53 protein-coding genes, 1 tRNA gene and 1 pseudogene (2 of these 55 cut by a window edge) are annotated in these 57671 nt (G+C 61.8%); 20 read left to right on the forward strand and 35 right to left on the reverse strand.

Annotation, left to right across the window (positions count from 1 at the left end):
* The 6 genes from BA190_RS23955 to BA190_RS23975 form a co-directional block, all read right to left on the reverse strand.
* A protein-coding gene (locus BA190_RS23955; protein WP_068293409.1) for a 2Fe-2S iron-sulfur cluster-binding protein crosses the window boundary here: on the reverse strand, window positions 1-1821 show its 5' portion. 1632 nt of this gene lie to the left of the window's left edge; the window shows 1821 of its 3453 coding nt (coding positions 1-1821); it begins with the start codon at window positions 1819-1821; its stop codon lies off the left edge, out of view.
* The gene (locus BA190_RS23960; protein WP_371260382.1) at window positions 1818-2099 is read right to left on the reverse strand and encodes a sarcosine oxidase subunit delta; all 282 of its coding nucleotides are present in this window, start codon (window positions 2097-2099) and stop codon (window positions 1818-1820) included. Before BA190_RS23960 ends, BA190_RS23955 begins: the two co-directional genes overlap by 4 nt.
* Window positions 2100-2258: 159 nt before the next feature.
* Complete coding sequence (locus tag BA190_RS23965; protein WP_068293412.1) at window positions 2259-3524, reverse strand: sarcosine oxidase subunit beta family protein; 1266 nt, start codon at window positions 3522-3524, stop codon at window positions 2259-2261.
* A 159-nt stretch (window positions 3525-3683) separates the two neighbouring features.
* Window positions 3684-3821: an SEC-C metal-binding domain-containing protein gene (locus BA190_RS37080; RefSeq protein WP_371260383.1), complete on the reverse strand. Its 138-nt coding sequence runs from the start codon at window positions 3819-3821 to the stop codon at window positions 3684-3686.
* Between the two features lie 121 nt (window positions 3822-3942).
* Window positions 3943-4536, reverse strand: coding sequence for a peptide chain release factor H (gene prfH / locus BA190_RS23970; RefSeq protein ID WP_068293415.1), 594 nt, complete (start codon window positions 4534-4536; stop codon window positions 3943-3945).
* Window positions 4533-5681: an RNA ligase RtcB family protein gene (locus BA190_RS23975; RefSeq protein WP_068293418.1), complete on the reverse strand. Its 1149-nt coding sequence runs from the start codon at window positions 5679-5681 to the stop codon at window positions 4533-4535. The genes prfH and BA190_RS23975 overlap by 4 nt, the downstream gene beginning before the upstream one ends.
* 389 nt (window positions 5682-6070) lie before the next feature.
* Between BA190_RS23975 and BA190_RS23980 the strand changes: the two genes are divergently transcribed.
* The 4 genes from BA190_RS23980 (at window position 6071) to BA190_RS23995 (ending at window position 9498) form a co-directional block, all read left to right on the forward strand.
* Window positions 6071-6160: transfer RNA gene (locus BA190_RS23980), tRNA-Ser, on the forward strand.
* A gap of 84 nt (window positions 6161-6244) precedes the next feature.
* Entirely contained in the window at window positions 6245-7870 is a 1626-nt protein-coding gene (locus BA190_RS23985) for a DUF6538 domain-containing protein (protein WP_068293420.1), read from the forward strand.
* A 730-nt stretch (window positions 7871-8600) separates the two neighbouring features.
* Window positions 8601-8975, forward strand: a complete 375-nt coding sequence (locus BA190_RS23990; RefSeq protein ID WP_068293422.1) for a helix-turn-helix transcriptional regulator — start codon at window positions 8601-8603, stop codon at window positions 8973-8975.
* Window positions 8956-9498, forward strand: a complete 543-nt coding sequence (locus BA190_RS23995; protein ID WP_068293427.1) for an ImmA/IrrE family metallo-endopeptidase — start codon at window positions 8956-8958, stop codon at window positions 9496-9498. The genes BA190_RS23990 and BA190_RS23995 overlap by 20 nt, the downstream gene beginning before the upstream one ends.
* Before the next feature lie 448 nt (window positions 9499-9946).
* Here the strand turns inward: BA190_RS23995 and BA190_RS24000 are convergent, their stop codons facing one another.
* From BA190_RS24000 to BA190_RS24020, 6 genes are all read right to left on the reverse strand, one after another.
* A complete protein-coding gene (locus tag BA190_RS24000; protein ID WP_068293430.1) occupies window positions 9947-12784 on the reverse strand; it encodes a hypothetical protein in 2838 nt (945 codons plus the stop codon).
* A 35-nt stretch (window positions 12785-12819) separates the two neighbouring features.
* Window positions 12820-13248 (reverse strand): hypothetical protein, encoded by a 429-nt coding sequence (locus BA190_RS24005; protein ID WP_068293433.1) that lies wholly within the window; start codon window positions 13246-13248, stop codon window positions 12820-12822.
* Window positions 13249-13707: 459 nt separating this feature from the next.
* Complete coding sequence (locus BA190_RS24010) at window positions 13708-14250, reverse strand: hypothetical protein (protein ID WP_068293435.1); 543 nt, start codon at window positions 14248-14250, stop codon at window positions 13708-13710.
* Window positions 14247-14915: a hypothetical protein gene (locus BA190_RS24015; RefSeq protein ID WP_068293437.1), complete on the reverse strand. Its 669-nt coding sequence runs from the start codon at window positions 14913-14915 to the stop codon at window positions 14247-14249. Before BA190_RS24015 ends, BA190_RS24010 begins: the two co-directional genes overlap by 4 nt.
* A 1463-nt stretch (window positions 14916-16378) precedes the next feature.
* Entirely contained in the window at window positions 16379-16504 is a 126-nt protein-coding gene (locus BA190_RS37085) for a hypothetical protein (protein ID WP_256390547.1), read from the reverse strand.
* Complete coding sequence (locus BA190_RS24020) at window positions 16501-16890, reverse strand: hypothetical protein (protein ID WP_068293439.1); 390 nt, start codon at window positions 16888-16890, stop codon at window positions 16501-16503. Before BA190_RS24020 ends, BA190_RS37085 begins: the two co-directional genes overlap by 4 nt.
* A 479-nt stretch (window positions 16891-17369) precedes the next feature.
* On the opposite strand from BA190_RS24020, the gene BA190_RS36100 reads away from it, so the two are divergent.
* Window positions 17370-17789, forward strand: coding sequence for a hypothetical protein (locus BA190_RS36100; RefSeq protein WP_156771679.1), 420 nt, complete (start codon window positions 17370-17372; stop codon window positions 17787-17789).
* Between the two features lie 313 nt (window positions 17790-18102).
* The gene (locus BA190_RS24030) at window positions 18103-18321 is read left to right on the forward strand and encodes a hypothetical protein (RefSeq protein ID WP_068293442.1); all 219 of its coding nucleotides are present in this window, start codon (window positions 18103-18105) and stop codon (window positions 18319-18321) included.
* Here BA190_RS24030 and BA190_RS24035 read toward each other — a convergent pair.
* On the reverse strand, window positions 18318-18965 hold the full coding sequence (locus BA190_RS24035) for a recombinase family protein (protein WP_068293715.1): 648 nt from the start codon (window positions 18963-18965) through the stop codon (window positions 18318-18320). The genes BA190_RS24030 and BA190_RS24035 overlap by 4 nt on opposite strands.
* Before the next feature lie 443 nt (window positions 18966-19408).
* Between BA190_RS24035 and BA190_RS24040 the strand changes: the two genes are divergently transcribed.
* Window positions 19409-19891: a hypothetical protein gene (locus BA190_RS24040; protein WP_156771680.1), complete on the forward strand. Its 483-nt coding sequence runs from the start codon at window positions 19409-19411 to the stop codon at window positions 19889-19891.
* Window positions 19892-20098: 207 nt separating this feature from the next.
* Complete coding sequence (locus tag BA190_RS24050) at window positions 20099-20374, forward strand: hypothetical protein (RefSeq protein WP_068293449.1); 276 nt, start codon at window positions 20099-20101, stop codon at window positions 20372-20374.
* Window positions 20375-21232: 858 nt separating this feature from the next.
* Here the strand turns inward: BA190_RS24050 and BA190_RS36105 are convergent.
* From BA190_RS36105 to BA190_RS24065, 3 genes are read right to left on the reverse strand one after another with little or no spacing between them, the layout of a single operon-like run.
* Window positions 21233-21685: a hypothetical protein gene (locus BA190_RS36105; RefSeq protein WP_156771681.1), complete on the reverse strand. Its 453-nt coding sequence runs from the start codon at window positions 21683-21685 to the stop codon at window positions 21233-21235.
* Between the two features lie 30 nt (window positions 21686-21715).
* Window positions 21716-22153 (reverse strand): FosX/FosE/FosI family fosfomycin resistance hydrolase, encoded by a 438-nt coding sequence (gene fosX, locus BA190_RS24060; protein ID WP_068293454.1) that lies wholly within the window; start codon window positions 22151-22153, stop codon window positions 21716-21718.
* 31 nt (window positions 22154-22184) lie between these two features.
* Entirely contained in the window at window positions 22185-23216 is a 1032-nt protein-coding gene (locus tag BA190_RS24065) for a hypothetical protein (protein WP_068293456.1), read from the reverse strand.
* Window positions 23217-23438: 222 nt separating this feature from the next.
* Between BA190_RS24065 and BA190_RS37255 the strand changes: the two genes are divergently transcribed.
* Window positions 23439-24326, forward strand: a complete 888-nt coding sequence (locus tag BA190_RS37255) for an HNH endonuclease (protein ID WP_162275198.1) — start codon at window positions 23439-23441, stop codon at window positions 24324-24326.
* A 345-nt stretch (window positions 24327-24671) separates the two neighbouring features.
* On the opposite strand, the pseudogene BA190_RS24070 reads toward BA190_RS37255, so the two are convergent.
* Window positions 24672-24928: pseudogene (locus BA190_RS24070) on the reverse strand (IS630 family transposase); the annotation flags it as partial.
* Window positions 24929-25026: 98 nt separating this feature from the next.
* On the reverse strand, window positions 25027-26661 hold the full coding sequence (locus BA190_RS35460) for an outer membrane beta-barrel protein (RefSeq protein WP_162275200.1): 1635 nt from the start codon (window positions 26659-26661) through the stop codon (window positions 25027-25029).
* 1010 nt (window positions 26662-27671) lie between these two features.
* On the opposite strand from BA190_RS35460, the gene BA190_RS24080 reads away from it, so the two are divergent.
* The gene (locus BA190_RS24080) at window positions 27672-28499 is read left to right on the forward strand and encodes a response regulator transcription factor (RefSeq protein ID WP_245314936.1); all 828 of its coding nucleotides are present in this window, start codon (window positions 27672-27674) and stop codon (window positions 28497-28499) included.
* Between the two features lie 179 nt (window positions 28500-28678).
* Here the strand turns inward: BA190_RS24080 and BA190_RS24085 are convergent, their stop codons facing one another.
* The 6 genes from BA190_RS24085 to BA190_RS24110 form a co-directional block, all read right to left on the reverse strand.
* A complete protein-coding gene (locus BA190_RS24085; protein ID WP_082980005.1) occupies window positions 28679-29557 on the reverse strand; it encodes an outer membrane protein in 879 nt (292 codons plus the stop codon).
* Between the two features lie 454 nt (window positions 29558-30011).
* Window positions 30012-30341: a hypothetical protein gene (locus BA190_RS24090; RefSeq protein ID WP_156771682.1), complete on the reverse strand. Its 330-nt coding sequence runs from the start codon at window positions 30339-30341 to the stop codon at window positions 30012-30014.
* 63 nt (window positions 30342-30404) lie between these two features.
* The gene (locus BA190_RS24095) at window positions 30405-30764 is read right to left on the reverse strand and encodes a DUF4180 domain-containing protein (RefSeq protein WP_068293474.1); all 360 of its coding nucleotides are present in this window, start codon (window positions 30762-30764) and stop codon (window positions 30405-30407) included.
* A gap of 52 nt (window positions 30765-30816) precedes the next feature.
* Window positions 30817-31320, reverse strand: a complete 504-nt coding sequence (locus BA190_RS24100) for a class I SAM-dependent methyltransferase (RefSeq protein WP_068293477.1) — start codon at window positions 31318-31320, stop codon at window positions 30817-30819.
* Window positions 31321-31741: 421 nt separating this feature from the next.
* Entirely contained in the window at window positions 31742-32008 is a 267-nt protein-coding gene (locus tag BA190_RS24105) for a hypothetical protein (protein ID WP_068293481.1), read from the reverse strand.
* A 464-nt stretch (window positions 32009-32472) separates the two neighbouring features.
* A complete protein-coding gene (locus tag BA190_RS24110; protein ID WP_082980011.1) occupies window positions 32473-33261 on the reverse strand; it encodes a lytic transglycosylase domain-containing protein in 789 nt (262 codons plus the stop codon).
* 246 nt (window positions 33262-33507) lie between these two features.
* Here BA190_RS24110 and BA190_RS24115 point away from each other — a divergent pair, with 246 nt between their 5' ends.
* Together BA190_RS24115 and BA190_RS24120 are read left to right on the forward strand one after the other, a co-directional pair.
* Window positions 33508-34137, forward strand: coding sequence for a DUF4893 domain-containing protein (locus BA190_RS24115; protein WP_068293484.1), 630 nt, complete (start codon window positions 33508-33510; stop codon window positions 34135-34137).
* 189 nt (window positions 34138-34326) lie between these two features.
* On the forward strand, window positions 34327-35238 hold the full coding sequence (locus BA190_RS24120) for a DUF2167 domain-containing protein (protein ID WP_068293487.1): 912 nt from the start codon (window positions 34327-34329) through the stop codon (window positions 35236-35238).
* Between the two features lie 33 nt (window positions 35239-35271).
* Here BA190_RS24120 and BA190_RS24125 read toward each other — a convergent pair whose 3' ends face one another.
* The 5 genes from BA190_RS24125 to BA190_RS24145 form a co-directional block, all read right to left on the reverse strand.
* Window positions 35272-35943, reverse strand: a complete 672-nt coding sequence (locus BA190_RS24125; RefSeq protein WP_068293489.1) for an HAD family hydrolase — start codon at window positions 35941-35943, stop codon at window positions 35272-35274.
* 54 nt (window positions 35944-35997) lie between these two features.
* Entirely contained in the window at window positions 35998-37386 is a 1389-nt protein-coding gene (sthA, locus tag BA190_RS24130; protein ID WP_068293492.1) for a Si-specific NAD(P)(+) transhydrogenase, read from the reverse strand.
* 138 nt (window positions 37387-37524) lie between these two features.
* Complete coding sequence (locus BA190_RS24135) at window positions 37525-37710, reverse strand: hypothetical protein (RefSeq protein ID WP_068293497.1); 186 nt, start codon at window positions 37708-37710, stop codon at window positions 37525-37527.
* A gap of 124 nt (window positions 37711-37834) precedes the next feature.
* Window positions 37835-38182, reverse strand: coding sequence for a hypothetical protein (locus tag BA190_RS24140; RefSeq protein WP_068293500.1), 348 nt, complete (start codon window positions 38180-38182; stop codon window positions 37835-37837).
* Window positions 38169-39089: an aminotransferase class IV gene (locus BA190_RS24145; RefSeq protein WP_068293504.1), complete on the reverse strand. Its 921-nt coding sequence runs from the start codon at window positions 39087-39089 to the stop codon at window positions 38169-38171. Before BA190_RS24145 ends, BA190_RS24140 begins: the two co-directional genes overlap by 14 nt.
* 159 nt (window positions 39090-39248) lie before the next feature.
* On the opposite strand from BA190_RS24145, the gene BA190_RS24150 reads away from it, so the two are divergent.
* Complete coding sequence (locus BA190_RS24150; protein WP_068293507.1) at window positions 39249-39896, forward strand: glutathione S-transferase family protein; 648 nt, start codon at window positions 39249-39251, stop codon at window positions 39894-39896.
* 40 nt (window positions 39897-39936) lie between these two features.
* On the opposite strand, the gene BA190_RS24155 is transcribed toward BA190_RS24150, so the two are convergent.
* The 5 genes from BA190_RS24155 to BA190_RS24175 form a co-directional block, all read right to left on the reverse strand.
* The gene (locus BA190_RS24155; RefSeq protein WP_068293509.1) at window positions 39937-40971 is read right to left on the reverse strand and encodes a hypothetical protein; all 1035 of its coding nucleotides are present in this window, start codon (window positions 40969-40971) and stop codon (window positions 39937-39939) included.
* 159 nt (window positions 40972-41130) lie between these two features.
* Entirely contained in the window at window positions 41131-42126 is a 996-nt protein-coding gene (locus BA190_RS24160) for a rhamnose ABC transporter substrate-binding protein (RefSeq protein ID WP_068293511.1), read from the reverse strand.
* Window positions 42127-42205: 79 nt separating this feature from the next.
* Window positions 42206-43216 (reverse strand): ABC transporter permease, encoded by a 1011-nt coding sequence (locus BA190_RS24165; protein ID WP_068293513.1) that lies wholly within the window; start codon window positions 43214-43216, stop codon window positions 42206-42208.
* Window positions 43213-45801 (reverse strand): ATP-binding cassette domain-containing protein, encoded by a 2589-nt coding sequence (locus BA190_RS24170; RefSeq protein ID WP_068293516.1) that lies wholly within the window; start codon window positions 45799-45801, stop codon window positions 43213-43215. Before BA190_RS24170 ends, BA190_RS24165 begins: the two co-directional genes overlap by 4 nt.
* A gap of 122 nt (window positions 45802-45923) precedes the next feature.
* Window positions 45924-47195, reverse strand: a complete 1272-nt coding sequence (locus BA190_RS24175; protein WP_068293518.1) for an ROK family transcriptional regulator — start codon at window positions 47193-47195, stop codon at window positions 45924-45926.
* Between the two features lie 366 nt (window positions 47196-47561).
* Between BA190_RS24175 and BA190_RS24180 the strand changes: the two genes are divergently transcribed.
* Complete coding sequence (locus BA190_RS24180) at window positions 47562-48275, forward strand: outer membrane protein (RefSeq protein ID WP_068293524.1); 714 nt, start codon at window positions 47562-47564, stop codon at window positions 48273-48275.
* Between the two features lie 68 nt (window positions 48276-48343).
* On the opposite strand, the gene BA190_RS24185 is transcribed toward BA190_RS24180, so the two are convergent.
* Window positions 48344-49432: a saccharopine dehydrogenase family protein gene (locus BA190_RS24185; RefSeq protein WP_068293527.1), complete on the reverse strand. Its 1089-nt coding sequence runs from the start codon at window positions 49430-49432 to the stop codon at window positions 48344-48346.
* 225 nt (window positions 49433-49657) lie between these two features.
* Here BA190_RS24185 and BA190_RS24190 point away from each other — a divergent pair, with 225 nt between their 5' ends.
* The 6 genes from BA190_RS24190 to prmC all read left to right on the forward strand — a co-directional run.
* Window positions 49658-50086, forward strand: a complete 429-nt coding sequence (locus BA190_RS24190) for an Lrp/AsnC family transcriptional regulator (protein WP_068293722.1) — start codon at window positions 49658-49660, stop codon at window positions 50084-50086.
* Between the two features lie 194 nt (window positions 50087-50280).
* On the forward strand, window positions 50281-52353 hold the full coding sequence (locus tag BA190_RS24195) for an OmpA family protein (RefSeq protein ID WP_068293529.1): 2073 nt from the start codon (window positions 50281-50283) through the stop codon (window positions 52351-52353).
* Window positions 52354-52585: 232 nt separating this feature from the next.
* Window positions 52586-53836: an aspartate kinase gene (locus BA190_RS24200; RefSeq protein WP_245314937.1), complete on the forward strand. Its 1251-nt coding sequence runs from the start codon at window positions 52586-52588 to the stop codon at window positions 53834-53836.
* A gap of 264 nt (window positions 53837-54100) precedes the next feature.
* On the forward strand, window positions 54101-56365 hold the full coding sequence (ptsP, locus tag BA190_RS24205) for a phosphoenolpyruvate--protein phosphotransferase (protein ID WP_068293532.1): 2265 nt from the start codon (window positions 54101-54103) through the stop codon (window positions 56363-56365).
* A gap of 109 nt (window positions 56366-56474) precedes the next feature.
* Complete coding sequence (prfA, locus tag BA190_RS24210) at window positions 56475-57554, forward strand: peptide chain release factor 1 (protein WP_068293535.1); 1080 nt, start codon at window positions 56475-56477, stop codon at window positions 57552-57554.
* A protein-coding gene (prmC, locus tag BA190_RS24215; RefSeq protein ID WP_068293538.1) for a peptide chain release factor N(5)-glutamine methyltransferase crosses the window boundary here: on the forward strand, window positions 57551-57671 show its start. The gene runs 749 nt beyond the window's last position; 121 of the gene's 870 nt are visible here — the first part of the coding sequence; its start codon is at window positions 57551-57553; its stop codon lies off the right edge, out of view. The genes prfA and prmC overlap by 4 nt, the downstream gene beginning before the upstream one ends.

Here is a 57671-nt window from a genome sequence, read left to right on the forward strand (position 1 = left end):
CACCGCCCGGGCCTCGGCCAGCACCGGCGCCCAGCTGGTGTCCCGCTTGGGGGAATAGACCAGGGGCCGCAGCCACAGGCCGAGCTTGACGAACACGGCGCCCTGCCGCGAGTGCCAGTCATGCAAGGCCAGCCGGCGCTTGGGGCGGAAATGCTCGCCCGTCTCGGCCCCTGCGAGGGCGCCGAACGAGACCGGCGCGGCATAGGGACGGAAGGTCGGCAGGCCCGTCTCGGCAATGCTCTCGCCCTTCTCGCCGGCGAGGATGGCGCTGCCGACGAGGCCGCCTGTCTTGCCCTGGTCGGTTGCCATGCCGAGCGTGGTATAGCGCTTGGCATGCTCGACATGGGCATAGCCTTCGCGCACCGCCAGGCGGAGATCATCGGCGGTGACGTCGTGCTGCAAGTCGACAAAGGCCTTGCTGGAAGCGCGTGAAACTTTGGCCTCCCAGAAGGGCTGCGATGGCGTTCCCTCGCCTTGCGTGCCTGCCGCATCGCCGACGATCTCGATCCGGTCATTGCCCCTGGCCCGGAAGGCCACGGCCTTTTCGTCCCATTCGAAGGGCATGCGGGCCTGGCCGGCCAGCTGCAGCCGGGGATCATGGCCACCGGAGACGCAGAGCAGATCGGCCAGCAGCATTTGCGGCTGCAGCCGGGCGGCGATCGAGGTGATGGTCAGGACATGCAGCGGCGCGCCCTCGGTGGCAGAGACCTGCGAGCCGAACCAGACGGGGATGCCCGATCGCTCGGCCTCGCGGCCGGCGGCCGTTTCAGGCCTGACATCGATGATGCCGGCGATCTCGACGCCGGCCTCGGCAAGCTGCCTGGCCGAAGCATAGGCGCGGTCATTGTTGACGAAGAAGGCGGCCCGCCGGCCCGGTGCCACGCCGAAGCGCGCGGCATAGGTGGCGGCGGCCGAAGCCAGCATCACGCCGGGCCGGTCATTGCCGGGAAAGGCGATCAGGCGTTCCTGCGCACCGGTGGCGAGCGCGATCTTGCCGGGCCGGATGATCCACTGGCGCTGACGCACCTCGTGCGGCCTTGGCGTGGCGCGATGATCGGCCACCCGTTCGACGGCGCCGACCACCAGCCCATCATAGAGGCCATAAGCGCCGGTGCGGTTGAGCAGCATCACTTCCGGAAGCGCCGCGAGTTCGGCAAGCTTGTCGGTCAGCCCCTCACGGGCCGCGGGATCGAGCAGCGCCGAGCCGCCGAAGGCGAAATCCTGTTCCAGCACGATCACGCGTTTACCCGAGCGTCCCGCCGCCAGCGCGCTGTCGAGCCCCGATGGCCCGGAGCCGACGACCAGGAGATCGCAATGGGCATGCATGGTGTCGTAGCTGTCGGGATCGGGCTCGCGTGCCGCCCGCCCCAGCCCGGCCGCCCGGCGGATCAGCGGCTCGTAGACCTTCTCCCACCAGGCCGCCGGCCACATGAAGGTCTTGTAGTAGAAACCTGCCGGCAGAAAGGGCGACAGCCAGCCATTCACCGCGCCGAGATCAAAGCCGAGCGAGGGCCAGCGGTTCTGGCTCACCGCCTCCAGCCCCTCGAAGAGCTCGATGGTGGTGGCGGGGACATTGGGCTCGCGCCGGGCGCCCCGACGCAGTTCCACCAGGGCCGAGGGCTCCTCGGGCCCGGCCGTGAAGATGCCGCGCGGCCGGTGATATTTGAACGAGCGCCCGACGATGCGCACGCCATTGGCCAGGAGCGCCGAGGCGAGCGTATCGCCGCGATAGCCATGCAGGATCTTGCCGTCGAAGCGGAAGGACAGCGGCTTACTGCGATCGACCTGCCCGCCCTCGGCGAGGCGATGGGGACCGCTCATGCCGAACGCTCCGGCAGGGGGATCTCGTCATGTCTGCTGACCACAGCCTGGATCTCGTGGCTGACCGTATCGCGCAGCACCTTCAGCACCTGCCGGCAGCCATGCACATGCTGCCACCATTCCAGATGCCAGCCCGCCGGATTGGCGCGCTCATAGACATAATCGTAATAGGCTTGCGCCTCGGCCTCTTCGCCCGGCCGGCGCACCGAGGCATCGCCGCGATAGCGGAATTCGACCTCGTCACGCAGGCCGCAATGGGGACAGGCAATTCTCAGCATGACGGGCAAGCCTTGGCATTAAAGCTCGACGTCATTGCGAGCCTGGCCAATCCATATGGATTGGCTTGAGCGAAGCAACCCAGGGGCCAAAGGGCGCAAAGGCTGGATTGCTTCGCTGCGCTCGCAATGACGGTAAATGCAGCCACGAGCTCCCCCATCTCAATGCATCCAGGCATAGGGGCCGATGCCCCGTTCGTCGATCACCCGCCCCTCCCGGAAGCGCTCCAGGCCGAAATGGGCGATCAGCGGGTGCGGTGCGCCGGTCGCCACCAGATGGGCGGTGGTGAAGCCGCCGGCGGGGATCGCCTTGAAGCCGCCATAGCACCAGCCGCCATTGAGGTAGAGGTTGCGCACCGGCGTGGTGGAGATGATGGGATTGCCGTCGGCTGTCATGTCCATCGCCCCGCCCCATTGGCGCAGCACGCGCAGGCGCCCGAGGGCCGGCATCAGCGTGAGGCCGGCCGCCAGCACGTCCTCCACCATCGGCAGGGCACCGCGCCTTGCATAGGAATTATAGCCGTCGAGCGCGCCGCCGAAGACGAGGCCGCCCTTGTCCGACTGGCTGACATAGAAATGCCCCGCGCCATAGGTGACGACGCAATCGATCAGCGGCTTGACCGCCTCGGAGACGAAGGCCTGCAGCACATGGGTTTCCAGCGGCAGGCGGAAGCCGGCCATACCGGCCAGCAGCGAGGAATGCCCGGCCACGGCGAACAGCACCTTGCCGGCGCGGATGCTGCCGAGGCTGGTCTCCACGCCGGTCACGGCATCGCCCTCGCGCGTGACACCGGTGGCTTCGCAATTCTCGACGATGTCGACGCCGCGCCGGTCGGCGGCACGCGCATAGCCCCAGGCCACCGCATCATGGCGCACCGTGCCGCCGCGCCTTTGCAGGAAGCCGCCGAGCACGGGAAAGCGGCCATTGTCGACATCGACCAGCGGCACCAGGCGCTTGACGCCCTCCTTGTCGAGCAGCTCGGCCTCGACGCCTTCCAGCAGCATCTGGTTGGCCCGCCGGGCCAACAGGTCGCGCTGGCCGTCCGCATGCACGAGGTTGAGCGCGCCGCGCTGCGAGACCATGGCGTTGTAGTTGAGCTCGGCCTCCAGCCCTTCCCACAACCGAAGCGAAAAATCGTAGAAGCGGATGTTCTCGGGCGAGAAATAATTGGAGCGGATGATGGTGGTGTTGCGCCCGACATTGCCGAGCCCGATACCGCCGCGCTCCAGCACCGCGACATTGGTGATGCCGTGATTCTTGGCGAGGTAATAGGCAGTGGCCAGGCCATGCCCGCCGCCGCCGACGATCACCACGTCATAGGCCTGCTTGGGCACCGGCTTGCGCCAGGCCGGCCCCCAGCCGCGATGCCCGCGCAACGCCTCATAGGCCAGGCGAAATCCCGAATAGGCGGAAGTGATGGCGGACATGGGTCCCGAAAAGGCTGCGAGGAGAGCGCTTGCCCGACGCAGGCGCTCTCCCGACTTAAGCACCTCGCCCGCTCTTGGCAACATCGGGCTTGCAGGAGAGGGGTGCAGGCAGACACCTGCAAATACCGGGACCTTCAGTCCCGGAAATAGTCATGCCGGTCAGCTCCGTCGAAATGGCCGCTTCTCATGCAACATTTCTTGAAACCGGCGGGTGGAACCGCAGGGGCAAAGATCGTTGCGCCCGAGCTTTTCCTGCAGCTCGACATCGCCATGCACGAGGCGCCTGCCCCGTTTCACGCGCGTTTCCGAGGGATAGGATTTCCGGCGTTTGCTGGAGACCTCAAAAGCTCGGCATGTCGTTGAAGTTTCGATATTTCCTCATCATCTCTCTCCTTCTTCGTCGTTGTCGGCACATTCGTCACATCACCCGCACCGGATTGCCGCGTTCCACCTGGATGCGGGCGAGCCAGTCGCGGAAGCGGCCGGCATCGCGTTCGCGCTCATGCATGGCCGCCAGTACCGCCCTGAGGCGCGCCACTGCCAGGGTGCGGTTGCGGTGCTGCGAGCGCTCGTCGCGCGCAATGGCGCTCGCCCCGGTCGGCCGATGCACCACGCGCACGGCGCTTTCGGTGCGGTTCTGGTGCTGGCCGCCCGGGCCGCCGGCACGCATGGTCTCGAAGACGAGGTCGCTCTCGGCCAGCACCGGCAGAGGCGGCGGCTCGGGCCGGCGATGCACCGCCACGAACCAGTTCTTGCGCCGGTGATGCGGCCGCAGCCGGCTCGCGGCCGTGACCTGGATGGTGCCTTCCCATTCGCGCGCCAGAGCAAGCGCCGCCTCTCCCGCGATGGAGACGAGCAGAGACGGCTTGTCGCCCGCCGGATTGGCCTCGAGCGCACAATCGAGCCCGCGCCGCATGGCCTCGTCTTCGAGGGCCTTCGCCACCTCGGCCACGGCCAGGCGGCATTCTTTCGGCCCGCGCCCGGCCGTGATGCAGAGAAGGACGGTGCTCATCGGCCCCTCCTGTCCTGCTCACGCCGGATGCGAGCGGTCTTGAAGGTCAGCACCGGCCTGAGCACAGCGACGACGCGCGCCAGGCCCTTCGCCTCCAGATCGGCCACCACCTTGTCGATGTCCTTATAGGCATCGGGCGCCTCCTCCATCAGCAATTGGCGGTCGGTGCAGATGACATGGCCGCCGAGCGGCGTGCGGATGAGGCGGTCGAGGCTGCCGGCCGCTGCCCGCATCCGCCCGCTCATCGAGGCACGGTCATGCTTGCGTCCCGCGCCATGGGCGAGGGAGGAAAGCGCCCCGTCCGGCGGCGCCAGGGGCTCCACCAGATAGGTCAGCGTGCCGCGCGAGCCCGGCACGGGCACCAGCCCGCGATCGGACGGCGCTGCACCCTTGCGATGAAGCACCAGATCGCCCTGGCGCTCCGCCAGATTGTGCGGGCTGTCGATGCGCTCCTCGCCATCGGCCCTGACGGCCTGCAAGGCGCGCCAGGCGATGACGCGGCGGTTCAGCCGCGCATAGCGCAGTGCCGCATCGTGATCGGCGAGATAGTCGGCCCCCGCCCCTTCCAGGGCGAGGCCGGCCGTGCCATCGACATGGTGGCGCGCCCTTACCTCCGCGCCGAAGCCGCGCGAGCCGGAATGCACCAGCAGCGCCAGGCCGCCCGGCGCCAGGCCGGCAGCCATCCCCGCCGCGGCGTCGACGAGGGTCTCCACCGCCTGCACCTCGCAGAAATGGTTGCCGCCGCCCACCGTGCCGATCTGGTCGGCATGGGCGCCGGCATCGACACCGTGTTCGGCCAGCAGCGCCCTGGCATCACCTTCCCACACTCCTTCCAGCGCAGCCAGGCGCTCGACCGCCTTGTCGCGCTTCAGCCGCCGCTCCGGCAGGTCGAGCGGCCAGAACTGCATGCCGCAGCCGATATCGGTGCCGATGATTTCGGGAAACACCACGCCCCTCGCGAGAGCGGCGCAGCCCACCGGACCGTGATGGCCGGGATGAAGGTCGGGCATGCCGGCCACCGCCAGCATACCGGGTCGCCCGGCCAGTTGTTGCAATTGCAAGCGCGCCGCGCCCTCGATCCAGGACGAGGCGGATGCAAACAGGCGGACACGCGCCTGCGCGTCCGCATCGGGAAAATTGCCCATGATCAATCTTTGACGAAAGACGTGCAACGTCAGCACGGAACCCGCGCCTCAGGCGACGGCGGACCGGCAAGACCTCGAAATGAGAAGGCACGTCACCCTGTGGAGCCGCCCCAGGCGTTTTGCGCCGGGCGGTATCGGGTGGTCAGTTTGCAGCCCTGACCGGGCGGAGAGGCATCGTCATGGCCTGGCCCTTTCGTCGCATGGGAGGGAAGATCCCTCGAAGGATGGCCCAGCTAGCAGGAAGCCGGGCGGCGCGCCAGTGCAATCGGGCAACAGGTTCGATCAAAGCGAAGGCAGGGCCCGCGGCGACGCGACATTCTCCCAATTTTTCCGCCATTCCGGTCTTGCCCCGCGCGGCGCATATCTATATGAAGCGCCCGACCAGCTGCGGAGAGGTGGCAGAGTGGTTGAATGCACCGCACTCGAAATGCGGCATGGGGGCAACTCCATCGGGGGTTCAAATCCCTCCCTCTCCGCCATTCAATCCCTAAGCGATTGAAACCAATTAATTCTTTATAGATCAGGACCTTACGGCTTCCCAGGTGGTACAGACGGGAGGTCCAATGGCCCTTACGATGAGCCGACCATTCAAGCACCCCAAAACCGGGGTCTACTATTTCCGTAAAGCCGTTCCGGATGACCTCCGCGCCCTTGTTGGCCGTCGCGAGGAAAAGCGCACGCTTCGCACCAAGGACCCCAGAGAAGCCCGTGAGCGGTTCACGAAGGTGGCCGCCGAGGTGGCCTCAGAATGGATGCGCCTTCGCAGCAATCCCCAGCCTACAGGCCTCTCCCGCCGTGATGCTCTCGCATTGGCTGGCCGTTGGTACCTCTGGTTCACGAGCGCCTTTGAGGAGGAGCCGGGAAGTTGCCCCGAAGGGTGGCGCTTGCTAGCTGATGGTCTGGAAGATGCTCGCCAGTGGGGCACAGGTCATCCAGACGAGTATCCCGACGATGAGGCCGAAGAACGGCCCTCAGCGGTGACCAAGGCTGTGCACCGCTATCTCATGGAACATGGCCGGGTATCACGATTTTTATCGACATCCCACGGCGATGGCGGAGCGGATGGCTTGAGGCTCTCCGATGATGGCATCGCGGCATTTCTCGCTGCCGTGGAATTGCAATTCTTCGCGGCAATGCGCCTGCTCTCCAGGTGGACGGAAGGGGATTATCGCAAGGACGAAAGGCCAACTACTTTCCCCGAATATAGGCCCGCACCGGCGCCTCTCCATCCCTCCTCTCTGCCCCCGTCCGCATCCCCCGAGGTGACGCTAAAGAGCCTCTTCTCGGGCTGGGCAGCAGAGCGAAAGCCCCCCGAGAAGACCCGCTACAACTGGGAACGGGTCATTGAGCATTTCGCCGCCCACGTGAAAGTTACAGCCGGGCACGACGATGCGGCCCGTGTGGTCAAGGCCGATGTGGTCGGGTGGAAAGACGCCCTCGTAGCCGATGGCAAAGCCGCGAAAACCATTCGAGACAGTCGCCTAGCCCCCCTGCGCGCAATCCTGCAATGGGCGGTCGATAACGACAAGCTAAAGGCAAACCCTGCGGATGGCATCAAGCTGGCCGTGAAGGAGCGTGGAGGTGGCCGCAGAGGCTTCACCGATGCCGAGGCCATGGCGATATTGAAGGCAGCCCGTGCCAGCGATAACCCTCGCAAGGCTCATTACCGGTGGGTTCCGTGGATATGCGCCCTGTCCGGTGCCCGCCTATCGGAGGTTTGCCAGCTGCGTGGCAGCGACATTCAGCAGACCACGGACGGACAGTGGACGATGCATCTCACCTGGGAAGCGGGGTCATTGAAAAACACGGGGTCGGAGCGTGTAGTCCCGCTTCACTCCGCACTCGTTGCCGAGGGTTTCGCGACTTTTGCCCGCTCTGTGGGACAAGGGCCGCTTTTCACCGGCCTCACTCCCGACCGCTTCGGCAGCCGTGGGGGCAATGGAACGAAGGTGTTAGGTCGTTGGGTGCGTGAAGTGCTGGAGATCGATGACCCGCGCATTGGTCCCAATCATAGCTGGCGCCATCGCTTCAAAACGCTCTGCCGTATCCATGGCATTGGGAAGGACTATCATGACGCCATTACGGGACACGCCCATGCCGACGAAGGGGACGGCTATGGCGACTTCCCGGTGGAAGCGCTGGCGAGAGAGATTGAGAAACTTCCTCCCCCGGTCCCGGAGAGCAGCTAGCCTCCGACAAGGAGCGACCTATGCTGACGAAACAACATATTGATCGAGACGCATTGTCATCAGGAGTCAGCGGAATTAACGTCCCTTGCCTGGGAAACTTGGAGAGGCGCGATGCGGCGCGTTGGAATTCTCGTCGTTGGGTCGCTAGCGATGACTGCCTGTGCAGGCCCCGCAAAAACCACGGCGGCAAGCAGCCCCCTGCCGCCAGCCCAGGAACGCGCATGGGACACCAAGTGCAAGGCTGAGACAGTCGGGTATCTCAACGCCATATCAAACGCTGCCCGCCACGGTCGCCCACAGCCGCCCCTGCGGCTCAGCAAGGAATGCGAGTGGCTGCGCCCTCAAATAAGCAGTGGGACTCCTCGCTAAGCCGCCCCCCCCTTCCCCTGTAGATCACTCTATAATGCGCGGAGAGTCGGCCTAGATGGGCAATTCTCCGGTATCCCCCTCTCGGGTAGACCTGAAACCACAGAGCTCGCCCTGCAAGTGGGGTGACTCTTCGCGGGCTACGGCAAAAAACAGGAACCTCCCTCGGTTTCCAAGACGGGTCACACGGTTCTCGATACGGGCGTTGGCCAGTTCGGAGCTTGTAGCCTCGTATGAGAGCCTGCTTGACATGTTGATAACCAATTATGGTTCTCATTGTTAACCAAAATAGGTTGCGCTTTTCCATTCAGGGAAGTATACAACTGATGATAGCCCCATGCCGGAAGGGGCAGGAGGAGAAGCGATGTCCATCACCAATCTTGCAAAGGAATTGAGAAAGCTACGCATAGACCGCGACGAACGCCTTCTGGATATGGCGGCGAAGCTCAACATTTCGCCCGCCTTTCTGTCTGCCGTCGAGAGCGGCCGCAAAGCCGCGCCTACAGATTTCGCCGAGCGGGTGATTGCCCGTTACGACTTGAGCGGTGCAAACGCGAAGAGGTTGCTCCTCGCTGCCGCCGCTGCTCGCACGACTTTCAAGATTACGCCGCGTGACCCACTAGCCCGCGACACTGTCGCGTTGCTCGCGAGGAAGTTGAACACCCTGTCCGAAGACAAGCTCACGGAGATCAAACGATTGCTGGAGAAGGAAGAGGACAATGACGGAAGCCCGATATAGAGCCCGTCCGCTGCGCTGGGACAGTATCGCCGAAATTGCGATGGCCCAGCGCGAAATGCTTGGGGTTCGGGACAAGGAAATGCTCCCAGTGACGTATCTCGTAGAGTGCGTTCTCGCCCAACGCTTGGAAATGTTCGAGTTCCTGGTGGGCTCGCGAGAAGACATGAAGTCCGCCTACGGGTTCACTCATCCTGACGGGGACTTCATCATGATACGAGAAGACGTGTACGCCGCGTCGTACCAAGGTAACGGGCGTGCCCGGTTTACGGTCGCCCACGAATGGGGGCATTGGGCGCTGCATGTGGGGCAGCCCCTGGCCCGTGCCCCGGAGGGGCTGGAAGTCCCGGCTTATGAGTGCCCTGAGAGGCAGGCGCACCAGTTTGCCGCCGAGGTCTTGATGCCCCGCCATCTCATCAAGGGTGACAGCAACCCACAATCCCTAGTGAACAGGTTCGGCGTTTCCTTCGAGGCAGCGTCGCGGAGGGTGAAATATCTCACCAGCCGTGGCCTGCTCGATACATAAAAAAGGGAGCCGACAAATGCCGACTCCCCTCGGTTCAGTGATTGTCACGGGCAGCGGAGCCTTACGTGGCATGAGCAACGACAAGTCTGTGATGCGCGTAGCAATCGAGTCGCACCGTAGCGAATGCGCAAAAAATCAGACTTGTCAAGGGCTGCAACCCATGCTCCGGGAAAGGACCCCGACATGACGATGCGAAAGCCCCCCATGTCAAAGGATGACTATACGGTCATCTTTCGGCGCTGGCGGCGTGATCCACGGACCGGGCGCATGCTTGATGCGCGTCGGTACGGGTTGGCCGCTTGGCCTATCCGTATTCGTGTCTCGCCTGACCAGCTTAAATTGTTCTGATGGATAGCCAGCAGGCTTGAAGAAAGGTGCTGGCGCCTTGGTGCCGGTACCGCCAAAAAAACAGGAACCCTCTCGGTTTCCCGAAAAGGTCCCTGTTCACTCAGTCTTCGTATTCCACCGGGGCAAGCCCGTATTGCTGCCTCAACGTCCTCGGCTTCATTCGCCTCGGGATGAGCCCCGTGGTCAGCTTCGGGTCCCTCCTCGCGCCTTCCATGAGGGGAGCCTGTTCGGGCTTCTTGGGAACCATGTTCATGTAGGGCATGTTCTCCAGACCTTCGGGCTTGCCCTGCGGCCAGCTTTGGGTTTTCACGGTGGTGTCGCGTGCCCGCTGGGCGGACTGCGTTAGGGCGTCCTTCTTGAGGCCCGCTGCGGTTTCCTGGAGGTCCCGTGCGGTGAAGACACTGCCCTTCCACTGGTCCACCGGAACGCCCGTGCCCTTATGAACAATTGCCCACGCGCCGTAGCCGTTCGCTGCCGGGCGGATGGTGAGGTCGCTCATGTCCACGCCCTCGGCTTTCCCGAAGCGGGCCACGTAGTCCTCAATGCGTGCGTTGGCCAAATCGGAGAAGTTCGCAGGCAGCCGCTTGTCGCTCGCGTCGATCCACCAGCCGTTGACGTTGACGTGGGAGTTCTTGAAGCGCTCGGCGGCTTGGTCGATGGCCTTCTCCGGGGAGATGCCACGGGCCGCATACCGTTCCGCCATGATGCCGATGGTGGATGAGACGTAGCCGGAATTATCCGTCTCAGCATTGCCACCGAGCCAGGACGGCAAGTGTCCAACGATATAGCCGCTGGCGGCCATCTCCTGGACTTTCTTCACGCCCACCTTTTGGAATTCCTTCCCCTTTCCTGTCGGGTCGTTGTTGGTGTCCACGGCAGCCATCATGGCCTTGGCCGGGTCGAGACCAAGACGGATCTCATCGATCATGGCATCCTCGAACACCTCAGCCTTGTCGGACGGGATGAGGTCGCGGAGCATGACGGCCTTGTTGGCGCGCAAGAGCTTGTACATCTCGTAGGCCCGCATGGTCGGCTCGGGAAGGCCTTGCCCGCTAATCGCTCCCACGGACAAAGCGTCCACGCCATTCGACATGATGTCCTTCCAACCCTGCGGGACAATGCCGTTCTGGGCATAAATGGGAAGCTCGCGAGTCACGGTCTGCTGCCACGCTTCGCCGTCCCGTTGGGCAATACGGGTGCTTTCCTTCTCGAAAGCCTGAATGGCCCTCTTACGGTTCTCTTCTTTCGTGAGCGTCTTCGGGTTCCCCTCCTTGTCGATGACGGACATTTGAGGGAGGTCGTAGAGGTTTCCGCTCTTCACGGCCTCGATACCGCTGTTGTCGAGAGCGGCCTCTTGGGACGCGTAGGATGCCGCCAATTGAGCCTTAGTCTCCGTCTTAGCTGCCTGAGTTCGGGCCGACTCCTGAAGGTTCCTGTTATGGGAAATCCAAGAATTCGCCTGGGCCTCCGATACGAGGCCGGGCTGTTCCTTCACTACCTTCCGAAGGGCAACCTCATCATCGGGCGTGGCTTCGCCTTGGGTGAACTTGTCGAAGAGCCCTTGACGGGTATCAATACCGGCCTTGTGGTTGTTCTCGTCGCGGGCAGCCTCCGCCTGCTTCACCAGTTTGGCCACGTCACTCCCGACATATCCATCCATGAGAAGGGTATGCTCGGAACCGTCCACGCCCTTCACCTTCATGTTGGCGAGGGAGTTCACGAGGTCGTAGTTCCCGGCTGCGGCTGCTGTGCCCATGAAGGTCACAAGGGCCTGACGCTGGTCCTTGATGGCCATGCCGAGAAACCGCTGGTTCCCCTCCATTTCCTTGCCGATGGCCGTTGCCTGGGCATTGGCATCGTCACCGCCGAGAAGGGCAGCGACACGGCCACGGTGCTCCGCTTGCATCTTTGCGACATGGCTACGTACCGTGCCGTTCCCATCCGAAGCGTCGTAGTGGCCGGGGCTACCGGCATTGATGGTGGAATAGAGGTCGAGAATGCCCATGCCCGGCGCGAAACCACGGGCCTTCAGGAATTTGACGACAGACCCCATTTGCTCCTCGAAGGACTGCCCAGCGTGAACCCCGAACTGCTTGCGCTCTGCGGGGCCGAACTGGATCAAGCCCATATAGTTGCTGCCCTTGCCGCCCCATCGGGTCGTGGAGAAGCCGCTCTCATAGGAAATCACCGTGGCGAGGTCTTCCGGGGTGGTGCCAAGCTCCTGGGCAGCAGAGCGAATGACATTGGCCATTCTTCCGCTATCTGCCTTGGCCTTGCCGGCTACCGCGCCGAAGGAGTCCATGAGCCCCTGCTGGGTCTGGTCGTATTGCTGCTGCGACTTCATGGCCACGTCACCGGCCTTCACCCTCGCAAGGCCCGGCTGAAGGTACTGGGTGAACGTGCTGATGTACTCTTTGTTGTCGCCGTATTTGTCGAGGTAGGGTTTGTAGCGCTCCAGCGCGAAGGCGTCGAAGTCGCCATTCTGCTTGTCAAAGCCGTTCTGATAGTCCGTCGAGATGGCCGCAAGTGCACGCGAAGCATTCTGCTGCGCAGCGAAACGCATGGCAGCGGCGTTACCGAAAGCGGTCTTAACATCGGGGTCTGTATCAATGAGCTTGTCAACGGCATCTGAAGACCCTGCGCCCTGGAGCTTGCGGAGAACGCGGGCCTCGGTGTCGTCCTTCTGGCCTTCCATCCAAGCCGAGCCGAAGCGGGCCAAGGCAGGATTGAGACCGCTGAGGGAGTCAGCAAGGTCAGCGAGTTCGTTCCTCTGCGGGGCTGGCGCGGGACGGACATAGGTGTTCGTTGGGGAAGCGGCGGGCCGAAGAGACGGCAGTCGAATGCGGGCGTCCTCCTGGGGAGGCGTTTGCCGGTCGCGGTGGAGGCCTTGGGGGGCATCGTCGGCAAAAGGCGACAAGCCGGGGATTTTCGTGGTCATGGGTATTTCCGTGGAATGTATGGTGGTGGTCGTGATCAGTGGAGGCGATAAGCGGGGGTGCTCTCGGCACGGACTTCGGCGGATTGCCAGCCGGCCTTGACGAGGAATTGCCGGACCTCCTCCATGCCCTGGCCCAGCTTCTCCTCGGGCAGGCCCGTGCGATACACGGACTCTGCATAGTTCACGGGCGGCAGGCCCAAGAGGATGAGAGCGAAATCGTAGGCGATAGCGGCAACGTCAGGGCGTGGATAGGTCCCGAGATAGGCCCGCCCGCGTGACCCTAAACGGGGGTCTTTGATGGTGGCAGACCAGAATTCCCCGCAGGCTCGGGCTTGGCGGACAACACCACGATAGGGAGTCGGGCGTTTACCTTCGGAGCGGGTGATAGCGCGGAGGCGAGCTTCATGGGCGGCGATGGCATCGGGCGGGACATCGATATAGCCGGGATTGGGTTTGCTGTTCATGGAGGGCTGTTTCCTTGAGTTGGACATAGCGATGCCGTTCGCGGGAACCGTGAGGTGCTCGCGTTGGGCATGTTCGGGGGTGGTTGAAGGGATTAGTCGGCTGCCCGTCAGGGCGGTCCGGAATGGTGGTCAGGCTACGCGGAGGGTTTTGCCGAGGTCAGCGCCCCGTCATTTCTCGGGCGGTTGTGGGCTTGTGTAATATACCCATAGCCGGCAGAGCTTCTTGTTAACGTGCCCATCACGGCCTCTTCGAGGGGAAGACCACCACGGCCAAAGCCGTGCCAGGGAGCGAGTGAGGCGCCACGAGAATGGTTTTGGCCCTATCCTTTTGATATTGAAGGGCAATGAGGCCGTCAGGCCCTATGATTTACCTTTAAGGTTTACTTATACGGTTCACCTCTAGGTTCATTCTCAGAGGGTTATTATTGAAGGTGATATATCTAAGGAGACATATAAAGGTTATCCTGAAGATGCCTGTTTAGCTGCTCCTGAAGGGGAGTCCTGCCGTGGCCTGATGCGGCGCACCTTGGGCTTTTCCATGATGACGAAATCCCTTGAGGTGATGCCCGCCTTAGTGACTCGTGCCCGAAACTCCGATGTCGGAGCGATGGTGGAGGCCGTCCCCCGCCGATAGGATTGCTGCCAGACTACCAGCCCCAACGCTTCAAGGCGCGAGAGGATAGCCCGAAGCGGTTTCCCGACAGCGGGATTGCGAAAGGATGCGGGAAGGCTAGCCAATGCGGCATTGCCGGTGACGATCAACAAGCCGTCTCTCCCCGAAAGAATGACATGAGCGAGGTTTGCGACGATGACCTCCACGGTGGTTCGATGCCCCCAACTCTCGCGGGCGTCTCTTCGCCGCTGGCGCGTTCCCATCTCGACCTCTTGGCGCTCAAGGGCGTTGATGGTCTCCGCCACGACGCGAAGCAGAGATGAGCCACCCGCCGCACCACGCCATTGATCGAACCACGTTATCTCCGTCAACAACGCTTTCGGCTTCATTGCAGCCCCACCAATGCTGTCTTGAAATCCTCGCGTTTCCGCTGCTGGGCTTCGTTCTGGTCCTTTTCCAACTTGGCCATCCAGACACCGGCAGAGCCGAAGAACTCCGCCAGCCATTTCGCAAGGCATAGGACAATGCGCGGGGCGAGGTCCCGATAGACCCGCTTCGTCTTGCCCGTGGCGTGGTTGTGGTATCGGCCCACGTTCACTTCAGACAGGAGCCGAACACGGCGAACAAGCTGGAACTGAAAGGCCCGGTCATCAACGAAACGACGCCGTTCACTGCCCTCCATGATATACATGGCAAGGATGACGCGGACGATATCGCGGGCCTCGGCGCCCTCCGCTAACTTGATCACGGCTCGTGCCGCCTCGCGTTGCCATCGGGGTTGCGCTTGGCTTCGTTCCGCGATTTCGCGAGCGGCAACTGTCAGGTCATGCCAGCGTCCATCCAGGGCTGCCCATAGGGGGCTCTCGTGGTTCTTGGCAACGCGCTGGTCAACCAGCTTCAGGTAAGGCCGAAGGTCAACTGTGCTGATGCCCTTCTGGTTTGGCGCGCCATGGCGGCGATAGGTGGCCTGATGGCCGTTGCAGAATTTCCCGTGGCCGTGCGCGTTGGCAGTGCAGCCAGGAACCCGGCAAGGCCGGATGGTGAGTTTGGTCATGGTGATGGGTTTCCTCCCTACAGCGGTGATGAATTAATGGCCAAGTCGGGGTTGGGGTGATGTGGGGTAGCCGGGAGCGAAGAGGGCCGCTTTTCTGCACTAACCGAGGGGCCTTCCCAGTACGCCACGAGGTGCGGCCTGCACGCCCCGTCATCGGGTTCCCGGACAGCGAGCCTTGCAGCGGCTCCCACGGTGGACCGGAGGGCAAGGATGCTGGCCCATTCGTGGCGCATGACAATCGGCGTTGAGCCCTCCACTCCTTCGCTGAGGAGGATGCGAGCGGCGGACAGGAGCGGCGTGCGGAAGATGCCGATAAGCCGGGGCGTTACCTCGCCGCGACGGGCCGCTTCCTTGTCACTGCTTGGCCCAAGCCAAGCGTGATAGCGGTAGGACGTGTTGCGCACGTTCGTCGGGCAAGCGCGAGCCCCCGCTGGTGAAGCGGTGATGATGATAGAGGCGGACATAGATAGGGGTTTCTCTGTTCGGGGAGTGATGAATTATCGGCCAAGTCGAGAGGGGCCGGTACACTGGTAGCCAGGGGCCGAGGACGCGGAGAACGCGGTGACGCCCTGTTGCCAGACTCGGCTAAGCGCAAAAGAAAACGCCCTCTCAGCGGGAAGCCGAAAGGGCGCGTTTGGGTTTGTGGTTCCTAGAGTGGGGGGTAATTGCCCGCGTGGGATTTTGGAGCCGGATGCAGGGAGGCACAGACAGGAATGCTCGCCAATATTACCCGGGCATATTGATCCAGTCTGCGTGACTGGGATGCGCGCTATTTTTCAGGGATTGCGTGCTGGTTCCTAGTGTGAGGGGTAATCGACTTCCACCGAATAGCTTCCCGTATCGAGAATGGCGGAGATGGCCTCCTCGGCAGCCATTCACGGAAAGCCTGCGTCTTCTGACTGGTCTGCCATTTATGCATCCCCCAATGGACACAGAGTTACGGTCATACAGTCTGGCCAGATATACCACCGATTATCTGCCCGCTTCCGCTGGCCGGCACCATGGCCACCCTGCCATCCCTCGAATTCCACCAAGGGGCAGCCTGTCGCGCCGGAAAAACCGACCACAACACCTTCGGTCCCCACCTCAAGGCCGTTCTCGCGGTGGCCGGGAAGGAATGCCGCGATGCGCACGCGGTCGCCGATTTGGAGAGTGGTAGTGTGGTTTTGGACAGGTGGTTGCGGTGAAGTCATCGTCATCTCGGTTCTCCATAGTTGACATGAAAGATAAAGGCCATGCCGCCCTTAGGAGATGCAAACATTCATTGGAATACGCCCAAATGACACATTGCAAAATGTGCATATATGAGAGAAGATGCTTTAAAATAAACTCCCAAAATTCAAGACAATATCTCAACGCCTATTAACAGGATGCGAGTTTTAAACCGAATTCGGGTTGCACAATGGTCTGGGCAGCCGTCATCCGCTCTTGCATTCCAAGCTGCGGGAGGGGAAGAAGCGCTGTCATGGGCGGTAATAGTCCGCCTCGTAGCCGCCTGCCCAAACGCTGACAGCCACCACAACAACCACAATGACGAAGAAGAGGATGACGCCTACCGGGTTGGCTTTGAAGTCCTCGCGGAAGCTCACTTCCCGGTCCCTTCGCTTTGACCAAATGTAGCCTGCACCGCCCTTGCGGGGAGCGGATAACCAAGCCTTGAGAAAAGCGCCATCATCCCCCGACGCATGATGTAGAGGCTCCCGTAGAATGCAGCCTCAACGATAGCCTTTACGGTGCTGAGAAAGATAAGGAGCGGGAGCCACCGGGCGGACTGTCCCTCATCAAAGGTAAATTCCCATTTGCCGATATAAGCAACAGGCCCGACGCCATGGTTGAGAACCTCGAAGGGCCACGAGGCAGGGTTGCGGGTATCGCGGCGCGCGTAGACGGCGCCAATAAAGGGAATGCTGAGATAGGCGTTCATGGTGATGGTGGAAACCTGCAATACCAATTGAAGACGTTCGCCTTCTGGCATCCACAGGACTCCTCCGTCCAATATCGAAATAGAGTCGATCAGGTCGATTGAGTCGCGAAAGGACTCGTTGAGGGATACATCGGATGTGTCCCTCTTCCGGGGCGGGAGCCTTGAGGGCAGCCTCCATGCGGTTGAACTCGGTGATGTACGCGACCTTGAAGCGGAGAGCCTTCTCATGTTGAAGGCGGGCATCTGGCGGGTCCCGAAGCCCACCTTCTGCGTGAAGTTCGTGGCGTGGAACCATGCCGGCCCTTGTCCCTCAAGATTGAGGAGCAAGGCTTCGATGTCACGGAGCACATTATCGTGGCGTTTCGCGAACACCTGGGCGATGTCCTTTCAGTTGGCGAACGCGGTTCCGTTCTCGACGCGGAGAGCGACGTTGGAGACTGACCAGCCGCTCTTAGCGCAATCCAATGTCGCTAGACTTCCAGCGCGACCAAGATACAAACTGTGTGGAAGACCTTGCAAGGGAGGGGCAAATGAAGGCCGCTACACTTTTGTGCTTGGCGGGGCTCGTGGTTGGCGGCCACTCAGGTTCTGTTATGGCAGCAACTAACCGCCCCCATGTTACCGCTCCGAAGCACGCGAAGGCAGGTGTGCCGCTTTTACTGGGGAAGGATTACGACCTCGATCATAACTGTAAGGTCATTCCAGGATTGAAAGTTGTCATTGTATCTCCTCCCAGCAATGGAATAATCAAGGTTTTAGATCATACAGCATTCACTCACTACCCACGTTCAAACGTCCGCTACAAGTGCAACAAGAAGCGTTCACAAATGCTCGCCACGTTCTACACATCAAGACCGGGATTTGCAGGGCATGACCATGCAGTCGTTCGTGTAATATCGCCGCTTGGCGGCACAGAGCCAGTCTACTCATACGATATCAGTGTGAACTGAGCCTGCGCGTACGGCTCTCCGCGAAGCCGTCGCGGGTCATTTCATAGGCGGGCATCTGCCGGGTGCCGAAGCCTGTCTTGGCAGTTTATGTCGTGGCGCGAAACCACCCGTCCATATAGAGCGCAGATTTGCGCGCTAAGTCGAATACGGCGCGGATGTCACGAAGCACCTCCTTGTGTCCCTTGTCGAATACCTCGGCGATGTCCTTTGACTTCGCGAAGGCGGTGCCGTTCTCGATGCGGAGAGCGGGGAGCTTGACCCGGCGTGCTTTCCTCCCCACCTTGCTATTATCCACCATCAGGGAGAGGATGCGATGTCGGAAGAGCGCTTCGACACCCCCACGCTCAATGCCGGAATGGATATCTCGGTGAAGCCCGACGGGGACAAATACGCCGTTAGGATCATCCTACGTGGCGTGCTACAGGGCGCACCTCGCTTTGCCACCAAAGGAGAGGCCGACCGGGTTGCGGATGAGATGCGACAAAAGGTACTTCAAGTGCGTGCCCAATTTCAGCCGGTACGTGCTCGCTAAATCCCCCAAGCGGCCAATGCTGCCTCCGCCTTCACCGGCTCCTCACGCACCCTGATAACCGTCTGCCGCGTGAGGCCGGTGGCCTTGGCAATCTCCGAAGTCCCCGCGCCGCGCTCCACCATGCCCCGGACAATCCCCAGTTGCTCCCGGCTGTAGCTGGGCTTGCGCCCGAGATAAGCCTTGCCGTCTCCCTCCTGCTTGGCCTTAGCAGCCGCTATGCCAGCCTTCTGGGCTTCCTTCGTGGCTTCCGCCTGGGCTTGTGAAAGGGCCGCCATGAAGCCGATAAGGGCATCCCGAACGGCTTGCTGCATGGGGTCCTTGGTGGCACCGTCGAAGGTGAGCCCATTGATAACCGTGCGGATGACCACACCCCGCTTCATGAATTCCCGGATGGCCTCGCATACGTCCTGGTAGTTGCGGCCTAGGCGGTCCACCCAACGCACTACCAGCGTGTCTCCCTTGCGGAGGATGTCGAAGAGCCTGCGGCCCTCGGGGCGTTCCTTGAGGGCGGTGGCAAGACCAGACACGCCGTCATCGGCGACCACCTCATCAATCTTGAACCCGGCTTGCTCGGCTTGGGTCCGCTGATGGGCGATGTTCTGTTCGGTGGTCGAGACACGGGCATAGAGGACGGTGCGAGTCATGACGGCGGATGCTCCAGAGATGTACGAAAGGGTCACGTCCACAGAAATACATGTCCGTAGATCAAAGTAAACCCTAACGTACACCTTGACGGGCATCCCTCCACCTGTCCTCTGAGGTATACCCCTGCGGACTGTATCCGTTTAGAAGTCCAACTTTTCAGCGCGCACTGTCACCACAACTGAGTGGTTCAAGGGAATGGAGCGAGGCCCGATAGGAATTCTACGCGCATTGTCAAAAGCCATAATAGGCAAGAATCTGTTACTACGGTGAAATCTGGATTGATGTTTGCCGAGCCATTGAAACATGCTTAACATTCAAGCGAATCATAAGATGTTATTGTCAGGGCACCATATCGAAATATGAATTGAGCGGATGCATACAGTATTGCTCTGATTTTGAGAGAGGGACGCGCTTACTCTGTGGTGTCTGTCGACAGCGATTGATGTCGAGATCAAGTAAGATTCTGCTTTTGCTTAGTAGTGGAGAAATCTTTGAAGCAGAGGGCTTTGATAGCGTGAGTAAATGGTTCACGGCTAAAGTTTTAAGATGGCTAATATTCAGCATCATCTTTTCATTGCTGCCGCTAGGCCTTGACTACCTCATGGCCCTATCGCGCTCCAAAAGCCCCTCGGGGTCGATATGGGCGGACGTCATCGGTCGCGGCGAGCTGTGCCTCATTGCCGTAACCTTGTCTGCCGTGGGCGCAGGCGAGATGTACGGAACGCAGCTCAAGGGTGAAAGGCTTAGTGTCATCCTTGGCGGCGCATCTTTGATAAACACCATGCTTGGTGTTGCCCTTTACGTCATGATGAAGTCGGCCGCAGATACGCCGTCAGCGTATATTTTATTTTCAATTATTATATTTTTCAGCACCCTTGTTGTTGCAACAAGTTGCATCGCCGCATCGGAGACTAAGGGTGTTTGAGAATTGGGCACTACTAGGTTCATTGGCATCAATCGCGGCCGCTATCGTGTCGGTCGTCGCGGTGTTCAGGATGCAGCGCAGAATTACGAGAATGGAGCAATCACTCAGGTCAAAATATCGCGACCTCCCCCCGACTCCAGATGTCGAAGACCCAAGAGAAAACGACGACCACGCGGACGCTTTCGACGATAACGAGGATGACCGCTAATGGCCGAACCGCGCTTTATGCTTGTACAACTCCCCCGCCGGGCAAGCCTGCCTTCGGAGAAAATTCGGCCAGTCTTGGACAAGGCGCTCGACTGGATTGAAGTCAGTCCCAATACTTGGCTCCTTTGGACGAGTTCGTCCGCAGAACGTTGGTACAAGCGATTGGAACGGAAGTTTGGGCCAAATACCCGCTTCTTTATCGCGGCAATTGACCCTGAGAACCGGCATGGCCGCATGCCGGAATCTTTCTGGGAGTTCCTGGATAAGCCGCGATGAAGTTGTAGTTTCAATTCGGTATGTACGCGGTTGAATTGAACTGGCCGATCTACCTATCTCACTGCTAGACGTGAGTGACTGAGTATATTCAAGGCTTGAAAAATCAGTTCACATATTTCTATGCCCATAAGCAGAAATGTCTTCGTGCTCCGCCATTGCTCAGGCACTAAATTTAAGCGGCTAAAACACATCATGGGAACCTCGCGTGCCCTTTTCTCAAACGCTAGCGATGACCGTTCAGCGCGCCCGAGCGCAGATGGCGAGGGCCGGCGCGGGGGGAATAGCCGGAGCGGGCGCAGGTCTGGCTTTCTTTGGCACGCAAGGAGCTGGCATCGCTGCCCTCGGCACGGCTGCAGGGGTGCCGCTATGGGTTGTTCCGGGGGCGGGCTCGATGTTCGCCAAGACGCTGCACGAAGAGCTTACGAAGCGCAAAGGTGATTAGGCGCAGGCATCGGAGCCTTGCCTGCCCCTGAAGGCTGGCTTATCTCTATCGATGCGGTGGCCGGCCGGGCTGCCGTCCCGGCTCCCCTGCGCTAGAGGACTGGATTGCTACGAGCGGGGACCACGGGGAGCAAGCCTGCGGTTCCCAACCTCATCCGATGATGCCCTTTTTCGGGGGGCGCGGAAGGTGACAAGAGGGTGATGGTGAGCCGCACTGTCACCCTTACTTGTGCCTCCAGGACCTCCAGAAAGCGCAGCGGGCGCGTGCTCTAGTCGGCGCGATACCGTCCGCGTGCTTTGATCTCCGGGCGCGTGCGTGGCATCGCGAGGGGGGCATGGGGGGATTGCGCGACTATTCCAGTCGAGGCCCTGTCTCAGATTTTTCCGGCAAAACAATTCGGTACCCCTAAGGCCACCTTACAGCAACCAGTTGGCGTACTTCCATGTGACGCAGCGGGCGTAGTTAGGGAGTTCTTCGGAGACCGATGCGGGATTAAGGTTGCCGTCGTTAGTGCAGTAGGGCGCGTATTTGCTATCGTCACCCAACTTCACGCTCAAGCAATTCTGAAAGTCACCCGCTGTAGCACATTCTTGACGCGCCGATGAGAACGCTGCGCATGCAAGTTCAGCGGGGCAAAGACGATCAAGCTTGGCTTTCTCAAGTTGATGTAGTGCGTTTCGAGCACTTTGCCGGTCCTTTGCAGCTTGGGCATCAACTGCGGCCTGCCGCGCCTGTGCCGCCACTTGCTCGGGAGTTTCGCCGTAGTGTGTGATGTATGAATGGGCACTGCCTATGGCGACTATACCCGCGAGGATGGCAGCAACTATCCCAAAGTCTTTGAGGGTCGGTGTTGCTCGGCGCTTTTCCATGGCCTGAGGGTATGCTGGAGGGTAGCGATGTCAACAAGCAGTCAAAACATTTCGGCCCCTGGCGTACCTATTCAGGCGCTCCTGAAGGGTGCCCGTGTGGAGCTCGAACATGTGATTATCGTCGTCGTAAAAGTATATGGACTGCCCCTCACCGGGAACCCGAGAGCGCCCCTCTCTCACCTCCAGGTTGAGAGACCTAATCCGCCTGAGATAGTCCTCGTATTCATCATCAGTGATTTTGAAGGCGACGTGATTATAGCTTCTCGTTGGAAGTTCCTCTCCCTCCATAGTGGCAACCCAAACGGCTTCACCTTCGCTTCCGATTAGGAAAAAGCGCTCCTTAGAAAGTGAGAAGGTCTCAAGGCCACTGTCGTAGACTTTCTTGGCGTCGAAAACGCTCGTCAGAATTTGTTCCATGCGGTCGAGGTCGCGAACTATGAAAGTGATATGACTCAATCCCTGAACCAAGTGGTTTCACCCTTTCCAGCGCCTATCCCAATCAGCGCATATATATCTTTTCAATGAAGCGCGGAGCACACATAGATCTACCACCGCCCCTAAAAGCTCGTAGCTCGTCTTTGTAAGTTATGCCACTTTGATCGGGCGTGTTGGTAAGTACGACTACCTCCACTCCACCATTTTTCCTATCGATCATCAATGAAGGAATAAGGCCCCACGCCTTCTTTCTGAGATTACCTTTCAACGCTCTTCGTACGCCATTCGTCACGATATCAACTAGTTCCAGACCGGGATGCGAAGCAGAGAGAAATCGCATGTCCTCAGTCATGATCATCTTGATGTCAACTGGGGGAATTCTCTCGTCAATTGGGTGAGCCAAGAACTGTCTCTTGTAGGCTGAAATACCTCCAACCAGCTTAAATCGGTCGAAATAACTATAGTCACCCCATTCAATTCTTCCCGCTGGCTCTTTCATCGATTGGGACTCTAGTTGCGGCAAAACCCCAAACGAAAACCACCGCTCCCACGGCGTCAGGCCGGGGAGTAGATCCTTAGCATCAAAAACCCAGTGAAACGCCCCCAACTCCTTCGGGTGCCGTTGGCAATGATACAGGGTTCCCGTCTCAAGCGCTAAACGCAATAATCTTACCGTAAGAACGCTCTGGCAATAGAGTGGGGGCGGCATCGCTTCCAATTCCTGTCGATGGCCCCACAGGAGCGAATGGATTTCGGCCGTGTGAGCCTCCGTGAGATGTTGGGTAATCGCATCCTCTTGACTCCGCTTGTGTGCCAAAATGTCCGCCTCAACGTGCATCCCGCCGTCCATCATGACGACCTCAAATATCACTTCATTCCTTTGGAGAATAGAAATAATATTTTCATAGTGATGCTCGCCCAGAAGCCGCCCTTTTACCTCACCATTGTGCATGGGTAGGCTTGGACGCAACTTGCTATATTTTAAGATCACTTTCGCCATTCGGTGATCAGGGATTACGAGCGCACCAACAAGTGAGATGCTGTTGCGCTTTCCAATGCCGCTAAAGGTGCCGCTTTCATCGATGAATATGTGCATTCCACCCTGGAGCCCTGTCTAGCTGAGGAGGGGTGTTACAAGCGCCGGTCGCGATTGCGCGATTATTTCAGTCGAGGCCCCTACTCACTTTCCTAACCTAAATTATTTCGAGGTCCCTCACCTATGGCATCTCACAATTCTATTCAAAAAACTGTATAAACTGCCAAATGCATGCCCACTTGAATAGGACATACCAAGAGTCTGTGTGGAATGGCACATCATATGTCCTCTCAAAACATTCAAGGCCTCAAGGTACCAGTACAGGGAGGGGGAGTTTGCATATATTGCGGGAGCAGTGGAGGAGCAGACGGGCTCAAAAGTGAGCACATCGTCCCTTACTCGCTCGGTGGAAACACCGAACTCACAAACGCTAGCTGCCGTGACTGCGAGGGAATTACCAGCTATCTTGACGGCTATCTTGCAAACGCAACCTATAAGCATCTAAGGGTCCATGCAAAAGTCCAATCCCGGCGCGGACACCCAAGTACATTACCGGCATTTGTGGAACTTCCGAACGGCTCTGCCCAGCTTGACCTAGCACCGCCTGATCATCCCTATTTCCTGCACATGCCGGTCTGGCCACCACCGGGATTGATGCGGGGTGCTCCTCTTTCATCGGAATTTCCTCCCGCAAAAGCACACGTCTTCTGGTGGTTCCCTCCCTCCATTGGCGAAAAAATTGGTCTTCAGAAGGGGCAGATTGGCGGCATCGAAGATCGAACGCCAATGCCAAATCTCACCACCTTTGCAAGGGCAATAGCAAAGATTGCATATTGCCATGGTGTATTCCTCTACGGTCTTAATGGCTTTCGATCATTAGCTCTACCGGACATAATTCTAGGTCGGTATCCGTGCATATCTTATTTCGTAGGAAGCGATATGCGGGACCCACCCCAACCGGACCCCCCAGGCCGGCTGCACACCATCGTCGCGACAACCGTTACCGTGGGTGCTCTGCGGTACCTGACACTGCGAATTCGGCTATTTGCGCATAGCGGCACTCCAGAAAATGGAATGCCTACTTATGAAGTGGTTATCGGAGCGGAGGGGCCTTGCAGAGTCCGAAGTCTGCGACCATCGCCGAAACTCGCTCGGACAATCCTGCTATGATCATTGGAATTGCCGGGCGGCTCGTGAAGCATTCGCATCGGTAACGTTCCGTGGCCTGAGCGTCTTCCACCCTGTTAGCGCTTACTGCGTTGCAAGCCCGTCCAGATAGTAGACACTGGCACGTGATGGTGGTACAAGCCACTCACGCTAATCACAGCCTAAGATACTGAAATATAAAGATTTATGTGCGCTGAAGGGCCAGTCCCTCCCTCTCCGCCATTTATCCCTGAAATCGTTGGTATTCTTGGTTTGGAAGCAGGCGATCTTTCGAGAGACCTGCTCGAGACGGGATTGGTGACGTGAACAAATGCACTGTCATCGCAATCAGCACTGTCACCGCAATCCAATGTCCAGCCGCTGCACCATCTCGTTGAGTGTGGTGTCCTTGCGTTCCTTGATCAGGCCGACGATGAAGGCTTCATGCCCATCGAGGCTGGAGGAGCGGTTACGACTCGGCCGCCGAGGCGTCAGTTCGCCGACTTTCGCTCGTGCGATCCAGCGGATCGCACTCGAAACACCTATGTCGAACCGCGCAGCAGCCTGGCGTGCCGACAGCATTCTGCAGAAGCCTTCAAAACACGTGGCCGCGAATCTCCGCTCATTGCTTTTCCATTATCAACATCTCCCGCGCGGGAGATGTTGAATCGGCTCACAAACCCTCTGTCACGTCACAATCGATTCATCGATCGCAGGACGCGCTCTACTTCCTCGCAAGATCGCCAAACCGATAAGACAGCTGCAGGAATCCACCCAGTTGTTGCGAGCGGAATTTCTCGGCCGATCTAGCATCAGCGCCTGGAAACTTCGTATAGCCATCGCCGCTTTTTAGCCATGTATATCGGCCGCCAACACCCACGCTCACATGGGTAGTAATGGCATAGGAAACCACGCCCTCAAGCTCCAGGCCCTGACCGGGATCGGCATGTTCCCTCATAGAGTTAATATCGCTTCGCGACCAGTGATTGTCGCGCCCTTCAAACATGACATAGGGAAGATAACTGGCCGAAGCGGATAATCCGATTGCATCAGATATCTGATAGTCGCCTTTAATTCCGACGCGCGCACCATGCCAAACTTCACTTTGAGTATGCACCAACTTGTCTGATGGCCACGGCTCTAAACAACTCCTGCCATTTCCGATCTGGGTACAACCCATGCCATTAAGACGGCGCTGATATAGTTCGTAACCCAGATATCCGCCAAGATCCCAATTGTCACCTTTGAAGGCTACATAGCCGACATCGACCGCCCCCTGCACGCCACGGCTAGATCTCACATCGGCATCGGTATTGGAGTAGAAGCCAGAACTAAAGCTAAATGGCGTATCGATAAAATCCTCATTGCGGCGCTGTCCAGAAAAAATGTCGATTCCGTTAAAGTATGCCCTCGCAAATACACCGTTCTTGAAGTTGATATTACCAAATACCTCGCTAAATGCGCCAAGAGTATTCGAATATTTTATCCGGGAGGTGAGCAAATGAGGGGAGCCCGGGTAATATAAGTTCTTTTGGAATGTATTGGTAGCCAAACCAGCGCGTACGCCAAACTCTCCAGAAAAATCAGGAGCTATAGAGCAACATGGCTCCAACCTGCCACCGAAGTTATAGTTTAGGCCAAATTTAACCATCTGGTCATCGCGCCTAAGCTTCGCTGTCGCTTCAGAGCCCGGGGTACCAGGGCTACCAGACAACCTGATGTTTCGGTCCCCAAGAAAATAGTAGTCATACTCCAACTTGGCCGACCAATTCTGGCCTAGAGCATACTCAACACCCAGGCCACCTACCCATCCAAATCGATTTTCTGAAGCCGTATTTATTGTCTGATCGTAGTAGATATTAAGAGGCCCGGTCGAATAACGATCATGTGCATAGGCCGCACCTAACTTGGTATAAAGCAAAGCTGGACCAAAGGTATAACCGAATCGGGCTGACAAGCTCGCCAGCGCGTCTGTTCTTGTACGACCGTAATCTGTCGACCGCGCAGTCGCATTGCGACCACCAATATTTGCCTTACTGTCGAACAGACTGGCGGATGCATCGCCCTCCACACCGAGCAAGAACCGGCCGATCTGATAATTATAGCCTCCCTGAAGCCCGAAAAGGAGCCCTTCGTGCAAACCGCTGGCCTTTCCATCTCCTTCATTGAATTGGCCGTTTATATGCGACCAATCGGCCGTGCCAAAGGCAAAGCCGCTGTGAACTCCTAGATAAAATCCGGTCCAGTTAGTGACGCAGTCGGGAGGTAGCGGCTCACTCGATTTGAGCATTGGGAGATCTGCCGCTGACGCAGCGGATGGAAGCAGAACGGCCAAGGCAACTGCCGAAACGAGTCTCAAGATCGAATCCCCCCACTATTCACTGCGACAGTCATCATTAGTCACTATATGTTGACCTAGAATTTTAGTGATAGTCGAGATCTTTTTCTAATTTTTGACAATTTCTCGCCACAAATCCCGGAAATTCGTCGAACTCCAAGCTCTGTAAAAGATTTAACATCCGAATACTGTCACTAACTTACAATTTCTGTCGCATAATGTCTCATTTTTGGGGGCACATTATTCTTTGCGCGGTGCAGCCGACCTTGCGATATAGGTCTCACGCAACTCGAACATTGGCGTTCCGCTTTCCGGGCGATCGTTCAAGGGCCGGTAGAGATCGCGGAATCGGGTGCCTTAAGCCAGCGCCATGCGCAAACCAGCAAGCTATTCATCTAATCGATGATGAAGCAATAAGAACGCATCCCAGAGGCGATGTCCTCGCGCCGACATAGCTCGGCGATACGCTCCTCGCCGCACGCACCTTCCAGCACGATGCGGATCTCCTCCTCAGCAGGAAACTGCCGGCGGGTTGCTTGCCGAGTGTCCTTCACAATCTGCTCTGCCGCAACATTTTACGGCACGGATTTCTATCTCATCCGCGCTCCCGAATGGCTGCGATGATTCGGAAATCCTCCCCTCGCCCCCCAAAAAACTGCCTCAACAGTGCTGACGGCGAATAAGCTTAACGAGAGTATCTATTTATGTAAAAATCATATAATATTCGATATATTTCAAATATTAAATTAATATATCAAGCACGTGTCATGCAAAAATATAAATTTTTAATTCATTATACAATATATAAAGAGATTTTCAAGGTAATTTTCCAGCATGTGGCCTTGCGCGACGTGAAAACGCCGTGCTTTCTTTTATGGACACGGACAAGACCTCAGAGGCCTTGCAGCTCCAGCTCTTGAAGTGAATGAATTGAGCGGCCTAGAGCCTACCCCAGAATAGAGCTGAATGGCCTCCTTCACGCAGGCAGGCTCAAAAACGATCAGCATTGTCGATGCGGACCAATGTGCGACATGCCAGCGCAATTGGCAGATAGCTGGAACTTTCAGCACTTTCCTATCTTCAGACAATATGCCAAATGGGGTAGCTTTGATGCGCTGGATCTAATGCTTTGGGGCTATGAGATGTTCGGGAATGAGGCTGAACGGGGCAATGTTGTAAGCGCCCCGCTCGTCTATCTTGTCGACGACGACGCGGGTTTTCGCGAAGAAATGGTTGCAGGATTATCGAGGCTAGGCGTGAACGCACACGGGTTTCCCAGTGCCGCAGCCTTGTACCGGGCTTATGCCGCCAAGCCATCGGAAATCGTGGTCCTCGACATTGGCCTCGAGGATGAAGACGGTCTGTCCATAGCGGCGCATTTGCGGGTCTCCCAGTCGATCGGCATCATCCTGGCGACGGAACGAGATGCCGTAGAAGACAGAATCGTGGCCCTTCAGAAAGGTGCAGATGTCTGCCTGGCCAAACCCATCGATGTTCGGGAACTTGCTGCCACGGTGGCGGCGCTCAACAGCCGCCTCGACAGACATTACCAGACGCCGACTTTCCCTCAATTGCCGCAATGGGCTTTGGAGGAAGGAGGCTGGACGCTCACCGACGGCAGGGGTCACCGCCTGCGCCTGACGACCGCCGAGCAGCGTCTCCTGGGACGCTTGTTCCGTGAACGCGGGCACACCGTCGAGCGGAAAGCGCTCGTCGAAGCCATGGGCGCGGACGTCTATGACTTTGACTATGCAAACCTCGACACCATCGTAGGCCGCCTCCGGCAAAGAGCCAAAAAGGCCAATATGCATTTGCCCCTGCATGCAATCCGTGGTCGTGGCTTCAACTTCACCGACTAGGTTCCGGTCTGTCCGATGCGAATCGCGCGCTCGTCGCGAGCAAAGCGGCAGGCGGCGGTGAAGCCACTCAAATCGTCCTGCGGTCATGAGGCCAATCTAAACCCGCAGCCACCGCGAACTGGACTCGGCCACTCCTCTGCAGGCAACCGAGTCTCGTTGTACTCGGATTTATCGAAAGATCAGAATTTATAGCTGAGACCAAGCGTACTGCTGACTTGATTCCATCCAATCTTCACAGGCTTGTCGATCACAGTATCACTAGCCGCAATATAACTGGTTCCATAGGATCTTGCCTGGAAGGCGGTATAGCGGACCTCGGCTCGCAGCAACCAGTTTGCGGTGATGGCATATTCTGCACCCAGGCCGGCCGTCCAACCAATATGGACCTTGCTCGAAGAGGTTCTGGCAGAAAGACCTGCGACAGGAAATCCGCCCAGGGAAAACAGCCCGGTGTTATTGATCAATTTGGCTTCAGCGATGGCAATGCCGCCAGTCGCGTAGAGCAAGATATTATCAAGTGCATAGCCGGCACGCAGACGGGCTGAACCTTGCCATTCACTCTTCAAATCAAGACGACGCTGCGCGAAACCCGTCAGACCTATGGAGGATGTCGCATGCACGCCAGCTAACCCGCTGGCGTGGCCTTTAATGCCCGCATAATCCACGTCACCCTCGACACCGACCACAAGCGCGCTATCGGCGAACTGGTAATTGTAGCCAGCATGCGCGCCGCCAACAAAACCCTTCACATCAAACTTATTCGGCATGAACTTTTCGTCTGTAGCCACGCATGCCCCAATAAGGACAAGAAAAGTCTGACCAGTCGGGCACTCGAGCGCCGTTCCGTCTATGATTGCTCCATTTCGAGCAATCAGATCATTCTGGTCGACATCTTGCCTGCCCCAGCCATATCCCGCATGGAGGCCCGCATAAAAGCCGGTCCAGCTATAGCCGGGCACCACCGGGGCAATTGTCTCCGCCGGTGAGGGCACGAGATCGGCAGCCAACGCGGCTGATGGAAACAAAACGGCTAAGGCAACTGCCAAAACGAGTCTCAAGTTCGCCCCCCACTATTCACTGCGACAGTGATTATTAATCACTATATTTTGCCCTAGAATTTTGGCGATAGTCGAGACATTTTTACTTTGATTTGACAGATTTCCGTCAGAAAAATCGGGAATTCTCTAGAATCCAGATCCAATAGAAAATATAATATCCAGATACTGTCACTATCTTACACATGCTGTCGTATGATGTCTTTGTTTTGGGTGAACGCACTAATATTTGCGCGGTGCGACTGACCTTTCGATGTGGGTCTCACGCAATTCGAGCATTGGGTGTTCCGCTTTCCAGGCAATCGTCATCCCGAAGTCGGCGCCGGCGGTCTCGGCAGGCTGGCCATTCTCCTTCAAGGCGATTGCGCCGGCTTCCCGGAAAAGGTTGCGGCGGTATCGAGCACCTTCACCGCAAAGCCGGTGAAATCAGGCGGCGGGCGGGTGCCCGACGCGATTGTCACGTCGGAACGGCCAACATATCGTTGGCTATCGCCAGGAGCCGCCGAGGCCGATCGTGGATCCACGCGACAGAACAATTCACTGCCGCATCCACGGCCGGCAGCCGGCGGCCTTCCTCTGCCAGCACATCGTCCACGGTGCCCGAGACGGCTATCGTGTCGGCTTCTGGTTCGGCGACGATCCGGTGAATCCCAGATCCGATGCCTGGTGCGATGCCTGCGAGGCTCGCCTGGCGAAGGCCAACTATGTCTGGGGCGATGAAGCCGAAGCGCAGGCTGGCGTAACCGTTGTCTGCGGCGCCTGCTGCGACTCCGCCCGTAACTTTCACTTGGGGGTCCCGCGCCAACCAGCATAGCGGCGGGAAACGCCCGCCCCGCCCCTTCCCGGGGGACTATAGCCGGCTGCGCAGTTCCGCCAGGTCGGCAGCGAACCAGATGTCCCGGCCGCGATTGGCTTCACGGACGAAATCGCGCAGAGCGTCGCTCTCGGCGATCCAGGCCGAGATGTCGCCGATCACGGCGAGACGCAGGCGGTGATTGACGAATTTCTGCACCACGGCGCCGGCGAGCCGCGTGCGCAGGCGGAAGAAATCGTCGGCGAGCCGGGCGACGGGGATCGCCGCCATCGTCGCTTCCAGCTCCCAGGCCTTGCCGAGAAAATCGTTGATATCGCCTTCGCCGGCGAGCTTCTCGCCCTCCTCGGCGCAGACCAGCACCCGGACGCCCCGGATCTCCTCGACTCTGTCGCTCACGGTCGCTTTCCCAAGGGGCCCGCCACGGCGGCATGCGCCGGCCGCCCCGCTCTCAGACGATCTCGTAGATGTGATATTGGTCGCCCGTCACCTGCGGAAAGTCCCGGCGCCGGAAGGCGGGCGGCACCTCGCCGTCCACCAGGGCGATGTCGACATTGGAGACATAAAAGCCGCCCTTCGCCATCAAACCGGGCAGATAGGCGATGATGTCGGCCACGATCGGCACGGCGCCCTGCCTGTCCTTGAGGCCAAGGTCGGAATGGGCCAGCGCGGCCTTGCGCGGCAGGCGCTCGGCGGCGGTGCGGATGGTGTCGGCGATATCGCCGAGGAAGAGCAGTTCGTCCGCCGGGCGCACGAAGACATTGGGGCTCACCCTGATGTCGAAGGCATAGATGTCCCGATCGGGGAAGTTCTGGCGCAAATGGTCATAGGTCCGGCCATGGCCGAGACCGAATTCGAGCACCGGCCCCTCGACGCCCCGGACGAGTTCGACGGCGAGGTCGAGGCAGTTGCGCTGGGCCGTCATGCGATTGATGAAATTATCGAGGTAGCTCATTATCCATTTCACATCATTGCAGAAATCCCGGCCAGCCGTTTGGGCTGCCGACCCGGCGGAGTGCCGGGAGCCGGCTCCCGGATGCAGCGTCCGGACCGGATATGCCGGTCGTCATAAGCCAGTGGACTGGAGCGAGGCAAGCGATCCTGCAGGGTTGGGCAACGCCGGGCAGCCCGGCGGCCGCGACATGCGGGTCTCTTTCAATGTCCGTCAAATTTGCCGGTGTGCGCGAACATAGCGCAGCGGCTAAGTTGATTCTGCGAACGGCGCGGCAATCTCCGAACAGATCCCCTCCCTGCCGTGTTGTTCGCGTCTTTCCAGCTCGTCTCTCTCTCGTCTAACCTCCCAGCCCGCGCAAGCGGGCTTTTTCTTTTCCTGCCAGGATTGAGCGGGGGACCGGGTTGCACCAGCTTCCGTTCGGTTATCCGCGGGAATAGGGAATGCCGATCTCGGCTCGTTCCAGCAGCCACTCCCAGTGGCCCCGGGCATAGCCGCGCGAGACGTCGGCCAGGAGCTTGGCCATCTCGGCCTCGATCGCAGCGATCTCGGCCATGGCGTGGCTGTTGGCGACCAGCAGGACGCGCACGGCCATGCGCGCATCGCCGTCGCAATCGGCGATGACGCGCTCCACGTCCGCCTCCAGATCCTCCGGCAAAGCCTGTTCGGATTTGCTGGCTTGCGACGTCATTGGCGGATCTCCCTGTTCGGAAAACTGAAATCGGCTGGTATCTCGCTCCACCGTGACGATGCACGAGCCCGCCCGGCCCGGTTCCCGCCACTGCCGGCAAACCACTGGACGGCTCCGGAATCGAGACCGGAAAATTAGGCGAGGGCACCGTGGCTGTCGAGCATTTTGTTCATAATATGTTCTTGATATCGACAGCCCCGGAGACGCCCACCCGAGGTTCTGCGCAGCACACTCGCGGCAGCCTCAAAAATTTTTCACTCGAAGCACGGAACCAAATCCCGGCCGGCCGGTTCAGTTCGCAGTCGGATGCCTTGAGACCGTTCCTGGCATTCGAGCGGGCCCGCCCGCGTGACTTCGAGCTGTTGACGCACTCGTAGTTTCTTCGGGCTTTGTGGCCCGACCCAACGACCCAACTGCCGGGTGCCCCCGCATCCGGCTTTTTCTTTGGCCGGTCGGCACCGGACTCAATTGCGCAGCACTGCGCAGCTGCCACCGGCCCGGTGCAGCTTGTCGCAGATGAGGCCCGCCTCGCGCATGGTACGGGCCGGCAGCCGGACACGGTAGAAGGCCCGCCGGCCGCGCCCGGCCATGCGCGTGCCGATGATCAGCGTCTCCCGGCCCGACAGGATGGCCGGGAAGCGCTTGACCGCCCGCTCATAGGAGGCGATGGCGATGGCCTTGGAGAAATTGCCGGAGAGCTGCACGCCGAAGGGCGCATAGGGGCCCTCGATCAGGCGTGGCGCCTCCTTGCGCACGGCAGTGACCACAGCGAGGCAATTGACCGGCCTGGCTGGTTCCTCCCTCCGCTTGAGACCGTCGTCCGAAGCCCAGTCATAGACGCTGCGATGGGTGATGAAGCGGACATAGGCCTCGGTTTCCGCCGGCAGATAGCGCTGCCGCGAGAACCAGTCCGACAGGCGCTTGGGTCCGGCATTGTAGGCCGCGAGCGCCAGCCCCCAATTGCCGAACTGGTTCTTCAAGGCGGTGAGATAGGCGGCGGAGGCCGGTATCGCCTTTTCGGGATCGAAGGGATCGTCGAGCTTCCATTCGGCTGCCGTGCCCGGCATGAACTGGGCGATGCCCTGGGCACCGGCGCTCGAGGTGACGCCGGGCCGGAAACTGCTTTCGCGCCAGATCAGGCGCGTGAAGAGCTCGGGCGGAATGTCGTTGGCACGCGCCGAGGTCTCGATCAGGCGGCAGATCGCCTCGTCCAGGCTCTCCTGGCGTGCCTCCGCCCGGCCTGCCGCGGCCATGCAAGCGAAGGCCGAGAGAAGCAGGATCGTCGCAAGAAAAAGCCGAAAGATCACAAACAAGGCCCCGCCACTGCCAGCGCGGCTTTCTCTATCGCCGCAGCCGAGCTCCTCGGCAAGTGCTTCAGACCCTGGATTCTCATCTCCCGACAGCTGGTTCGCGGACAATGACCCATGACGCCGTGCCTGCCTTGCCAGGATCGCGTGGACTAGTGCAAACAGGACATCCCGCCAATTGGAAGTTCCATCATGACGAGATGTCATTGGGCCGTCGCCGCTCTCGCCTGGTTCGCAGCCGCCACCGGCACGGCCCTGGCCGCCTCCGACTTCGATCCCACGCCATTGCTGCCCGTGTCGATCGAGGACGCCGACCGCACTCGCCTGATGAATTTCGAAGCGACGCGCCGGAGCGCCATCGATGCGGTGCTCGGCTCCAATGCCCGCCATACCGCGGACGGCATGGCCCTGGAAGAGATCCTCGCCGGCGAGCCCAGGCCGATCGCCAATACGCGCGAACTCGTCGGCACCTGGCGCTGCCGCAGCGCCCAGCTCGACGATGGCTCGAAGGCCAATGACGGCAAGGGCAGCGTCTATGCCTATCCCTATTTCAAATGCGCGATCAGCGAACGCGGCGGCAAGCTGTTCTTCGCCAAGATCAACGGCTCCCAGCGCGTCAGCGGCTTTCTCTACCGCGTCAGCAACACCCGCTTCGTCTTCCTGGGCGGCAACGCCAATGGTGACGACCCACCGGTCGCCTACGGCGCCTCGCCCAAATCCGATGCGGTAGCCTATCTGTTCAAGGCCGGCCCGCGCAAGCTGAGGCTGGAAATGCCGCAGACCTGCTGCAGCACGCTCGAGATTCTCGAACTGGTGCGCTGAGGCGACAAATCAAGCATCTCGGGTAGAGCGGCAAGGCCGCCGCCACGACACATGCGCCGCACCGCAACAAGTCTTGCCGATTCATCACCAAAGATCGGCATGACTATCCATTGGTGAAAACGCAAACAACGACTTCCGAGCCGCCAATCTTCATGCTAAGCACCTCAAAAATGGCGCTGGGGAAGTGACATGAAAATTGCAACAGCCTTCGTTTTTAGTCTTATCATTACCACCCTAAGTATAAGTAGTTCCTTTTCCGAAGATTTACCATCTGGGCAAGAGGCTCGGGTTCAGCAACTCATCGCTATTCAAAAATCCCTCAAACCTAAATATGACACAGTCCAAATTCCACTTGCTGAGGCAACTCTTCAGCTCGGAAAAGACTACTACTTCCTCAATTCGGAAGATTCCAGGAAAGTGATCGTCGACGCCTGGAAGAACCCGCCCAGTTCTGCAAATAATGTCCTGGGAATGATCTTCAAGGACGGAACCAATTTCGCCGACGCACAATGGGGCGCGGTCATCACCTACAAGCCGGAGGGCTACGTCTCTGACGAAGACTCCAAGACGGCCGACTATGATGCCGTCCTCAAGCAATTACGCGAGGGCGAAGACCAGGAAAACACCGATCGCGCGAAGCAGGGCTATGAGCCGATACATATCGTCGGCTGGGCACAGCCACCCTCCTATGATCCAGTGCGCCATACGCTGATCTGGGCCCAGAACCTGCACTTCGGCAACCAGACCGACAACACGCTCAACTATGATGTGCGCATCTTGGGTCGCCGTGGCCTCCTCAGCCTCAATATGATCTCGACCATGTCGAGCCTTCCCGAAGTCAGTGCGGCAGCGACCAGCCTCGCCAGCCTCGCAACCTACAAGTCCGGTGCACGCTACGAAGATTTCTCGCCGTCCGCCGACGCCAAGGCCGAATATGGTCTTGCTGGCGTGGTCGCCGCCGGGCTCGGCGTTGCCGCGGCCAAGAAGCTCGGTCTCCTCGCCCTGCTGCTGGCCTTCGGCAAGAAGTTCTTTGTTTTCATCTTCTTGGCGGCGGCGGGATTGCTCGGCTCGGTGAAACGGCTTTTCGCACGCAGGAGCTGATCTCGGGGACGCGGCAAGCGCCACCCGCCCCCCTTACGCCTCGAAAGCCGCCCGATCCAGCGTCAGGAGATCGCCGATGCGTTCGATGGTGACGTCGGGCTTGGGCTCGATGGTGCTCATATCCGCCTCCAGGGCGTAGTGGCCCTGGCGCACGAAGATGGTGGTGAGCTTGTCGCCCATCACCGCCTTCATCTTGGCGAGCAGGCGGGGCTTGTCGTCCACCATGGCGTAATGCTCGGCCGGATAGTGGCGCTGCACGGAATCCAGCATCTGCTCCTTGTGCAGATAGATCATCACCCGACCTTCCACCGCATCCCACAGGCCGGCGCGCTGCACCTTGCGCGGCTGGAACACGATGTCGCCATCGGAGAGAACGGCGGGAGCACTGAAGCTCTTGAGATGGGCGATGGCTTCCAGGGCCTTCGGAAAAACGCGCTCGGCGAAGGGATATTCCAGGAGGAATTTCGACATCTGCAGCAGGTCGGGGTCGTCGTCCAGCCCGGCGCGGAAGAGCTGGAGCGCGGCCAGATAGTCGGCATAGCCGTATTCGTCGCGGATCTTGCCGTAGATCGCCCAATAGCGCGTGCGCTGGTCGGCCCCGAAGGCCTCCTCGATATGGTCGCCGAGGTCGTCGCCGAAGCGGTCATTGTCGAGCAGCGTGTTGTCGACGTCGAGAAGGACGACGAGCTTGCGGTCAGCGGACACGGCGAACTCCTATGATTTTACGCGAAATGGGGACAGGGTGCGGACGGGGCTGCGCTATCGCCCCATCCGGTTCCAGGCGTCGAGGCCGGCGATCTTGTAGGCCTCGGCGAGGGTCGGATAGTTGAAGGTGTTCTCGATGAAATAGTCGATCGTGCCTTTGAGGTTGAGCACGGCCTGGCCGATATGGATGAGTTCGGTCGCCCCCTCCCCCAATATGTGCACGCCGAGCAGGCGGCGCGTCTTGGTCGAGAAGATCATCTTCATGATGCCGCTGTCGAGCCCCATGATGTGGCCGCGCGAAGTCTCGCGCAGCCGGGCAATGCCGACTTCGTAGGGAATACCCTTCTGGCGCACTTCCTCCTCCGTCAGCCCCGTGATGGAGATCTCCGGTACCGAATAGATGCCATAGGGGAAATATTCCGGCGGCGGCGGCGGATCGAGGCCGAAGGCGTGGCAGGCGGCCACCCGCCCCTGCTCCATCGAGGTGGAGGCGAGGCTGGGAAAGCCGATGACGTCGCCGGCCGCATAGATATGCGGCACCTCGGTCTGCAGGGTGGCGGGCGTGACGCCGATGCGTCCCCGGTGATCGGTCTTCAGGCCGGCCGCATCGAGGTTCAGCCTGTCCGTATTGCCGACGCGCCCGGCGGCGAACATCAGCATCTCCGAGGACACCCTGCGCCCGTCCCCCAGCTTGGTGACGACGCGGCTGTCCTCGCGCTCGATCGAGACCACCGGAGAGCCCAGGCGCAGCGAGACGTTGCGGTCCCGCAATTCGTGCATGAACTCCTCGATCAGTTCCTTGTCGATGAAATCGAGGAAGCTCGAGCGCGGTTCGATCAGCGTGACGGCGACGTCGAGCGCGCTGAAGATGGTGGCATATTCGACGCCGATCACCCCGGCGCCGATCACGGTGAGGCTGCGCGGCAACCGGGGCAGCTCGATGATCTCGTCGCTGTCGAAGACATTGTCCGCATTGAACGGCACGTAGTCGGGGCGGAAGGGGCGCGTGCCGCAGGCGATCAGGATGTAGTTGGCCGTTACCGTGCTCTTGGTTCCGGTCTCGGTGGTGATCTCGATTTCGTGCGGGCCGAGAAAGCGCGCCTCGCCGCGGGCCGTGCGTACGGTGTTGCGGCTGAACTGATGCTCCAGCACCTCGACCTCGTGGTCGAGCGTCTTCTGCAGACGCACCATCAGGTCGGTGGCACCGATATCCTGCTTGACGCGATAGGCCCGGCCATAGAAGCCACGCTCGCGCCAGCCCGACAGGTTGAGCACCGTCTCGCGCAGCGTCTTGGAGGGAATCGTCCCGGTATGCACCGACACGCCGCCGACGCGCCGCCCCTTCTCCACCACCAGGACCGACTTGCCGAGCTTGGCCGATTGTACGGCGGCACGCCGGCCGGACGGGCCCGAGCCGATGACGAGCATGTCATAATCATACATGGAGGGAAGTCTCTAGGCCGTTGGAACAAAGTGTCGAAAAGGCGGGAAATGCCCCGCAGCATCGTCATGCTGCATGACAGCATGAATGCACATAGGGGCCTTGCCTGCCAAGAGACAAGAAAAAATGCCACGGCGACATCAGGCGTCAGGCGGCAGGCCGATGGCGGCAAGGCGATCGAGAAAGCGCCGATGCAGCCGCTCCGATAGGCCGGCCACCGAGAAAACCAGGGCATGAAACCAGGGATTGGCATGGCCGATGTCGAATTCGAAGCCGACCACATGGCACTCGTCGCCCCCGGCGACATCGCGCAGAGCGGCAACCATGACGTCGCCGGCGTCGTCGAAGTTCCCCGCCCGTGGCGTTCCTCGACGAGGCGGAGCGAAAAGCGATACGTCCGGAGCGGGTGCTCCCCCTCCGGTCGCCTCGCCGCGGGGTCGGGACAGGCCATCATCGCGCACCCGGATCCGGTGTCTGGGACTGGAGAAGCTCACCCGTTTCGGCGTCGCGCAGGCACACGACGTCGGACAGGTGGAAGACATGAACCTCCCGCTGCTGATGCACCGACTCGCGTGATGTGTTGCAGGTGACATGTTCCCACCAATCGCCCGCATCCCGGCACCAGGCGATATCGTAGACGAGCACTTCGCGGCCATCGGCCATGCAGACGAGGGTGGCTTGCCCGTCCCGGTGCTGCAAGGTCTTGCGCAGGGAAGCCCCATATCCAGCCGTGATCGGGCCCCACCCCTGCTGCTCGATCGTCACGGCAGTATCCCAGGCTTCGTCATCGGCCGGCACCAGGGTCTGCCGACGCCACGTCCGCGACCGCCGTCGACCAGGCAGGATCCTCGTGCCTGGCCCAATAGGCCTCGAGCAGCGCCCTCGTGACCGGTCCCATGCGCCCTTCCCCGACGACGGCGGCATTGATCCGCGTCACCGGCATGATGCCGCCGGCGGTCGAGGTGACGAAGACTTCGTCGGCAGCCAGCGCCTCGGCTGCCGCCACGACCCTCTCCTCCAGCGGAAAGCCGAGCTCGGCGGCAAGGTCGATGGCGGTCTGGCGCGTGACGCCGCGCAGCACGCCACGGTCCGGCGTGGCGATCCGGCCCTGACGGACGGTGAAGATGTTGAAGCCGGGGCCTTCGGCAAGATTGCCCCCGGCATCCGTCAGCACGGCACTCTGGGCGCCGCGGTCATAGGCATCGTAGAGGCCCATGACGAAATCCAGCCAGTGATAATTCTTGACGGTGGGATCGACCGACTCCGGCGGGATGCGGCGGATGTCGGACAGCACGATCGAAAGCCCGGCCTCGCGCTGTTCGGGCTTGAGGATCCAGCCGAAGGGAATGGCAAAGCAGATCAACTGGTTACGGGCCTCGCGGAGATCGCGCGAGAAGGTCGGCGAGGTGCCGCGCGTCAGCACCATCTCGACATAGGCATCCTCCAAGCCGGAGCGGGCGACGCATTCGGCGAGGATCCGGGCCAACCCGCCGGGCGAGACCGGTAAAGTGAGGCGCAGCCTGTCAGCCGAGCGCGCGAAGCGCTCGATATGGCTGTCGAGACGGAAGAAGCGGCCCTTCCAGACATGCACGACGTCATAGGTCGCATCCGAATGCAGGAAGCCCCAGTCGAGCACCGAAATCTTGGCTTCCGACATCGGCACGAAGGCGCCATCGATATAGGCTGTTCCGGCAGGATAGTTCATGCGACCTCGCTCTTGCCCCAACGGCCTTCAATCGGAATCGGGCCTGTGCGATCTGCGCCCGGCAATGAAAATAATTCAAGGCCGATGTCGCCCTCCGGCAGGCTCGTTCGTCGTCACGATAGGCGGCCGAGAAGGTCGGCCAGGCAGGAAACCGATGCGATGACAATCACCATCACGGCCTTTGAACGTTCGCCCGACGGTGGCAAGGGGCTGGCGCGCGATACGCGCGTTCGCTGGGCGCTCGAGGAAGTGGGCCAGCCCTATGAGGTTCGCCTGGTTTCGTTCGCAGACATGAAGGCGCCCGGCCATCTGGCCCTGCATCCCTTCGGCCAGATTCCCACCTATGAGGAGGGTTCTCTGTCGCTGTTCGAGACCGGCTCGATCGTCTTTCACCTTGCCGAGAAGCATGCGGGCCTGCTCCCGAAGGGGCGCGATGCACGGGCGCGGGCGATCACCTGGATGTTTGCCGCGCTCAACACCGTGGAGCCGCCGATCCTCGAACTGGTGACAGCCAGGATATTCGAAGCCGACAAGCCTTGGAGCGAGGAGCGCCTGCCGCTGGTCAAGGACCGCGTTCGCGCCCGGCTCGACCAACTCTCGTCTCGCCTGGGCGCTGCCGACTGGCTCGACGGCGCGTTCAGCGCGGGCGATCTCCTGATGGTATCCGTGCTGCTGCGCCTGAGACCATCGGGCCTCCTGGACGAATATCAAAACCTGGCGGCCTATGTCGCTCGCGGCGAAGCCCGGCCCGCCTATATCAGGGCTTTCGCCGCGCAATTTGCGATCAACGCGCCCTCACCCCGCTGACCATGAGCCGGAAAGCTGAGCCGGCAGCGGGGACAACGACTTAACTTGGAGCCAGGGCATGGCCGCGAATGCGCCAACCGAGCGTGAGCGGGGTTTCGGGCTCGATCGTGAGCGCCGTGCGCACGCCGGCAAGCGCGATGGGATTGTCCGAGGCGGCGATCACCGATCCGAAATCAAAGGCCGAGGCCACCGGCTCGACGCCCACGCAAAGATGCCGCCCGTTCCAGGGCGGGAACTTGCGCCCGCGATTGCTCATCCACAAGAGGCAGGACGGGAGCTTCGCCGTGTCCCAATCGAGATCCCAGGCGACGCGATCATGCTCGTCGACGAGATGCACGCCGCCTTCGATGCCGCACAGCTGCAAGATGTCCTCGCGGTCATCGGCAAAGGGCAGTCTGTCGAAACGTTCGCTGCCGCCCGCTTTCACCACGACATCGGCAAGTGTCGTGAACCGGCGATCCGGCTCGGCCCGCGCCGCCGGCTCCGCGACCGGATGGGTCAGGCCGAACCGATAGGGGCCGGGCTCGATGCGGAAGGATCCCGGCGCACCGCGCAGGGCGAAGTTGGGATGAAAGCCGAAGGGCCTGACACAACGGCGCCGGGCCCGGATCTCGACGCAGACCTCCAGCCCGGGCTGCCCATCGATCGGCCGGATCGTGCGCGTGATCCGCTCGATCGGCGAATCGCCGGGATAATCGAGGCCGAGCGTGATCGCCTCCTGCGTGCGAGACACCAGCTTCCATTCAGCAGCCGCGCTGTAGCCATGCAGCAGGCGGTCGCTCGGGACCAGCGGATGGGCAGCCTCCGGCAGCGAGGCATCCACCAGCCTCCGCCAGGCGCCGACCAACGGATCATCGCCGCCATAGAGCCGCCCAAAGGGCAGGCAGGGCCAATCGCCGCGCAGATTCGCCAGGCCTGGCTCGACCGTCTCGCCGGCCGTGATCCAGGGCGCCTCGTGGAAGGGTTCGACGAAGCGGCCGTCCTCGAGGCGAAAGCGCACGCCGCCCAGAGCGGCGGCGCCGTCATGCACCGTCACCTGACCGTGTGACCAGTCGAGCGAGAAGGATTGCGGCATGTGAATGTCCCGAATGTCTGAACGAAGGTGGCTCGACCCTTGTCATTGCCGGGCTCGACCCGGCAATCCAGTCTTGCGTTCGAAGCGGCGACGACCGGTGCGCTGGATGCCCGGGTCAAGCCCGGGCATGACAAAGGTCCTCCCCCTTCGCCGGTTCGGCTAGAACTTGAATTCCTCGACATTGGCCGGCGTGACGATCTTAGCGGGACCGAGGACCACTTCGCCCTTTTCGCCCACCGTATAGTCGCCGAGCCGCCCGGCCTTGAACTTGTCGCCCGGCTTGCCCTCGATCTTGCACTGCGCCAATTGCTGGGCGCCGTAATAGGTGAGGTAGCCGAGATCCTTGACGTTCCACCAGATGTCCTGGACGGAGCCGTTCTGAATGTATTTCTTGATCAGGGTGGCCGGTGCCAGGCCCGTCAGCTTGACCTTGCCGAGGCTGCCCGCCTGTTCGAGGGCGCGCGCCGCGGCCGGCAGGCCGATGCCGGCGGGAATGATGATGCCCTTGAGGTTGGGAAAGGCCTGGACGAGGGCCAGGGCCTGCTGCTGGTTGACCTGCTCGCTCTCCTGGCCATAGGCGATCTGCACCAGCTTCATCTTGGCGAATTTCGGCTCCTTCATCTTGTTCTTGATGAAGTCGATCCAGGCGTTCTGGTTGGTGGCGGTCGGGGTGGAGGAGAGGATGGCGAAATCCCCCTCATAGCCGATCATCTGCCCCATGCTTTCCAGCATCATCTCGGCCAGGCTGTCGCCCTTGGCCTGGTTGAAGAACAATGCGCGGGCCGCTTCCGAGACGTCGGAATCGTAGGAGACGATCTTGACGCCCTGCTTGGCGGCGCGCTTGAGGGCGGGCGCCACGGCATTGGCGTCATTGCCGGAGATGGCGATGACATCGACCTTCTGGGACACGAGATTGTTGATGAATTCGATCTGGGCTTCGGCGGTCGCCTGGGACGGCGCCTGCTGGATCACCTTGCCGCCGATCTCCTTCTGGGCCTCCTCCGCCCCGGTCCTGGCGACCTGGAAATAGGGGTCGGTGTCGAGCTTGGGCAGGAAGCCGACGGTAACCGGCTCCTTGGCGCATTTCTCGGCCGCGAGGGCCGGGACCGCTGCGCCGAGCAGGATGGCCGTGGTCAGGATCAGGTGTGTTCTCATCGCTCTTTTCATCGCTGTTCTCATGGGCTCGTCTCCTCCTTCACGCCTTTTCGAGGTCGTTGTTGGTCTACGCTTTCAGTCAGGTCGTCCGTTCCGGCCCTTTCGGCAGGCCGGCTGTCTTGAACTTTGCCTGGAGGCCGCCATAGAGGCGCTGGGCCGTGGTGCTGAGCAGCAGCGAGAAGATCAGCAACAGCCCGATGACGGTGCCCTGCGCATCGCCGCCGATCTGGCTCAGGCCCAGCACGTTGCGCAGCGTGGCGATCAGCACCAGCGCCAGGAACACGCCGGTGAGCTTGCCCTTGCCGCCGAAGACGCTGACGCCGCCGAGCAGCGCGATGGTGATCACGTCGAGTTCCAGGCCGATGGCATTGTCGGCCCGCGCATTGGCGAGGCGGGCGGTGAATACGATGGAAGCGATGGCGCAGATGAAGCCGCTGAGCACGAACAGGCCGAGGCGGATGCGCGCCACCCGCACGCCGGCATAGAGCGCGGTATCGGGGCTGCCGCCGATGGCATAGATGCGCCGGCCGATGCCGCTCATCTGCAGGAGGACGGCAAATACCGGCGCCAGCACGAGGAAGGGCACGATCGTCCAGGGAATCGGCGTGTCGCCCAGCGTATCGATGCCGAAATCGGTGAAGCTTTCGGGAAACTCGTTCACCGAGCCGGTGCCGAGCAGGATGTAGCCGATGCCGCGGAACATCGCCATGGTGCCGAGGGTGACAACCAGCGACGGCAGGCCGAGATAGGTGACCAGCACGCCGTTGAAGGCGCCGGCCAGGATGCCCGCCAGCAGCGCCAGCGCGATCGCCCCCTCCAGCGGCAGGCCCTCGCGGATCAGCAGGCCGAACACCACGCTGCACAGGGCCAGGATGCTGGCAACCGACAGGTCGATCTCGCGGGCGATGATCAGCAGCACCATGGGCAGCACGATGAGGGCTCGCTCGGATGCGCCGGCAATGGCCTGCGAGATGTTGAAGACCGTGGCGAAGTTCGGCACCGCGAAGACCGCATAGGCGAGCACCACCAGCGTCAGCAGGGCCAGGAAATTCTCCCAGCTGGCGATCCTTTCGACGAGGCTGGCCTTCATCGCGCCCTCCGTCCCTGCTGGGTTCGCCGCCCGATCACGGTGTCGACACCAATGGCGAGCAGGATAACGAGGCCATAGACCCCCTGCAGCCAGAGCGGATCGACGCGCACCAGCGTCAGGCCGTTCTGGATCACCAGGAGCGTCAGCGCACCGAGCGCGACGCCCAACACCGTTCCGGCACCGCCCCTGATGGCGACGCCGCCGACCACCACCGAGGCGATCACGGTGAGCTCGAAGCCGAGCGCCACGCGGGCATCGATGGTGGCATAGCGTGAGGCCCACAAGGCGCCGTCGAAACCGGCCAGCAGGCCCGCCAGCATGAAGGCGCCGAGGACGAGCGCGGTGCGGCGGATGCCGATCAGGGCGGCTCCATCCGGATTGGAACCGATGGCATAGAGCTCCCGGCCAACTGGCCAATGCTTCAGGATCGCGCCGATCGCAACCAGGCAGGCAAGGGCAATGAGGATCACGGCCGGAATGCCGGCGATACGGGCGCTGGTCATGTCGAGCCAGGCCTGCGGCACCTGGTCGGCGCTGATCTGCCGCCCGCCCGCCCACAGGCTGTTCAGGCCGCGGAAGACCGAGAGCGTGCCGAGCGTGACCACGATCGCCGGCACCCGGCCAAGGGTCACCACCAGCCCGTTGAGGGCGCCGCAGGCAAGGCCGATGGCGCAGGCCGTGGCAACGCCGAGCAAGACCGAACTGCCGGGATGGGCGTGCATGAAGCTGGCAGCGCCATAAGCCGACAGGCCGATCACCGAGGCCACCGACAGGTCGATGTTGCGTGTGAGCAGGACCAGCATCTGGCCCACGGCGACGATCATGAGGAGCGCCGCATCCATGGCGATGGCGGTGAGGTTTTCGGGGCTGACCATGCGTGGATTGAGGAACATCACCGGGAGGACCACGGCCGCCATGGCGCCGACCAGCCCGACCTCGCGCCGGCGCAGCAGCGCCTTGAGCCAGCCAGCCTCGGCCTCCTCGGTCTTGGCCTCCTCGGTCTTGGCGGTCTCATCGCGCCGCATTTGCGGAGCCTCGATGGCCAGGGCGCCGCCGGCATCGGTGGCCGCGCGGATCACCTTTTCCTGATCAGCCTCTGCGCGTGTGAAGGCGCCGGCCATCCGGCCCTCGCGCAGCACGACGATGCGGTCGCACATGCTCACCAGTTCCGGCAGTTCGGAGGAGATCAGGATGATCGCCAGGCCCTGCTGGGCCAGTTCGGCGATCATGGTATGGACTTCGGACTTGCTTTCGACGTCGATGCCCTGGGTCGGCTCGTCGAGGATGAGGAGCCTGGGTTGGGTGGCGAGCCATTTCGACAGCACCACCTTCTGCTGATTGCCGCCCGAGAGCGTCTTCACGGGCTGGTCGAAGCTGCGGAATTTCAGTTTCAGCCGCTTGAGATGCGGCTCGACCAGGGACAGTTCCTGCCGCCGCATCACCAACCCGGCCATCGTCGCCTTCTCGATCACCGGCAGGGAGGCATTGTCGAGAATGGGAAAATCCATCACCAGGCTCTGGCCGAGCCGGTCTTCCGAGACATAGGCGATGCCAGCGGCCATGGCGGCGGGCGGGTCGGCGAAGGCCACCGCCTTGCCCGCCATCTCGATGCTGCCGGCCGTCGGCTGGTCGATGCCGAACAGCACGCGGGCAATCTCGGTGCGCCCGCTCCCGACCAGCCCGCCGAGACCGAGGATCTCGCCGGCCCGGACATTGAAGGAGACATCGTCGAACGCCCCTTCGCGCGACAGGCCGGAGACAGCGAGCACCTCCGCGCCAGGCTTGGACTCCCATTGCGGATAGATGGCCTTGAGCGGCCGCCCGATCATCATCTGCACGGCCTGGTCGCGGTCGAGTTCAACAGCCCGCTTCACGCCGATCAGATGGCCGTCGCGCAGCACGGCGATGCGGTCGGCGATCCGGAAGATCTCCTCCATGCGATGGCCCACGAACATCATCGCCACCTGCCGCGCCTTGAGATCGGCGACCACGGCGAAGAGACGCTCGACCTCGCGCTGGGACAGGGCCGCCGTCGGCTCGTCCATGATCAGCACCTTGGCATTGACCGACAAGGCACGGGCGATCTCGACCAGTTGCTGCTCGGAGGTGCGCAGCTCCTTCAAGGGATCCTCGGGCGAGCATTGCAGCCCGACGACATCGAGCAGGGCGCGCGCCTCCTCGCGCATGCGCTCATAGTCGATGCGGGCCAGCGAGCGTCGCGGCATGTGGCCGACGAAGATGTTCTCGAACACCGTCAGGTCGCCGAACAGGCCGGGATGCTGGTGCATCACCGCAATGCCGCGGCGCTGTGCCTCCAGCGGCGACCAATGCTCCACCGGCTGGCCGCCGATGGTCACCGCCCCCTCGTCAGGCCTGTAGACGCCGGCGAGCAGCTTGACGCAGGTGCTCTTGCCCGCGCCGTTCTCGCCCAGCAGGGCCAGCACCTCGCCGGGCAGGAGATCGAAACTGGCATGGGAAAGGGCGATCGTCCCCCCGAAACGCTTGGAGGCATTCGCCAGGCCGGCAGCCGCGACGGGAGACGCGATCGAGGCTCCGAAATCCTCATCGGCCAGGCTGCTCTTCATGGCATTGCCCGCCAGCGATGACGCGACCGAGATACGCCCACCATCATCGTCCCCTCACCTTTAATTATTAAAGCAAATGGATATATCGATGCTCCCGAGCTGTCAAGTGCGGGACCGCCCCGCTAGCCGGCGCCGATATAGGTCTTCAGGCTGGCTCGGCCGATACCCGGCGCCTTGGCCTTCACCAGCGTGGCGCTGTCGGGCGCGAACATGGCGTAGAGCGGCAGGATGGCCGCACCGATGGCCGCCGCCCGCGGCCCCATGGTGCCAACCTCGATCGCGGGCGCGAACAGGCCTTCGGGCACGATCTCTCCGAAGCGACGCGACACCGCCTCGACCGTACGCTGCAGGATGGCGGCCGGCAGGATGCCGTCGATCACGATGGCCGAGACATCGACGACGGCGATGGCACCGACGATCGCCTGAGCCAGGGCGTCGGCGCAGTCCTCGACCCACTCGCCGAGAAAGGGCTCGGCCTTCTCGCCGATGTCATCGAGTTCGAGAGCCCGTCGGATCGGCACGCCGTTCTGGCGCAGATGGTTGGTGAGCACATAGATCGAAGCCCGGCGCAGCAGGATTTCGAAAGGCCCTTTCGGCGCCGGCACGCTCGACAGCAGCGAAGGCGTCACCGGATAGGGACCGAAGGCCGCCGAATTGCCGTTCGGGCCGGTTTCCAGATTGCCGTTGATGATCAGCCCGCCGCCGATGAAGGTGGAGATGAAAAGATAGATGAAATCCCGCACCTCGCGGCCCCGGCCATAGACGAGCTCGGCCGTCGCCGCGCCGGAGGCGTCGTTTTCGAAGAAAAGCGGCAGGTCGATGCTGTCGCCCAGGGCCTTGGCGAAGTCGAAATCCTCCCAGGCCTGGGTAATCGAAGCCGGCATGCCCAGTTCCTTGGTCCAGCTGTCCATGAAATAGGGCATCGCCACCCCGACACCGACCACCCGGCCGCGCAGATCGGGCGCCAGGCCGGCCCGGAAGGTGCGGACATAGGCGGCCGCCAGTTCCGCCACCACCTGCGGCTCGGGATATTCGTATTCGCTGGTCTCCATGCGCAGGGTCCGGCCGGTGAAATCGACCAGCACGGCATCGAAGGCCCGCCGGCCGACATGCAGGCCGATCGAGAAGGCGCCGTCGGGCGCCGGCGCATAGAGGGTGGAAGGCTGCCCGACCTGTCCGGCGCGCTTGCCCTCATGGCGGACCAGCCCGACTTCCTCGAGGTGATCGACGATGACGGCCACGGCCTGGGGCGTGAGATTGGCGGAACGGGCGAGCTCTGCCTTGGAAGCCCGGCCAAGGCGCTGCAACGCCTCGAGCACCACGCGCTCATTGTAGCGCCGCACCTGGACGGAATTGCTGCCCTTGCGGCTTTCCGGAGCGAACTGGCTCGACATGCGCGGCACTCTTCAATTTGCGGGCTATCACTTCCCGGGAAGGAAGTTATTATTAAAGCATTTTGATTAATTATCAAGGAAGTTCGCTCATCCTTAAAACATGGCAACGCCCCTAATCCCTCTTGCGCAATGCCTAACCTGGCCATCATGCCAAATTGCTTCGCGGCCTCCACCATGCCCGGATGTAACTGGCACGAAAGCATCCCCAGGTTTCTTCTTTGCCGTCGACCCGTTTGCGATCATCCGAGAAGTCAGCTTGACCAGACCTCACGTCATATAGCGGCCGACTGTGGCCAGCCGGTCACATACTCGGGCGCACAAGCATGCTACCCATTGCGCAACTTTGCGTTGAAGAGACTGAAGCAGATGAAAATATGTTTCGCGGCAGCTATCCTGGTCCTGAGCGCCTGTGGCGCTTCGGCGGCCGATCTTGCAATCGCGCCGGCGGAACCGGTCGCTCCGGCAACTATCTATGACTGGACTGGTCCCTATGTCGGCGCCCATGTAGGGTTTGGCTGGGGTCGGGAGCGCGATGACCAGAGCCGTCTGTTTCCTCCTGAAACCGATCCCGGCACTGGCGGCGGCGGCGTCGACAAATACGACATGGATGGGTTCCTGGGAGGCGTGCACGCAGGTTACAACTACCAGACGGCCCAGTTCGTGCTGGGTGCCGAAGGCGACATCGACTATTCCGGCTTCAAGGGCACGGGACACGGGACCTATCTGGGCGGCACCGTTCCCCGTACGCTCAAGATGGAGAATCGCTGGCAGGGCTCAGCCCGGCTGCGGGCCGGCTATGCCGTCGACAACGTGCTGCTCTATGCCACGGGCGGCCTCGCCCTCGCCGAAGGAAAGCTGACAAGTTCCGGTCCGAACATTGCGACCACCAGTTCCAGCAAGACCCATCTGGGCTGGACGGCGGGGCTCGGCGCCGAATATGCTTTCACGCAGAACTGGATAGGGCGCGCCGAGGTTCGATACACCGATTTCCAGAAGAAGCGCTACGCAACCTCCGACGGTCTCGTGAAGGCACGTTGGGATGAAGCGACCGCGAGTCTCGGCGTCAGCTACAAGTTCTGACGCGCACCGTCGTTCTTGGGAGCCGCGCCCAGGGTGGGGCCGTGAGCGCGCGCCAAGCTGGTAGCAAATTATCGGCCTGCCGTCTGCGCATAGGCGCTGCCGAAGCGATTGGCCAGGAAGGCCGACAAGGCGATGTCCTCCTGGCGGATGAAGCCCTTCTGCGGCAGTTCCCCTGCGGCCAGCATGTCCAGCACGGCACAAATGGCGGAGGCCGTCGTCACCTGGATGGCGCTGCGCAGGCGCGAGCCGACGCTGCGGTTGTAGATCTTGTTGGCATAGGTTTCCTGCACCAGATGGCCATGGCGCTTGCCGCTGACGGTGACGAAGATCACCACCACGTCCTGGATCGTCGCCGGCAGGGCATTTTCGAGAATGTCCTTGAGCACGTCGCGGCGATGCCTGAGATCGAGGTCGTTGAGCAGCGCCTTCATGATCGCCGCGTGGCCGGGATAGCGGATGGTGCGGTAATTCAGCGTGCGCACTCGCCCCAGATAGGTCTCGCACAGGCTGCCGAGGCCGCCCGAGGTGTTGAAGGCTTCGTAAGTGACGCCGTCGAGCGAGAATTCCTCGCGCTCCTCCATCGCCGGCACTTCGACCCGGTGGCCGTCGACGATCGCCTCGCAGGGCTCGCAATATTCGTTGATCACCCCGTCCGTCGACCAGGTCAGGTTGTAGTTGAGCGCGTTGGAGGGATATTGCGGCAGGGCGCCGACGCGCATGCGGATGGAATCGAGGCTGTCGAATTGCTGGGCGAGATCGTTGGCGACGATCGAGATGAACCCCGGAGCCAGGCCGCATTGCGGGATGAAGGCGCTCCTGGCCGACGCCGCGAGGTCACGCACCCGCCGCGTCGAGGCGACGTCCTCGGTCAAGTCGAGATAATGGACATTGGCCCGCGCCGCCGCCTCGGCGATACGGGTGGTGAGATGGAAGGGCGCGGCGCTGAGCACGGCATAGGCGCCGTCCAGGACGGTGCGCAGGGCTGCTCCGTCCTCGAGATCGAGTTCACGCTGCTCCACGCCTGCCGACAGTTCGGCGCCCTCCAGCTGCGCGGCTGACCGGTCGATCACGGTGACTTCATAGTCCCCGCTGACCGCCAGGATATCGGCGATGCACGCCCCGATCTTGCCCGCCCCCGCTACCACGATCTTGCGCATTGCCCGCCTCCCCCGCCGTGATTCCCTAGAGCAAAGCGCTTTCAAGACTGAACGCTTGTTTGCACTAACTCTTTGGTTCGACGCGTCTTTGCGATTCCAGATGACTCCGTCAAATCGCAAAACGCTATGGGCAAAAGCCTACGCCTGCCTCCCTGCCTTTCGAAGCCTGCATTTCGACGAAATGCCGAGCTATCTTTGCACAATGCCATCCACTATATCGTCATTATGACGACACCGGCCGATGATGCCCTGATTGCCATCCTGCGCGAGAACGCCCGCGCCTCCACGGCCGAGATCGCCCGGCGCCTCGGCGTTTCCCGCACCACCGTGCAGAGTCGCCTCGCGCGCCTCGAACATCGCGGCGTGATCGCCGGCTACACCATCCGGCTTTCCGAGGAGCATACCCGTTCGCTCCTGCGCGCCCATGTGCTGCTCACCACCGTGCCCAAGCTGATCCGCCAGGTGGAGGCGGGCCTGCGCGAAATTCCAGCCGTGCGCACGCTGCATTCGGTCAGCGGCAATTTCGACATGATCGCGGTGATCGAGGCCCGCTCGGTCGGCGAACTCGACGAACTCGCCGATCGCATCGGCGCGCTGGAAGGGGTCGAGCGCACTTCGACCTCTCTCATCCTGTCGACGCGGATCGAGCGCTAGGGCACGCCGAAAAGCGCGCGCCGGCTTTCGGAAAAAACAATGCAATAACAATGAATTATGGCATCTTTCCCAATTTCTAAATCGAGTCCGGTCATGTCAGGCATGTCCCGGCACCGACGGATATTCGACGATCCGCGTTCAGTTTCGGTTCAGCCGCAATCGGGATGATGGCGGCCCAATCAAGAGAGGTCGCGATGCTCCTGCGCAAGAAACTGATCAGTCTGGCTGGTACGCTGATGCTCGCCGTCTCGCCCACGGCGATCGTGCTGGTGCAGGACGCGCTGGCGCAGGATGCCCAGGCGCCGACGACGGAAGCACCCGCGCCGGGCGCCAAGCCCTCGGTCGAAGATATCCTGAAGCGCCACAAGAAGGGCGGCGGCCAGGATGGCGAGGGCGCGCCGGCAAAACGGGCCGCTCCTGCCGAATCGCAGGACCAGGATGGCGGCGCTCCGGCTGCCAAGCCGAAGCGGCAGAAGCCGAGCGCCGAGCAGGACGGCGCAGCATCCGGTTCAGGCGGTGACGAAACGCCTGCCGCCAAGCCCCGCCGCCAGAAGCCGGCCCCCGGGGCCGCCGGCCAGGACGCGCCCGGCGAACCCGCGCCCGGCGAAACGCCCCCCGCTGCCAAGCCCAAGCGCCAGAAGCCGGCTGCCGATTCGGCCGGCGAGGAAGCTCCCGGCAAGCCAACCGCGGGAGAACCTGCACAGGAGGCCCCGGCCGCAAAGCCCAAGCGCCAAAAGCCCACAGCGCCTAGCGACACCACGGGACAAGACACGCCCGCAGCAAAACCCCGCACTCCCACCGAGCCGGATGCGGATCAAGGCAGCGGCGCGCCCGCGCAGACCAAGCCTGTCCAGCCCAAGCCCGTGCCCCGGCAGCCCGCCGCCGGCGACGGCCAGCCGGGCGCAGGACAGGAAAACGGCGGCACGCCCGAACCGCGCGGCAAGCGCCGCGACCGTACCCAGGGCCAGCCCGGCACCGAGGGGACGCCGCAGGGCCTCGACAACGGCCAGCCGGATAGCCGTCCCTTGGATGGTCGCCCCGGCGGCCGCAACCAACTCCCCGGTCAAGGCGGGATTCCCCTGCCGGCCGACGGCACGCAACAGGGGCAGGAAGGCCGTCCGGGCCTTCCGCCGCAACCGGAGAACGGCGGCCAGCAAGGCCAGGGCCGCCCCCTGCAGGGCCCGGTCGACCGGGCGGCGGAGCAGCGTGCCATCGGCCTGTTGGGCGACACCACACCGCCCGATCGTCTCAACGACCAGCAATTGCGCCAGCGCCTTAACGTCTATCGCTCGGCCCTGTCCGCCGGCAACCTGTCGGAAGCTACCGAACAGGCCCTGATCCAGCGCCTGAACGGCGCGCGCGCCGCCCTGCGCAATCGCGTGGCCGACCAGGAATATGGCGGCGAACAGCAGCAGGGCCAGAGCGGGCAGGGCTCGCCCTTCGGCCGCTCCCAGTTCCGCCAGGGCTCGCCCCGGCCGCAGGACATCCCCGCGATCCTGGCGGACCGGCGCCCCTCCAACGTGCTGACCGTCGACCAGCTCAACCGGCGCATCCTGGTCTATCGCGATGCCGCCAACGACCAGCGCTACAACCCCGAGGATCGCGAGGCCTTCGCGCAATATCTGCAGGACGATCGCAACGACCTGCGCCGCCGCCTGTTGAGCGATCGTGGCCAGCGCACCGACCGCCTGCGCCGCTATGAAGGCGACGGGCATTTCGACGTGGACATCAATCCGCGTGGACAGCGCTACCAGAGCGTCTGGGCCGCGGAAGTCGACGACGACCAGATCGAGCAGCAATTCGCCTCCCGTCCGCTCAAGCCGCTGCCGCGCCGCTATGCGCGGTCCGAATTCCTTGCCCAGCCCGAAGCGGTGATGGAACAGCCGGCCATCCGCCAGTCCATCCCCAGCGTGGAACTGGACACCATTCATTTCGGCTTCAACGAATCATTCGTGCGCGAGGAGGAGATCGCCAATCTCGACCGCATCGGCCGCATCATCGAGCGGATCGTGGCCGCCCATCCCAACGAGGTCTTCGTGATCGAGGGCAATACCGATGCGGTGGGTGACGATGCCTATAATCTGCGCCTGTCCAAGGAGCGGGCCGAGGCGGTGAAGCAGGCCCTGACCCAATATTACGTGATCGCGCCGGACAACCTGGTCACGGCGGGCCTCGGCGAGCGCTATCTCAAGATCCCGACGCCCGAGCCCGAGCAGGAGAATCGCCGCGTGACCCTGCGCCGCATCACGCCCCTGTTGCAGAACTGACGGCTACCATCACGATCGCGGCGCACATCCCTGTCGGATGCGCGCCGCTTTTGCTTGCCATCCTCGGCCCTTTCGCTTAAATCCCGCGGCGCGGTGACCGCAGGTCTCCGCATCTCCTCGCCTCATGCATGTAGCCACGGCCGGGACCGCATCCTGGCCCGCTTTTGTGCGGCGTCCCCTCATCGAGAGCGTCTTACCAACGTTCGAGAATTCATCGGAGCCTAGTGGCCGTATGTCCGGCAGCCCGCGTCCCCGTCTTGTCATGAAGTTTGGCGGCACCTCTGTCGCCACTGTCGAGCGCATCAAGAATGTGGCGCAGCATGTCAAACGCGAGGTTGCCGCCGGCTATGACGTGGCGGTGGTGGTCTCCGCCATGTCCGGCAAGACCAATGAGCTGGTCGGCTGGTGCAACGAGGCCTCGCCGCTGTATGACCAGCGCGAATACGACACCATCGTCGCTTCCGGCGAACAGGTGACCTCGGGCCTGCTCGCGCTGACGCTCACCAGCATCGGCATCAAGGCCCGTTCCTGGCAGGGCTGGCAGGTGCCGATCGAGACCTCGGCCGCCCACGGCTCCGCGCGCATCTCGGCGATCCCCTCCAAGAATCTCGACGACGGCTTTGCTGCCGGGGAAGTTGCGGTGATTTCCGGCTTCCAGGGCATCGAGCCCCTGAGCGGGCGCATCACCACGCTGGGACGCGGCGGTTCCGACACCTCGGCTGTCGCCATCGCCGGCGCGATCGGAGCGGAACGTTGCGACATCTACACCGATGTCGACGGCGTCTACACCACCGATCCGCGCATCGTACCGAAGGCGCAGCGCATGGACCGCATCGCCTTCGAGGAAATGCTGGAAATGGCCTCCCTCGGCGCCAAGGTGCTGCAGGTGCGCTCGGTGGAGCTCGCCATGGTCCACAAGGTGAAAACCTATGTAAGATCGTCCTTCGACGATCCCGAAAACCCCAATCCCGGAACCCTGATCTGCGACGAGGAAGACATCATGGAACAGCAGGTTGTGACCGGCATCGCCTATTCGAAGGATGAAGCGCAGATCACCCTGCGCGACGTGGCTGACCGCCCGGGTGTCGCCGCCGCCATCTTCGTGCCCCTGGCCGACGCCAACATCAATGTGGACATGATCGTCCAGAACATTTCGGCCGACGGCGCTTCCACCGACATCACCTTCACCGTGCCGCAGGCCGAGTTCCAGCGCGCCAAGGACGTGATCGACAAGGCCCGCAAGGACGTGGTGTGCGACAATGTCGAGACCAACATGGACGTCTCGAAGATTTCGGTGATCGGCATCGGCATGCGCAGCCATGCCGGCGTGGCGGCAACCTGCTTCCAGGCCCTGGCCGGCCGCGGCATCAACATCCGCGCCATCACCACCTCCGAGATCAAGATTTCGGTGCTGATCGATGCGGCCTATACCGAACTGGCGGTCCGCACGCTCCACACGCTCTACGGGCTCGACAAGGCCTGAGCAACCGCGCCTTGTCCTCGTGACGACGGCACAGCGCCTCGATGACGCAGTGCCCGGAAGAAACGGAAATACTTCTTTCAATTTCCGTGAAATCTTGCGACAGAACAAAAAGTTAGTGCGTGCTTCGTTTGGATTCTCGCGCGAGGGACGCCCCTTATTCATTTTGTGACCGGCCGCTTCGCCAGAACCGGCCGGCGCTCTGAGGCAGCGGACGGCCCCGGGTTCGCCGGGTCGCCAGACCTGTCGAGGACATGGAGGCATCGGATGCGTGGCGCGATCGGCGGCCCGCGCCTGCTCCTCAAGCGGCTCCGCGAAGTCATGGCGGAGCCTGTTTCGGCGCAGGAGAGGCTGGACAAGACCGTGGTCTTGATCGCCGCGAACATGGTCGCGGAGGTCTGCTCGGTCTATGTCCTGCGCACCGACGGCACGCTGGAACTTTATGCCACCGAAGGCCTCAATCCGAACGCGGTGCATTTGACCACCATGCGCAAGGGCGAAGGCCTGGTCGGCCTCGTCGCCAAGGAGGCCGAGCCGGTCACCACCTCGGACGCGCAGCACCATCCCTTGTTCGCCTACAAGCCGGAGACGGGCGAAGAGATCTACAACGCCTTCCTCGGCGTGCCGATCCTGCGCGCCGGCGAGACGCTCGGCGTCCTGGTGGTGCAGAACAAGGCCCAGCGCGCCTATTCGGAAGAAGAGATCGAGGCGCTCGCTACCGTCGCCATGGTGCTGGCCGAGATGATCGCCTCCGGCGAGCTCCAGGCCCTGGCCCGCCCGGGCGCCGACCTCGCCAGCCGCCGCGCCCTGCAGCTGACCGGCGCGCCGCTCTCCGAAGGCGTCGGCCTCGGCCATGTCGTGCTGCACGAGCCGCGCGTGGTGGTGAAGACCCTGATCGCGGACGATGTCGGCCGCGAGACCGATCGCCTCGACAATGCCATCGTCGGCCTGCGCGATGCCATCGACGCCATGCTCGACCGCGGCGACCTCGCCCGCGCCACCGAGACGCTCGACGTGCTCGAAGCCTATCGCATGTTCGCGCAGGACCGTGGCTGGATCACCAAGATGCGCGAGGTCATCGCCACCGGCGTCACTGCCGAGGCGGCGGTGCAGCGCGTGCAGTCCGATACGCGTGCGCGCATGCAGCGCGTCGCCGATCCGATCCTGCGCGAGCGCCTCTACGATCTCGACGATCTCGCCAACCGCCTGCTGCGCCAGCTCACCGGCGACGGACATCACGTCCCCTCCGAGTCCATGCCCAAGGATGCGGTGCTGGTGGCGCGTTCGATGGGGCCGGCGGCCCTGCTCGATTATTCGCGCGACAATCTGCGCGGCCTCATCCTCGAAGAAGGGGGGCCGACCAGCCACGTCGCCATCGTGGCGCGGGCACTCGGCATTCCCACCGTGGGCGAGGTCGAGGGCATCACCAGCCTGGTCGAGCAGGGCGACGCCATCATCGTCGACGGCTCGGTCGGCGAAGTCCAGGTGCGCCCGGCCCCGGATGTCGAGCATGCCTATGCCGAGAAGGTGCGCTTCCGGGCCAAGCGCCAGGAGCAATATCTCGCCCTTCGCCACAAGCCGAGCCGCACCCGCGACGGCTGCGATATCAAGCTCTATATCAATGCCGGCCTCCTGGTCGACCTGCCGCACATCAAGGAAAGCGGCGCCGACGGCATCGGGCTGTTCCGCACCGAGCTGCAGTTCATGATCGCCTCGCAGTTCCCGCGCACCGGCGAGCAATATGCGCTCTACAAGGCCGTGCTGGAGGCGGCCGGCGACCGGCCGGTGACTTTCCGCACCCTCGATATCGGCGGCGACAAGGTGCTGCCCTATATGCACCAGATCGAGGAGGAGAACCCGGCGCTTGGCTGGCGGGCCATTCGCCTCGGCCTCGACCGCCCCGGCCTGATGCGCTCGCAGCTCCGCGCCCTGCTGCAGGCCGCCGCCGGGCGCGAGCTCAGGGTGATGTTCCCGATGATCTCGGCCTCCGAGGAGTTCGACCAGGCGCGTGGGGTGGTGGAGCGCGAGATCACCTTCTTGCGCCGCCACGGCAAGCCCCTGCCCGATCTGGTCAAGCTCGGCGCCATGGTCGAGGTTCCGAGCCTGCTGTTCCAGCTCGACGAGATCCTGCAGCGCACCGACTTCCTGTCCGTCGGCTCGAACGATCTCTTCCAGTTCCTCTATGCGGTCGACCGCGGCAATGCGCGCGTGGCGGGCCGTTTCGATACGCTCTCCCCATCGGTGATGCGCGCCCTGAAGATGATCGCCGACAAGTCCAACGCGGCCGGCGTGCCGGTGACATTGTGCGGCGAGCTCGCCTCCAAGCCGCTGGAGGCGCTTGCCCTGATCGGCCTCGGCTTCCGACAATTATCGATGACGCCGTCGGCGATCGGCCCGGTCAAGGCCATGCTGCTCGAGATCGAAGCGGCCGAGATCACCGAGCTCGTCGATCATCATCTCAAGCCCGAAGCGGACAGGCCGCTGCGCCTTGCTCTCAGGGAATTCGCCGCCGAACGCGGCATTCCATTATAGCCAGGCTGCTTTGGGAGTGCGGATGGCCCCCGTCCGCTTTTCTCCCCATGCGCCCCGTTTCCAAGATGCGGACAGGATGTCCGCGCTCCGACACTCCCAGGACCACCCTATGCTCCCCCTCGACCGCCTTGATGCCCTGCTTCGCCGCCGCGATTTCGTCGAAGCCGAGCTCGCTTCCGGCCCCGACGCCGATACCTATGTGACCCTGGCGCGCGAACTTGCCGAGCTCGATCCCGTCGCCGCGCTCATCCGTGAATGGCAGGGCGCGCAGGACGAGTTGAAAGGCGTCGAGGCCATCATCGCCGAACCGGCCATGGCCGGCGAGATGGCCGAGATGGCGGAGGAGGAGCGCAAGACCTTGCTCGAGCGCCTCGGCGAGCTGGAGACGGCGATCAAGCTTTCACTGCTGCCGAAGGATGCCGCCGACGAAAAATCGGCCATCCTGGAAGTGCGCGCCGGCACGGGCGGCGACGAAGCCTCGCTCTTTGCTGGCGATCTCCTGCGCATGTATATGCGCTATGCCGATCTGCAGGGCTGGAAGACCGAGATCCTGTCCGAATCCGAAGGCACCATGGGCGGCTACAAGGACGTCGCCCTGGCCATCAGGGGCAAGGGCGTGTTCGCCAAGCTGAAATTCGAATCCGGCGTGCACCGGGTGCAGCGCGTGCCGGTGACGGAAGCCGGCGGGCGCATCCACACCTCGGCCGCCACGGTCGCGGTACTGCCCGAGGCCGAGGAGGTCGACATCGCCATCGAGGAGAAGGACCTCAAGGTCGATGTCTTCAGGGCTTCCGGCGCCGGCGGCCAGCACGTCAACACCACCGACAGCGCCGTGCGCATCACCCATCTGCCCACCGGCATCGCCGTGGCGGTTCAGGCCGAACGCTCCCAGCACAAGAACCGGGCGCAGGCCATGGCGATGCTGCGCGCGCGCCTCTACGAGGCCGAGCGCGAGCGGGTCGACAGTGCCCGTGCGGCCGACCGGCGCGACCAGGTCGGCTCAGGCGACCGGTCCGAACGCATCCGCACCTATAATTTCCCGCAAGGCCGCCTGACCGATCACCGCATCGGCCTCACCCTCTACAAGCTCGACCAGATCGTCGCCGGCGATGCCCTCAACGAGGTGATCGACGCGTTGGTGACCGAGAACCAGGCCAGGCTGCTCGCCGCCAGCGAGGCAAGGGCGTGAGCACGCTCGGCCACCTTTATCGGGAACTCCTCGCCGCCTTCCGCACTGCCGCACTGCCCACACCCGAACTCGATGCCCGCTGGCTGGTAGCTGAAGCGACCGGCCTGCCGTCGACCG

Source organism: Labrys sp. WJW (assembly GCF_001676615.1).
Taxonomy (GTDB): domain Bacteria; phylum Pseudomonadota; class Alphaproteobacteria; order Rhizobiales; family Labraceae; genus Labrys; species Labrys sedimenti.

Excerpts from the sequence above, each read along its gene's own strand:
- BA190_RS23975 (WP_068293418.1), bottom strand. The coding sequence starts at position 5,681 with ATGGGCAATTTTCCCGATGCGGACGCGCAGGCGCGTGTCCGCCTGTTT.
- BA190_RS24180 (WP_068293524.1), top strand. The coding sequence starts at position 47,562 with ATGAAAATATGTTTCGCGGCAGCTATCCTGGTCCTGAGCGCCTGTGGC.
- BA190_RS24005 (WP_068293433.1), bottom strand. The coding sequence starts at position 13,248 with ATGAACAGCAAACCCAATCCCGGCTATATCGATGTCCCGCCCGATGCC.
- BA190_RS24135 (WP_068293497.1), bottom strand. The coding sequence starts at position 37,710 with ATGGTTGCCGCTCTGCGCGATGTCGCCGGGGGCGACGAGTGCCATGTG.
- BA190_RS24020 (WP_068293439.1), bottom strand. The coding sequence starts at position 16,890 with ATGCCAGAAGGCGAACGTCTTCAATTGGTATTGCAGGTTTCCACCATC.
- sthA (WP_068293492.1), bottom strand. The coding sequence starts at position 37,386 with ATGTATGATTATGACATGCTCGTCATCGGCTCGGGCCCGTCCGGCCGG.
- BA190_RS24080 (WP_245314936.1), top strand. The coding sequence starts at position 27,672 with ATGCCAGCGCAATTGGCAGATAGCTGGAACTTTCAGCACTTTCCTATC.
- BA190_RS23990 (WP_068293422.1), top strand. The coding sequence starts at position 8,601 with ATGTCCATCACCAATCTTGCAAAGGAATTGAGAAAGCTACGCATAGAC.
- BA190_RS24120 (WP_068293487.1), top strand. The coding sequence starts at position 34,327 with ATGAAAATTGCAACAGCCTTCGTTTTTAGTCTTATCATTACCACCCTA.
- prfH (WP_068293415.1), bottom strand. The coding sequence starts at position 4,536 with ATGAGCACCGTCCTTCTCTGCATCACGGCCGGGCGCGGGCCGAAAGAA.
- BA190_RS24175 (WP_068293518.1), bottom strand. The coding sequence starts at position 47,195 with ATGTCGAGCCAGTTCGCTCCGGAAAGCCGCAAGGGCAGCAATTCCGTC.
- BA190_RS24195 (WP_068293529.1), top strand. The coding sequence starts at position 50,281 with ATGCTCCTGCGCAAGAAACTGATCAGTCTGGCTGGTACGCTGATGCTC.
- BA190_RS23995 (WP_068293427.1), top strand. The coding sequence starts at position 8,956 with ATGACGGAAGCCCGATATAGAGCCCGTCCGCTGCGCTGGGACAGTATC.
- prfA (WP_068293535.1), top strand. The coding sequence starts at position 56,475 with ATGCTCCCCCTCGACCGCCTTGATGCCCTGCTTCGCCGCCGCGATTTC.
- BA190_RS37255 (WP_162275198.1), top strand. The coding sequence starts at position 23,439 with ATGTCCTCTCAAAACATTCAAGGCCTCAAGGTACCAGTACAGGGAGGG.
- BA190_RS24170 (WP_068293516.1), bottom strand. The coding sequence starts at position 45,801 with ATGAAGAGCAGCCTGGCCGATGAGGATTTCGGAGCCTCGATCGCGTCT.
- BA190_RS24185 (WP_068293527.1), bottom strand. The coding sequence starts at position 49,432 with ATGCGCAAGATCGTGGTAGCGGGGGCGGGCAAGATCGGGGCGTGCATC.
- BA190_RS24100 (WP_068293477.1), bottom strand. The coding sequence starts at position 31,320 with ATGAGCTACCTCGATAATTTCATCAATCGCATGACGGCCCAGCGCAAC.
- BA190_RS24050 (WP_068293449.1), top strand. The coding sequence starts at position 20,099 with ATGGCCGAACCGCGCTTTATGCTTGTACAACTCCCCCGCCGGGCAAGC.
- BA190_RS24160 (WP_068293511.1), bottom strand. The coding sequence starts at position 42,126 with ATGAGAACACACCTGATCCTGACCACGGCCATCCTGCTCGGCGCAGCG.
- BA190_RS24040 (WP_156771680.1), top strand. The coding sequence starts at position 19,409 with ATGTCGAGATCAAGTAAGATTCTGCTTTTGCTTAGTAGTGGAGAAATC.
- BA190_RS24110 (WP_082980011.1), bottom strand. The coding sequence starts at position 33,261 with ATGGCCGCGGCAGGCCGGGCGGAGGCACGCCAGGAGAGCCTGGACGAG.
- BA190_RS24035 (WP_068293715.1), bottom strand. The coding sequence starts at position 18,965 with ATGACTCGCACCGTCCTCTATGCCCGTGTCTCGACCACCGAACAGAAC.
- BA190_RS24155 (WP_068293509.1), bottom strand. The coding sequence starts at position 40,971 with ATGCCGCAATCCTTCTCGCTCGACTGGTCACACGGTCAGGTGACGGTG.
- BA190_RS24065 (WP_068293456.1), bottom strand. The coding sequence starts at position 23,216 with ATGCACATATTCATCGATGAAAGCGGCACCTTTAGCGGCATTGGAAAG.
- BA190_RS24145 (WP_068293504.1), bottom strand. The coding sequence starts at position 39,089 with ATGAACTATCCTGCCGGAACAGCCTATATCGATGGCGCCTTCGTGCCG.
- BA190_RS24015 (WP_068293437.1), bottom strand. The coding sequence starts at position 14,915 with ATGACCAAACTCACCATCCGGCCTTGCCGGGTTCCTGGCTGCACTGCC.
- BA190_RS24010 (WP_068293435.1), bottom strand. The coding sequence starts at position 14,250 with ATGAAGCCGAAAGCGTTGTTGACGGAGATAACGTGGTTCGATCAATGG.
- BA190_RS24030 (WP_068293442.1), top strand. The coding sequence starts at position 18,103 with ATGTCGGAAGAGCGCTTCGACACCCCCACGCTCAATGCCGGAATGGAT.
- BA190_RS23985 (WP_068293420.1), top strand. The coding sequence starts at position 6,245 with ATGGCCCTTACGATGAGCCGACCATTCAAGCACCCCAAAACCGGGGTC.
- BA190_RS24165 (WP_068293513.1), bottom strand. The coding sequence starts at position 43,216 with ATGAAGGCCAGCCTCGTCGAAAGGATCGCCAGCTGGGAGAATTTCCTG.
- BA190_RS36105 (WP_156771681.1), bottom strand. The coding sequence starts at position 21,685 with ATGGAAAAGCGCCGAGCAACACCGACCCTCAAAGACTTTGGGATAGTT.
- BA190_RS23960 (WP_371260382.1), bottom strand. The coding sequence starts at position 2,099 with ATGCTGAGAATTGCCTGTCCCCATTGCGGCCTGCGTGACGAGGTCGAA.
- BA190_RS23965 (WP_068293412.1), bottom strand. The coding sequence starts at position 3,524 with ATGTCCGCCATCACTTCCGCCTATTCGGGATTTCGCCTGGCCTATGAG.
- BA190_RS24115 (WP_068293484.1), top strand. The coding sequence starts at position 33,508 with ATGACGAGATGTCATTGGGCCGTCGCCGCTCTCGCCTGGTTCGCAGCC.
- BA190_RS24200 (WP_245314937.1), top strand. The coding sequence starts at position 52,586 with ATGTCCGGCAGCCCGCGTCCCCGTCTTGTCATGAAGTTTGGCGGCACC.
- BA190_RS36100 (WP_156771679.1), top strand. The coding sequence starts at position 17,370 with ATGAAGGCCGCTACACTTTTGTGCTTGGCGGGGCTCGTGGTTGGCGGC.
- BA190_RS24105 (WP_068293481.1), bottom strand. The coding sequence starts at position 32,008 with ATGACGTCGCAAGCCAGCAAATCCGAACAGGCTTTGCCGGAGGATCTG.
- BA190_RS24000 (WP_068293430.1), bottom strand. The coding sequence starts at position 12,784 with ATGACCACGAAAATCCCCGGCTTGTCGCCTTTTGCCGACGATGCCCCC.
- BA190_RS24150 (WP_068293507.1), top strand. The coding sequence starts at position 39,249 with ATGACAATCACCATCACGGCCTTTGAACGTTCGCCCGACGGTGGCAAG.
- ptsP (WP_068293532.1), top strand. The coding sequence starts at position 54,101 with ATGCGTGGCGCGATCGGCGGCCCGCGCCTGCTCCTCAAGCGGCTCCGC.
- BA190_RS24190 (WP_068293722.1), top strand. The coding sequence starts at position 49,658 with ATGACGACACCGGCCGATGATGCCCTGATTGCCATCCTGCGCGAGAAC.